The 55,805-nt window shown below is 59.5% G+C and carries 55 protein-coding genes and 5 pseudogenes (1 of these 60 running past the window's edge); 28 read left to right on the top strand and 32 right to left on the bottom strand.

All coding sequences use genetic code 11. The features are described from left to right. Positions 1–330, top strand: partial view of a DUF2285 domain-containing protein gene (locus ACVWW6_RS45085; protein ID WP_456683093.1) — the 3' portion only. The gene continues 216 nt to the left of window position 1, outside the view; 330 of the gene's 546 nt are visible here — the last part of the coding sequence; the start codon falls outside the window, past its left edge; its stop codon occupies positions 328–330. A 231-nt stretch (positions 331–561) separates the two neighbouring features. Here the strand turns inward: ACVWW6_RS45085 and ACVWW6_RS45080 are convergent, their stop codons facing one another. The 3 genes from ACVWW6_RS45080 to ACVWW6_RS45070 form a co-directional block, all read right to left on the bottom strand. After that, positions 562–1,470, bottom strand: coding sequence for a LysR family transcriptional regulator (locus ACVWW6_RS45080; protein ID WP_456683092.1), 909 nt, complete (start codon positions 1,468–1,470; stop codon positions 562–564). A gap of 370 nt (positions 1,471–1,840) precedes the next feature. After that, a complete protein-coding gene (locus ACVWW6_RS45075) occupies positions 1,841–2,713 on the bottom strand; it encodes an isocitrate lyase/phosphoenolpyruvate mutase family protein (RefSeq protein WP_456683091.1) in 873 nt (290 codons plus the stop codon). 11 nt (positions 2,714–2,724) lie between these two features. Continuing rightward, the gene (locus tag ACVWW6_RS45070) at positions 2,725–3,924 is read right to left on the bottom strand and encodes a pyridoxal phosphate-dependent aminotransferase (RefSeq protein ID WP_456683090.1); all 1,200 of its coding nucleotides are present in this window, start codon (positions 3,922–3,924) and stop codon (positions 2,725–2,727) included. Positions 3,925–3,947: 23 nt separating this feature from the next. Here ACVWW6_RS45070 and ACVWW6_RS45065 point away from each other — a divergent pair, with 23 nt between their 5' ends. From ACVWW6_RS45065 to ACVWW6_RS45025, 9 genes are all read left to right on the top strand, one after another. Beyond that, positions 3,948–4,190 carry a hypothetical protein gene (locus tag ACVWW6_RS45065; protein WP_456683089.1) on the top strand — a complete coding sequence of 81 codons (243 nt, stop codon included), beginning with the start codon at positions 3,948–3,950 and terminating at the stop codon, positions 4,188–4,190. A 122-nt stretch (positions 4,191–4,312) separates the two neighbouring features. Then, positions 4,313–5,917: an ABC transporter substrate-binding protein gene (locus ACVWW6_RS45060; protein ID WP_456683088.1), complete on the top strand. Its 1,605-nt coding sequence runs from the start codon at positions 4,313–4,315 to the stop codon at positions 5,915–5,917. A gap of 77 nt (positions 5,918–5,994) precedes the next feature. Next, on the top strand, positions 5,995–6,495 hold the full coding sequence (locus ACVWW6_RS45055) for a hypothetical protein (RefSeq protein ID WP_456683087.1): 501 nt from the start codon (positions 5,995–5,997) through the stop codon (positions 6,493–6,495). A 23-nt stretch (positions 6,496–6,518) separates the two neighbouring features. Next, complete coding sequence (locus tag ACVWW6_RS45050) at positions 6,519–7,505, top strand: ABC transporter ATP-binding protein (protein ID WP_456683086.1); 987 nt, start codon at positions 6,519–6,521, stop codon at positions 7,503–7,505. Further along, positions 7,502–8,515 carry an ABC transporter ATP-binding protein gene (locus ACVWW6_RS45045; RefSeq protein WP_456683085.1) on the top strand — a complete coding sequence of 338 codons (1,014 nt, stop codon included), beginning with the start codon at positions 7,502–7,504 and terminating at the stop codon, positions 8,513–8,515. The genes ACVWW6_RS45050 and ACVWW6_RS45045 overlap by 4 nt, the downstream gene beginning before the upstream one ends. Next, on the top strand, positions 8,500–9,432 hold the full coding sequence (locus ACVWW6_RS45040) for an ABC transporter permease (protein WP_456683084.1): 933 nt from the start codon (positions 8,500–8,502) through the stop codon (positions 9,430–9,432). Before ACVWW6_RS45045 ends, ACVWW6_RS45040 begins: the two co-directional genes overlap by 16 nt. A 42-nt stretch (positions 9,433–9,474) precedes the next feature. Further along, the gene (locus tag ACVWW6_RS45035) at positions 9,475–10,311 is read left to right on the top strand and encodes an ABC transporter permease (RefSeq protein ID WP_456683254.1); all 837 of its coding nucleotides are present in this window, start codon (positions 9,475–9,477) and stop codon (positions 10,309–10,311) included. 323 nt (positions 10,312–10,634) lie between these two features. Next, on the top strand, positions 10,635–10,796 hold the full coding sequence (locus tag ACVWW6_RS45030; protein WP_456683083.1) for a hypothetical protein: 162 nt from the start codon (positions 10,635–10,637) through the stop codon (positions 10,794–10,796). Positions 10,797–10,920: 124 nt separating this feature from the next. Beyond that, positions 10,921–12,021 (top strand): DUF4236 domain-containing protein, encoded by a 1,101-nt coding sequence (locus ACVWW6_RS45025; RefSeq protein ID WP_456683082.1) that lies wholly within the window; start codon positions 10,921–10,923, stop codon positions 12,019–12,021. Positions 12,022–12,206: 185 nt separating this feature from the next. Here the strand turns inward: ACVWW6_RS45025 and ACVWW6_RS45020 are convergent, their stop codons facing one another. Beyond that, complete coding sequence (locus ACVWW6_RS45020) at positions 12,207–12,398, bottom strand: cold-shock protein (RefSeq protein WP_456683081.1); 192 nt, start codon at positions 12,396–12,398, stop codon at positions 12,207–12,209. A gap of 1,615 nt (positions 12,399–14,013) precedes the next feature. Between ACVWW6_RS45020 and ACVWW6_RS45015 the strand changes: the two genes are divergently transcribed. The 7 genes from ACVWW6_RS45015 to ACVWW6_RS44985 all read left to right on the top strand — a co-directional run bounded on the left by ACVWW6_RS45015 (position 14,014) and on the right by ACVWW6_RS44985 (position 25,431). After that, positions 14,014–15,426 (top strand): MATE family efflux transporter, encoded by a 1,413-nt coding sequence (locus ACVWW6_RS45015; RefSeq protein WP_456683080.1) that lies wholly within the window; start codon positions 14,014–14,016, stop codon positions 15,424–15,426. 993 nt (positions 15,427–16,419) lie between these two features. Continuing rightward, the gene (locus ACVWW6_RS45010) at positions 16,420–17,928 is read left to right on the top strand and encodes an alkaline phosphatase family protein (protein WP_456683253.1); all 1,509 of its coding nucleotides are present in this window, start codon (positions 16,420–16,422) and stop codon (positions 17,926–17,928) included. A gap of 579 nt (positions 17,929–18,507) precedes the next feature. Continuing rightward, on the top strand, positions 18,508–19,506 hold the full coding sequence (locus ACVWW6_RS45005; RefSeq protein ID WP_456683079.1) for a Wadjet anti-phage system protein JetA family protein: 999 nt from the start codon (positions 18,508–18,510) through the stop codon (positions 19,504–19,506). Beyond that, complete coding sequence (locus ACVWW6_RS45000) at positions 19,487–19,942, top strand: hypothetical protein (RefSeq protein WP_456683078.1); 456 nt, start codon at positions 19,487–19,489, stop codon at positions 19,940–19,942. Before ACVWW6_RS45005 ends, ACVWW6_RS45000 begins: the two co-directional genes overlap by 20 nt. A gap of 1 nt (position 19,943) precedes the next feature. Continuing rightward, positions 19,944–20,648, top strand: a complete 705-nt coding sequence (locus tag ACVWW6_RS44995; protein ID WP_456683077.1) for a DUF4194 domain-containing protein — start codon at positions 19,944–19,946, stop codon at positions 20,646–20,648. Next, positions 20,645–24,268 carry an SbcC/MukB-like Walker B domain-containing protein gene (locus ACVWW6_RS44990; RefSeq protein ID WP_456683076.1) on the top strand — a complete coding sequence of 1,208 codons (3,624 nt, stop codon included), beginning with the start codon at positions 20,645–20,647 and terminating at the stop codon, positions 24,266–24,268. Before ACVWW6_RS44995 ends, ACVWW6_RS44990 begins: the two co-directional genes overlap by 4 nt. Then, positions 24,265–25,431, top strand: coding sequence for a Wadjet anti-phage system protein JetD domain-containing protein (locus ACVWW6_RS44985; protein ID WP_456683075.1), 1,167 nt, complete (start codon positions 24,265–24,267; stop codon positions 25,429–25,431). The genes ACVWW6_RS44990 and ACVWW6_RS44985 overlap by 4 nt, the downstream gene beginning before the upstream one ends. Before the next feature lie 360 nt (positions 25,432–25,791). Here the strand turns inward: ACVWW6_RS44985 and ACVWW6_RS44980 are convergent, their stop codons facing one another. From ACVWW6_RS44980 to ACVWW6_RS44950, 7 genes and pseudogenes are all read right to left on the bottom strand, one after another. Next, complete coding sequence (locus tag ACVWW6_RS44980) at positions 25,792–26,184, bottom strand: type II toxin-antitoxin system HicB family antitoxin (protein ID WP_456683074.1); 393 nt, start codon at positions 26,182–26,184, stop codon at positions 25,792–25,794. A 46-nt stretch (positions 26,185–26,230) separates the two neighbouring features. Further along, on the bottom strand, positions 26,231–26,419 hold the full coding sequence (locus tag ACVWW6_RS44975; RefSeq protein WP_271573978.1) for a type II toxin-antitoxin system HicA family toxin: 189 nt from the start codon (positions 26,417–26,419) through the stop codon (positions 26,231–26,233). Positions 26,420–27,065: 646 nt separating this feature from the next. Beyond that, positions 27,066–27,371, bottom strand: a complete 306-nt coding sequence (locus ACVWW6_RS44970) for a helix-turn-helix domain-containing protein (protein WP_271573979.1) — start codon at positions 27,369–27,371, stop codon at positions 27,066–27,068. A gap of 5 nt (positions 27,372–27,376) precedes the next feature. Then, positions 27,377–28,711, bottom strand: coding sequence for a type II toxin-antitoxin system HipA family toxin (locus ACVWW6_RS44965; RefSeq protein ID WP_456683073.1), 1,335 nt, complete (start codon positions 28,709–28,711; stop codon positions 27,377–27,379). An 823-nt stretch (positions 28,712–29,534) separates the two neighbouring features. Next, positions 29,535–29,942, bottom strand: a complete 408-nt coding sequence (locus tag ACVWW6_RS44960) for a PIN domain-containing protein (protein ID WP_456683252.1) — start codon at positions 29,940–29,942, stop codon at positions 29,535–29,537. Between the two features lie 13 nt (positions 29,943–29,955). Then, a pseudogene (locus ACVWW6_RS44955) lies at positions 29,956–30,204 on the bottom strand (type II toxin-antitoxin system Phd/YefM family antitoxin); the annotation flags it as partial. A gap of 76 nt (positions 30,205–30,280) precedes the next feature. Then, positions 30,281–31,091 (bottom strand): annotated as a pseudogene (locus tag ACVWW6_RS44950) (tyrosine-type recombinase/integrase); the annotation flags it as partial. 83 nt (positions 31,092–31,174) lie between these two features. Between ACVWW6_RS44950 and ACVWW6_RS44945 the strand changes: the two are divergent. Beyond that, a pseudogene (locus ACVWW6_RS44945) lies at positions 31,175–31,474 on the top strand (hypothetical protein). Next, positions 31,471–31,904 (top strand): annotated as a pseudogene (locus ACVWW6_RS44940) (PIN domain-containing protein). The pseudogenes ACVWW6_RS44945 and ACVWW6_RS44940 overlap by 4 nt, the downstream one beginning before the upstream one ends. A gap of 664 nt (positions 31,905–32,568) precedes the next feature. Here the strand turns inward: ACVWW6_RS44940 and ACVWW6_RS44935 are convergent. The 3 genes and pseudogenes from ACVWW6_RS44935 to ACVWW6_RS44925 all read right to left on the bottom strand — a co-directional run. Further along, positions 32,569–33,678 carry a pyridoxal phosphate-dependent aminotransferase gene (locus ACVWW6_RS44935; protein WP_456683072.1) on the bottom strand — a complete coding sequence of 370 codons (1,110 nt, stop codon included), beginning with the start codon at positions 33,676–33,678 and terminating at the stop codon, positions 32,569–32,571. A 280-nt stretch (positions 33,679–33,958) separates the two neighbouring features. After that, on the bottom strand, positions 33,959–34,519 hold the full coding sequence (locus tag ACVWW6_RS44930) for a CDP-alcohol phosphatidyltransferase family protein (protein WP_456683071.1): 561 nt from the start codon (positions 34,517–34,519) through the stop codon (positions 33,959–33,961). Positions 34,520–34,521: 2 nt separating this feature from the next. Then, positions 34,522–34,722 (bottom strand): annotated as a pseudogene (locus tag ACVWW6_RS44925) (isocitrate lyase/phosphoenolpyruvate mutase family protein); the annotation flags it as partial. Between the two features lie 1,314 nt (positions 34,723–36,036). Here ACVWW6_RS44925 and ACVWW6_RS44920 point away from each other — a divergent pair. Beyond that, positions 36,037–38,004, top strand: a complete 1,968-nt coding sequence (locus ACVWW6_RS44920; RefSeq protein WP_456683070.1) for an AAA family ATPase — start codon at positions 36,037–36,039, stop codon at positions 38,002–38,004. 323 nt (positions 38,005–38,327) lie between these two features. Here the strand turns inward: ACVWW6_RS44920 and ACVWW6_RS44915 are convergent, their stop codons facing one another. The 8 genes from ACVWW6_RS44915 to ACVWW6_RS44880 all read right to left on the bottom strand — a co-directional run bounded on the left by ACVWW6_RS44915 (position 38,328) and on the right by ACVWW6_RS44880 (position 44,122). Then, a complete protein-coding gene (locus ACVWW6_RS44915; RefSeq protein WP_441232600.1) occupies positions 38,328–39,017 on the bottom strand; it encodes a hypothetical protein in 690 nt (229 codons plus the stop codon). Next, positions 39,008–39,766, bottom strand: coding sequence for a terminase large subunit domain-containing protein (locus ACVWW6_RS44910; RefSeq protein WP_441232601.1), 759 nt, complete (start codon positions 39,764–39,766; stop codon positions 39,008–39,010). Before ACVWW6_RS44910 ends, ACVWW6_RS44915 begins: the two co-directional genes overlap by 10 nt. Further along, on the bottom strand, positions 39,760–40,389 hold the full coding sequence (locus ACVWW6_RS44905) for a hypothetical protein (protein WP_441232602.1): 630 nt from the start codon (positions 40,387–40,389) through the stop codon (positions 39,760–39,762). The genes ACVWW6_RS44910 and ACVWW6_RS44905 overlap by 7 nt, the downstream gene beginning before the upstream one ends. Positions 40,390–41,561: 1,172 nt before the next feature. Next, entirely contained in the window at positions 41,562–43,034 is a 1,473-nt protein-coding gene (locus ACVWW6_RS44900; RefSeq protein ID WP_441232603.1) for an AAA family ATPase, read from the bottom strand. Positions 43,035–43,173: 139 nt separating this feature from the next. Then, positions 43,174–43,386, bottom strand: coding sequence for a hypothetical protein (locus ACVWW6_RS44895; protein ID WP_456683069.1), 213 nt, complete (start codon positions 43,384–43,386; stop codon positions 43,174–43,176). Beyond that, positions 43,383–43,562, bottom strand: a complete 180-nt coding sequence (locus ACVWW6_RS44890; protein ID WP_441232604.1) for a helix-turn-helix domain-containing protein — start codon at positions 43,560–43,562, stop codon at positions 43,383–43,385. The genes ACVWW6_RS44895 and ACVWW6_RS44890 overlap by 4 nt, the downstream gene beginning before the upstream one ends. 112 nt (positions 43,563–43,674) lie before the next feature. Beyond that, positions 43,675–43,875 (bottom strand): hypothetical protein, encoded by a 201-nt coding sequence (locus tag ACVWW6_RS44885; RefSeq protein ID WP_441232605.1) that lies wholly within the window; start codon positions 43,873–43,875, stop codon positions 43,675–43,677. A 31-nt stretch (positions 43,876–43,906) separates the two neighbouring features. Next, a complete protein-coding gene (locus ACVWW6_RS44880) occupies positions 43,907–44,122 on the bottom strand; it encodes a hypothetical protein (RefSeq protein ID WP_456683068.1) in 216 nt (71 codons plus the stop codon). Between the two features lie 226 nt (positions 44,123–44,348). On the opposite strand from ACVWW6_RS44880, the gene ACVWW6_RS44875 reads away from it, so the two are divergent. The 5 genes from ACVWW6_RS44875 to ACVWW6_RS44855 all read left to right on the top strand — a co-directional run bounded on the left by ACVWW6_RS44875 (position 44,349) and on the right by ACVWW6_RS44855 (position 48,030). Further along, positions 44,349–44,597, top strand: a complete 249-nt coding sequence (locus ACVWW6_RS44875; RefSeq protein ID WP_441232607.1) for a hypothetical protein — start codon at positions 44,349–44,351, stop codon at positions 44,595–44,597. Between the two features lie 217 nt (positions 44,598–44,814). Then, positions 44,815–44,997, top strand: a complete 183-nt coding sequence (locus ACVWW6_RS44870) for a hypothetical protein (RefSeq protein WP_441232608.1) — start codon at positions 44,815–44,817, stop codon at positions 44,995–44,997. Continuing rightward, the gene (locus ACVWW6_RS44865; RefSeq protein ID WP_441232609.1) at positions 44,994–45,287 is read left to right on the top strand and encodes a hypothetical protein; all 294 of its coding nucleotides are present in this window, start codon (positions 44,994–44,996) and stop codon (positions 45,285–45,287) included. Before ACVWW6_RS44870 ends, ACVWW6_RS44865 begins: the two co-directional genes overlap by 4 nt. Before the next feature lie 1,828 nt (positions 45,288–47,115). Further along, positions 47,116–47,382 (top strand): DUF6894 family protein, encoded by a 267-nt coding sequence (locus ACVWW6_RS44860; RefSeq protein WP_441232610.1) that lies wholly within the window; start codon positions 47,116–47,118, stop codon positions 47,380–47,382. Positions 47,383–47,649: 267 nt separating this feature from the next. Next, positions 47,650–48,030: a hypothetical protein gene (locus ACVWW6_RS44855; protein WP_441232611.1), complete on the top strand. Its 381-nt coding sequence runs from the start codon at positions 47,650–47,652 to the stop codon at positions 48,028–48,030. 39 nt (positions 48,031–48,069) lie between these two features. Here the strand turns inward: ACVWW6_RS44855 and ACVWW6_RS44850 are convergent, their stop codons facing one another. From ACVWW6_RS44850 to ACVWW6_RS44815, 8 genes are all read right to left on the bottom strand, one after another. Then, a complete protein-coding gene (locus ACVWW6_RS44850; protein ID WP_441232612.1) occupies positions 48,070–48,195 on the bottom strand; it encodes a hypothetical protein in 126 nt (41 codons plus the stop codon). Further along, positions 48,195–48,398 carry a cold shock domain-containing protein gene (locus tag ACVWW6_RS44845; RefSeq protein WP_441232613.1) on the bottom strand — a complete coding sequence of 68 codons (204 nt, stop codon included), beginning with the start codon at positions 48,396–48,398 and terminating at the stop codon, positions 48,195–48,197. Before ACVWW6_RS44845 ends, ACVWW6_RS44850 begins: the two co-directional genes overlap by 1 nt. Beyond that, positions 48,395–48,688 (bottom strand): hypothetical protein, encoded by a 294-nt coding sequence (locus ACVWW6_RS44840; protein WP_441232614.1) that lies wholly within the window; start codon positions 48,686–48,688, stop codon positions 48,395–48,397. The genes ACVWW6_RS44845 and ACVWW6_RS44840 overlap by 4 nt, the downstream gene beginning before the upstream one ends. Positions 48,689–48,698: 10 nt before the next feature. Further along, positions 48,699–48,887 carry a hypothetical protein gene (locus ACVWW6_RS44835; protein ID WP_441232615.1) on the bottom strand — a complete coding sequence of 63 codons (189 nt, stop codon included), beginning with the start codon at positions 48,885–48,887 and terminating at the stop codon, positions 48,699–48,701. Positions 48,888–48,917: 30 nt separating this feature from the next. Further along, on the bottom strand, positions 48,918–49,601 hold the full coding sequence (locus ACVWW6_RS44830; protein ID WP_441232616.1) for a hypothetical protein: 684 nt from the start codon (positions 49,599–49,601) through the stop codon (positions 48,918–48,920). Between the two features lie 49 nt (positions 49,602–49,650). Continuing rightward, positions 49,651–49,863, bottom strand: coding sequence for a helix-turn-helix transcriptional regulator (locus ACVWW6_RS44825; RefSeq protein ID WP_441232617.1), 213 nt, complete (start codon positions 49,861–49,863; stop codon positions 49,651–49,653). Between the two features lie 79 nt (positions 49,864–49,942). Then, a complete protein-coding gene (locus ACVWW6_RS44820; protein WP_441232618.1) occupies positions 49,943–50,218 on the bottom strand; it encodes a hypothetical protein in 276 nt (91 codons plus the stop codon). Next, positions 50,215–51,636 carry a tyrosine-type recombinase/integrase gene (locus ACVWW6_RS44815; RefSeq protein ID WP_441232619.1) on the bottom strand — a complete coding sequence of 474 codons (1,422 nt, stop codon included), beginning with the start codon at positions 51,634–51,636 and terminating at the stop codon, positions 50,215–50,217. The genes ACVWW6_RS44820 and ACVWW6_RS44815 overlap by 4 nt, the downstream gene beginning before the upstream one ends. A 679-nt stretch (positions 51,637–52,315) precedes the next feature. Here ACVWW6_RS44815 and ACVWW6_RS44810 point away from each other — a divergent pair. From ACVWW6_RS44810 to ACVWW6_RS44800, 3 genes are all read left to right on the top strand, one after another. Continuing rightward, positions 52,316–52,537 carry a hypothetical protein gene (locus ACVWW6_RS44810; RefSeq protein WP_456683067.1) on the top strand — a complete coding sequence of 74 codons (222 nt, stop codon included), beginning with the start codon at positions 52,316–52,318 and terminating at the stop codon, positions 52,535–52,537. Beyond that, on the top strand, positions 52,534–52,875 hold the full coding sequence (locus tag ACVWW6_RS44805; RefSeq protein WP_456683066.1) for a hypothetical protein: 342 nt from the start codon (positions 52,534–52,536) through the stop codon (positions 52,873–52,875). The genes ACVWW6_RS44810 and ACVWW6_RS44805 overlap by 4 nt, the downstream gene beginning before the upstream one ends. 477 nt (positions 52,876–53,352) lie before the next feature. Further along, the gene (locus tag ACVWW6_RS44800; RefSeq protein ID WP_456683065.1) at positions 53,353–54,411 is read left to right on the top strand and encodes a beta family protein; all 1,059 of its coding nucleotides are present in this window, start codon (positions 53,353–53,355) and stop codon (positions 54,409–54,411) included. Here the strand turns inward: ACVWW6_RS44800 and ACVWW6_RS44795 are convergent. Continuing rightward, the gene (locus ACVWW6_RS44795) at positions 54,408–55,133 is read right to left on the bottom strand and encodes a sce7726 family protein (RefSeq protein WP_456683064.1); all 726 of its coding nucleotides are present in this window, start codon (positions 55,131–55,133) and stop codon (positions 54,408–54,410) included. The genes ACVWW6_RS44800 and ACVWW6_RS44795 overlap by 4 nt on opposite strands. A gap of 279 nt (positions 55,134–55,412) precedes the next feature. After that, positions 55,413–55,694 (bottom strand): DNA -binding domain-containing protein, encoded by a 282-nt coding sequence (locus ACVWW6_RS44790; protein WP_456683063.1) that lies wholly within the window; start codon positions 55,692–55,694, stop codon positions 55,413–55,415. Between the last annotated feature and the right edge of the window lie 111 nt (positions 55,695–55,805).

Here is a 55,805-nt window from a genome sequence, read left to right as displayed (position 1 = left end):
AATTTCGAGGCTCGCTTGCGGGCAGCACATCGATTTTGGCTGGCGCTCGAACGGCGGCCCCTCGGACCACCCCCTCTGGCGCTGCCGATCTTGACCCGTCGTCGGCTCATCCTCGCCTTGCGTGCAGTCGATGGGTCTCTGGAAGGAAACAGCTATCGCGAAATCGCGCAAGGCCTGTTTGGCAAGCATCGTATTCCCGATCGCGGCTGGAAAACGCACGACCTGCGCAGCCGGACCATTCGCCTGGTCCGGACGGGGCTGCGTCTCATGCGAGGCGGCTATCGCGCATTGCTCCGCCGTAATCGTAAAGACAGGGGCGAGGGGTCCTGAGCTTTTGGTTGATGGCTAGCCCAGTATCTCACCAGACGATTGTAGTCGGCCGGATTGAAGGCGGAAAGGGTTCTGGCGGGCCGCAGGTTCGTGTTCTTGACTGCGATTTGGCCGCGGTGCTCGCCAAAAAAACGAGCCTCGCCGTCGATCGGGAACGGTCTGCATGTGCAAATGGACGCGCTAGCATTATCCGAAGCATCGATCGAACTTCTGTTGTCACCGGATACGCGATCAGGCGGCTTCCGGAATTGCGGCCTTTTTACAGAGCCGGGCGACCCATCGGCAAAAGGCACGAGCGACTTCGGGATTGTCACTTCGGTCCACCGCATAGGCCCGATACTGCATGCCGCTTGAAGTGCGCGATCCTGGTATCACATGGAGCGCCCCTGTACGCACGAGATCGCTGACAATGATTTCAGGCGCCACCAGCAGGCATTTTCCGGTTATGACGGCCGGCAAAGCAAGGTAATTATGATCGTACCGCGCCCCCGACTTGATGTCCTTTGCGGTCAGGTTCATGGCCCTGAGCCATGTGGGCAGTATGTCGGGTCGCGAGGTGATGTTCAGAATTGGCATTGAACGGGCAGTTGAGAGCGTTTTTCCCATGACGTGATTTGGAGAGCCTACGCATACGAGCGTCTCGTTGTGGATCGCCCAATCGTCGGCCGGTTCAACGACACAAAGATCGCGAGTAAGCAAGATGTCGAAATTGTCGGAGGATCTCGGCGGAGACAATGAACTGATCACGTCGACGACTACGCCGCCCATCTCAGCAGAGAACGCTTGGAGATTCGGAATCAGAAAGGAGTATGCGAAGGTGGAAAGAGACGTGCGGACCACGATTCGATTAGCGTCCGTTCGGCTCCTACGCCGCATTCTCTTCGCGGTGAAACAAACTGTATCAAGCGGTTCGGCAACGGCGTTCGCGAACAGCCTTCCGAATTCTGTCAATTCGCTCCGCCGGCCTCGCCGTTGCACAAGATCCGTGCCAAAGTAGTCTTGTAGTACAGCCAAATAACGGCTGACCGAGCTCTGTGTCGTTCCCAATGTGGTCGCAGCACGCGTTACGCTTCCCTCGCGCGCAATGGTCACAAACGCCCGGATAGCATTGAGAGGCACGTCATCGTGTTCGGCAGCCATCTTCTGCTCCGGTAGCTTCTGGACTGTCCGCTAATTGTCACGGCGGGCCATTGCCAGAAATGAATGCTCCCTCACATTATTCGATGCGTGCCGCCGGATTGCCGCGTATCAACGATATCTCACGCACAAAATCCGCATTCTCGGTACGGTTCGTGCGTCTGGCGCGAACTTCGATTGCTGTCGACGGTTTTTACAGGTGGTTCTTCAGGTGTCGGCAAGGGCGGCCGATCGCTGATGTCGCAGTTGACACCGAGGGCCGTCTAGATGACAGGCCCGCTACCTCTCAACACCGTCCGGGATTGCGCCCCGGGCAGGACTCGGTGCTGAGTGCCGCCTCAAAAATCCCGACAGGAGGTATCAATCGCAGCGATCAGCGAAGGAAGCGAGCTTCAGCCGCCTTAACCTCGTGCATATTCTGGATTCTGAAAATCTCATCGACCGGCAGAATATCTTTGTAGACGTTCTGGACGCCGCCGTCAGCGATGATCCGGCGGAAGGTCTCCTGCATGGCGGTTGCAGCAGCACGGATGCCGTAATTGCCATAAATCATCATGCAAACGTTGCCCAGCGTTTTGACCCGCTTGGCGTCCAGGTCAGGGTAGGCGTTTGGTACGATCACCAGCGGCACCGATCCGGTCCAGGCGCGCGAAAAGCTTTCGATTTCGGAAGGATTCGCCCTTTTCGAATGGATCAGGATCATGTCCGCGCCAGCCTCCGCATAAGCGTGCGCCCGACGCAGGGCCTCTGCTTCACCGAGACTGGCGATCAAGGCTTCGGTGCGGGCGATGACGAGGAAATCCGGATCCGATCTGGCCGTGATGGCAGCCTCGATCTTTCCCTGGAATTCTTCAATGCGCAACAGGTCCTGACGGCCATCGGCAACAAGGCTCGTCACCTTTGGAAAAGTCTTGTCCTCGATGACAACGGCGCTGGCGCCGGCCCGCTCATATTCCGTGATAGCGTGGATGACGTTGATCGCATTGCCATAGCCGGTATCGATATCGGCGACGATCGGCAGCCTCGTGCGTCCGGCGATTGCCCGCAGCATGTCGAGATGCTGTGTCATCGAAATCAGGCTCATGTCCGGCAGACCATAGAGCGCAGACAGCTCGAAGCCGGACGCCCACACTCCGTCAAATCCGGCTTCTTCCGCGAGAATCGCTGAAAACGGGCTGTGGGCGGCCATGACGTGGAGCAGGCCAGTCTCGGCCATGCGGGCGCGCAGGCTTTTGGCAGGGGACATCAGAAGATCTTTCAGGACAGGGTCGCGCAGGCTGCGATGATACGGTCGCAAGCCCGGGTGAGCTCCTCAAGCGAGGAAGCATAGGAAATCCGGATATAGGGCGAGGCCATGAAGCCGCTGCCGGGCACGACAGCCACGGCGAAAGCGTCGAGCAAATACATGGCGAAATCGGCGTCGCTTTCGATCACCTTGCCGTCCGGCGTGCGCTTGCCGATGACACCAGCGCAGGAGGGGAAAACATAAAAAGCGCCGTCCGGCACATGGCAAGCAAGCCCCTTGGCCTGATTCAGCTTGGCGACGACAAGGTCGCGGCGCTCCAAAAATGCGCGCGCGAACTCTTTGATATGGTCCCGGCTCCCTGACAGTGCCTCAAGCGCGGCATATTGCGAAATCGAGCTGGTGTGCGAGGAGGTCTGGCCTTGGATGAGGTTCATGGCCTTGATCAGCGCCAGCGGTCCTGCACCGTAACCGACACGCCAGCCCGTCATTGCGTCTGCCTTGGACACGCCGTTGACTGTTAAGGTGCGCTCATAGAGGTCCGGCGCGACTGCAGCCATCGTTGCGAAGTCGGCGTCATAGGTTAGCTTTTCATAGATGTCGTCGGATAGCACGTGCACATGGGCATGCTCGCGCAACACCGCGGCGAGCGCGAGCAAATCACTTCGGCTGTAGACCGCACCGGTCGGATTGCATGGCGAATTCAACATCAACCATTTCGTGCGCGGCGTGATCGCGGTCTTCAACGCCTCGGAGCGCAGCTTGAAGCCATGGAGTTCATCGCAGGCGACGAGCACCGGCTTACCGCCGGCCAGGGCCACCATGTCGGGATAGGAAACCCAGCATGGCGTCGGGATCACAACCTCGTCGCCCGGATCGAGAGTGGCGAATAGTGCGTTGAACACGACCTGCTTGGCGCCGCAGCCCACCGTGATCTGGTCAGTGCCGTAGTCGAGCCCATGATCGCGGCGGAGGCTCTCGCGAATTGCTGCCCGCAGTGGCTTGATTCCGGCGACCGCCGTGTATTTCGTCTGCCCGTCGCGAATGGCCCGGATGCCGGCTTCACGGATAGCGGACGGCGTGTCGAAATCCGGCTCGCCCTGGCTGAGCGTAATCACATCGGCGCCCTGATCGCGCAGCTCGGCGGCGCGGGCCGTCATAACCTTGGTTTGAGAGGGACGGACGACCTTGAGCCGTTCTGAAACGAGAGACAAGACACAATATCCTATGAGTTCGAATGACCGGTTTCGTGGGGATCTATCCGAACGCAAACGACCAAACCAACCGGGTGATCGCGGCTTTGGATAAAATCATCGAAGATTACGATAACTGTATCGCTTCTTCGTGCGGCTCTGTTGGACGCTCGCGCAGTGCTTTGCGTCTCGGCTCTCCCTCTTCATCAGCCTGCGCCGGGATCGCCGAACCATCGCATGTTCGCAAGCTTACATCGACTTATTCGATGAACGTCATTCTGCCGTAGCAGTTCAGGTTTTTAAGGGCGCGCACAATCGCGAATATGCCTGAATGACACAAGCGCCCAATTTCGGTGGTCCGCCAAAGTCTGTGCCGATCTAAGAATTCACGGTCGTGGCATTCGTATCAATGGAAGTGGAACCGGAGGCGGTGATGACCCGTATTGATCTGACGCGACGGCAAGCCATCGCAAGCGCAGTTGCCGCAAGCGTGTTGGCTAGCACAGGCGCCGGCGCTGCGCAGAGCGAGCCTAAGACATGGACGCGTCGCCGCCTCAAGGTCGGCATGTCCGGATTTCCTCGATCCTTCGACCCGGTCATCGCGACCGACACGGCCATTCGCCGGATCATGCCGCAGCTTTTCGATACGCTGATCACGTTCGACCACGCCCACGACGTGGCGCTACGGCCCGGCCTGGCCGAGCGTTGGGAGCGGATCAATGCGCAGTCGCTGCGGCTGTTCTTGCGCAAGGGAGTGGCTTTCCATGACGGAACGCCTTTGACGGCCGAAGATGTTGCCTTTAGCCTTGGGCCTGACCACCTGCTGGGACCCGGACGCGGCGGAATGTCCGAGGCGCTTCAGTCGCTTGATCGGCTCGAGGCGGTCGAAATTGTCGATCCTTACACTGTCATTGTGCATGCAAAGGGCGGTGACGCGCTCCTCGAGCAGCGTCTGGCTGCTTGGGGATCGGAGATCGTCAGCCAGCGCGCCTTCATGGCGGCAGGCTCCTGGGAGCGCTGGACCACAGCCCCTGTCGGAAGCGGTCCCTACAAGCTCGTCGATCACAAGCTCGATATTCGTGTCTCATTGACCGCCCACGATGCGTATTGGGGCGGGCGGCCGCTGTTCGATGGCATCGAATACCGCATCATTCCCGAACTTTCCGCGCGCGTGAACGGCCTGCTCGCCGGCGAGCTCGACATCGCCACTGACATTCCGCCGGACCAGTTTGCAGGCATCCAGAAGCGTGCTGATCTCGAGGTCGTGGGTGGTGCCGTGCAAAATATCCGCTCGCTCGTCTTCGATCAGACCGATCCCATTCTGAAGGATGCGCGTGTTCGCCGTGCGATCAGCCTTGCGCTCGACCGCAAGCTGATCGTGCAGAGCTTGTGGGAGGACCGGCTCCCGATTCCGAACGGTTACCAGTTGCCGAGCTACGGCGAAGGCTACATCCCCGAGTTCCCCTCGCTTGCCTATGATCCCGACAAAGCCAAGGAGCTCCTGGCCGAAGCGGGCTACAAGGGAGAGCAGATCACCTATCGCCTGCTCAACAATTACTACCCCAATCAGGTCTCTGGCGCGCAGACCATGATCGAGATGTGGCGTGCGGTTGGCCTGAACGTCAAGATCCAGATGATGGAGAACTTCGCGCAAATTCAGCGCCAGCCGGTGCGTGCCATCTTTGATACGTCCAATACGGCACTCTTTCTGGATCATCTCGGCCATCCCTGGCGTGAATACGGTCCGAGCGGCACCCTGCCGAGGTCGATTGGCATCTGGAGGAACGAGGAATATTTCTCGCTCGGCGCCAAGCTCCAGGACACCGTCCAGGCCGAACAGCGCCGGCCAATCATCGCTCGCATGCTCGAGATCATCGGCGAGATCGATCCACCCTGCGTGATCCTGCACGTATCGGGACAGTTCTATGGCAAGCGCCGCGACGTGCCGTGGCTGCCGGGGCTAACGCTCGACCTCAATTTCGGCCCGTTCAACAGAGCTCTGATCCGGACCTGATCGCGATGACGCACACCTTGAATCGACCATCGTGCGATAGCAATCCGCCCTTGGGGCGAGCCCGCGGGCAGAGCGTCTTGGCGATGACCTCGTCTGACGACAACCTCGCTGCCGGCGATCTGGCGATCCCGTTCAAAGTCTCGCAGACGATCCGAGCGGACAATGGCGCCGTCGGGGAGGCGCGGACGCTGCGCCACATTCATCATGGCGTGGCTCCGATCTGCGCCGGCGATCTAACAGCCGGCCGGCTAGTCGCGGAGCGTCTTGAGATCGGACGCGAGGTCAAGGCCGCCGGAGGAGCCCGGCCCATGTTTGCAAGCTCCACGAACATCGGTCGTTCCGAGGCGCACGGTACGCTCTCCTTTGGGCAGCACTCGTGCTCCTTTGCCGGCGTTGTCGATGCCGGCCGTTCCAGGCGCGCGCGCACGCCTGTCGCGCAATCGGCCCGCGGGGTAGGCGCGCTTGCGGCCGATCGCCGAATGTCGGCGGAGTTACCACCCGAGGATGCCGCTGTGGCATCGTTTCGCCCCTGCCGTGGCAAGGGCGGTGATCAAACCGAGCTGATGCGGCCCCTATGATGCGGGAAGGGCAGGGACCTCGCATGGAGGCGCTTCTTCAGATCGCAGGTTTGCGTGTCGCGTTCGACGGTGTGCCGACGCTGCGCGGAATCGATCTCACTCTCGGGCGTGGCGAGTCGCTGGGCATGGTCGGCGAAAGCGGTTGCGGCAAATCCGTGACATGGCTTGCTGCGCTCGGACTGTTGACGCGGCGCGCAAAAATAACGGGCAGCGTACGCCTGGCCGGAGAGGAGCTGCTCCATGCGCCAGCCTCTCGCCTCGACAAGGTGCGCGGCGGGCAGATCGCCATGATCTTCCAGGACCCGGCAAGCGCGCTTAATCCTGTTCACACGGTGGGCGATCAGATCTCTGAAGCCCTGCGGCTCCATCGCGGCATGGACCGCCGCACGGCGCTTGCCGAAGCGCGACGTCTGCTCGACCAGGTCGGCATCCCTGATGCCGCGCGCCGGCTTGGGGCCTATCCGCACGAATTATCCGGCGGGCAGAACCAGCGCGTCATGATCGCCATGGCTCTTGCCGGCCAGCCCGACATCTTGATCGCTGATGAACCTACCACCGCCTTGGATGTCACTATTCAAGCGCAGATCCTTGAGCTTCTGCGGCAGATCCAGCGCGAGACAGGCATGGCGCTGGTCCTGATCTCGCATGATCTCGGCGTCGTCAGCGAGATCTGTGAACGCGTCCTGGTCCTTTACGGGGGCCACATCGTCGAAGAATTGCCCGCCTACCGACTGTTTGACCGACCTGCTCATCCATATACGAGAGGTCTTCTTGCGGCTCTTCCAAGTCTGGATGCGCCGCGGCAACGCCTCTTCGCCATTCCGGGTGTCGTGCCAAACGCAGCCGATTTTCCGCCAGGCTGTCCTTTCGCCCCTCGTTGCGATCGGCGGATCGGACGCTGCAGTGAATGGGCGATTGAGCTCGCCTCGCTGGATGGCGACATCAGACACAGGGCTGCCTGCTTGCATGTCACCACCGAACCGCCCGCGGGCAAGGTCGTGGCTGCATGACCGGTACTGCTCCGCCGATCCTCCAAGCCGATGGGCTTGTCCGCCGTTATCGCTTGCGACAGGGCCTCTTCCAGCGTCCAGCGATGGTGCACGCAGTCAATGGGCTCTCTCTGCGGCTGGCTCGCGGGGAAACGCTCGGACTGGTTGGCGAATCCGGCTGCGGTAAGTCCACTACGGGCCGGCTCCTGATCGGCCTGGACCGACCCGATGCCGGCACGGTGACCTTCGGCGGAGAAGCTTTGCCTGCTATGGGCGATATTCGATGGCGCCGGCTCAGGATGCGAATCCAAATGGTATTTCAGGATCCGCTAGGTGCGCTTGATCCCCGCCTAACGGTCGGCGCGCAAATGGCCGAGCCGCTCGAAATTCATCGGCTTGGCAGCAAGTCGGAACGAGAGGGGCGGGTCAATGCGCTTCTCGCGGATGTGGGGCTCAGGACCGATCACCTCAGGCGCTATCCGCACGAGCTTTCAGGCGGCCAACGCCAGCGCGCTGTCCTGGCCCGAGCGCTTGCGACCGATCCAGATCTCATTGTCTGCGACGAGCCAGTATCGGCGCTCGACGTCTCGATCCAGGCGCAAGTGATCAATCTTCTGCGGGATCTGCAGGAGCGGCGGCACATGGCGATGATCTTCATCAGCCATGATTTGCGAGTAGTCCGGCTGATCAGCGACCGGATTGCTGTGATGTATCTCGGCGCCATCGTCGAGGAAGGCGCCTCTGAGGCGGTTCTTCTGGATCCTTTGCATCCTTACTCGCGGGCACTCGTTTCCGCGGTGCCCAGGCCGGGAAGACATCGGTCTCGCACGATCCTTCAAGGAGACCCGCCCGATCCTGCTGCCCGGCCGCGCGGCTGCGCATTTCATCCTCGCTGTCCGGTAGCTCTTCCACGTTGCGCGCGGTCCGCCCCAGAGCTCAGGTCCGCCCCTGACGGGCGCCGCGTCGCATGCCATCTGATCGGCGATCATGGTGCCGAACTCGACAAGGAGGCACGATGGCTCGATTCATAGCGGTCCGCGTGGCACGCGCGTTGCTGACCATCGGAGTTGTGGTCACATTCGCATTCGTGGTGCTGCGCGCCTCTGGCGATCCGGCCCGCGCGTTGTTGTCGCCGGAAACCCCTGCGGAAGCGGTCGAGGCCTTCCGAAAGGCCTGGGGGCTCGATGCGCCGCTCTGGGTGCAATACGCCAGATACCTCCTTGCGGTCGTTCATGGAGATCTCGGCCAATCCATGCGTGACGGGCGTGCCGCGATCACCGTCGTCGCCGAGCGCATTCCTGTCACGCTGATGCTGACTGCGCCGGCATTGATCCTCAATCTGTCGATCGGCATTCCGGCTGGCATCTACGCGGCCCTCAAACGGGATAGCATCGCGGATCGATTGGTGATGATGGTGGCCGTCGTGGGCTTCACCGTGCCATCCTTCGTGCTTGGCCTCGTGTTGATACTGGTTTTCGCAGTCGAGCTTCCCTGGTTCCCCTCGGGCGGCGCCGGCGGTTGGCAGCATTTGATGCTGCCTGTCATCACGCTCGGTCTGGGCGGCGCAGCTGTTTTGGCCCGCTTCAGCCGCAGCGCCATGCTCGAGGTACTTGGACAGCCCTATATTCGTGCCGCCAGCGCCAAGGGCGTGCCTTGGCTCAGCGTCGTGACCGGCCACGCCCTGCCCAACGCCGCGATAGCGGTGCTGACCATCGTCGGCTTCATGGTCGGCAATCTCATCGCGGGAACGGTGCTCGTTGAAAGCGTTTTCTCGTGGCCAGGCATTGGCAGCCTTCTCGTCGTCTCAGTCGCGAGTCGTGATTTGGCTGTCGTCCAGTGCATCCTGCTCGTCGTGGCCGCCGCCATGATCACCACCAATGTCACGATCGATCTGCTCTATGGCATGCTCGATCCGCGCTTGCGCGACTTGCGCTCTGGGAGGCGATAATTGTCGAGCATTTCCGCAGAAAAAGTTCTGCCGTCTTCGAAGATGCGCAGGCTGTGGTGGTGGCGCGACCGCGCGATCGGAATAGCGGTTGCCTGGCTGATCTTCATGCTTCTTGTCGCAATTTTCGCTGATCGCCTCGCTCCTTATGACTATGCAGCCCTCGACCTTCATCATCGCCTCGCTGCACCTCTTGGCCTCGGCGGAACGATCGCGCATCCCTTCGGCTCGGATGAGCTTGGCCGTGACGTACTGGCGCGCCTGGTCATATCGATCCGTATCAGCCTCCTTATTGCCTTCGGGGCGACGTTGATCGGCGCCGTCCTTGGCATCACGCTTGGCGTTTTGGCCGCTCACTTCCGCGGCTGGGTAGAGCACGTCATCCTCGGTTGTGTTGATTTCCAGGCAAGCATGCCGTTTCTCGTCTTGGCACTCGCAGTGCTTGCTTTCTTCGGCAACTCTCTTCTCCTCTTCGTGGGACTGATTGGTCTGCACGGATGGGAACGCTACGCCCGCATCACCCGCGCGCTTGCGATGAGTTCCAACGAGCAAGCCTATGTGATTGCCGTACACCAGCTTGGCGCAAGGCCATGGCGCGTCTACCTGCGACACATCATGCCGAACATCGCGTCAAGCTTGATCGTCACCATGACGCTCGCGTTTCCGGACATCATTCTGCTCGAGAGCGGTCTTAGCTTTCTTGGACTTGGAGTGCAGCCGCCGCTTACGTCGCTTGGCAATATGGTCGGCTACGGTCGTGACTATCTCACCCGTGCCCCCTGGATCCTTGTGCTCCCTTCACTGGTCATCTCGCTCACGACTTTGTCGATTTCGCTCGTCGGCGATTGGCTGCGCGACCGCATCGACAAGACACTATCATGAAACCTTCAGAACCCCTGCTGTAGCTCCGTCAACCCTGCGACCTCCTGCCTCTCGACAAGCTGCAGCGATCCCGCGGCGGCGTCATCGAATAGTGAAGGGCACTTCGTTGCACGGAGGCAGGATCCGCCGGGAGGCCCGAGCGGCTGGCCTTGATGGACCTGCTGGGCAGGTGAGCTCTTGCTGGTCGCGACGCCAACCGTGTGCTGGCGTTCCGCGAGCGGCGCCTGGATGGGTTCGGAGTTTCCTGGCCTGCCGGCCTAAGGACGCGTGTCTCACCAGCCGGCCTTGTTCCATACCGGGCTTGTCAGTTCGACCAAGTCGTCATGAACAATGCCGCTCTGCATCCAAATAATTGCGGCATCGAAGAAATCATCATCGGGCCCGCCTTGGGGCGACAGCAAACAATCGCGGTGGAAGCCCTACTGGCCACACATCGTATGCGCTTGGCGATCAAGCGGTCGGAGATCCCTTATGTTGCGGACTGAGCGGCTTGCGCTTCCCGGTCCAGGCGGCTTTCAAATGATCTGTAGTCTCCTGTCTCGCCGCTCTTGAAGGCGTTCGATCTATGCGCGATAAGAAACAAAGTCACAACTTGCGACCGATTTCCAGATGGGTTTCCGATTTCGCCGTAGTTTTAAGATTATCCCGGGCGTCCGCTTGAATCTAAACGGCAACGGAGCGAGCGTCTCGCTTGGCCCGCGCGGACTGCATTACACCATCGGGCCGCACGGCACGAGAACGACCATCGGCCTGCCAAGCTCGGGCGTTTCGTGGACGTCCTATCAGCCCTTCGCATCGGTTGGCGCATCGCCGCCCCCTCTGCCGGAAGCGCCCAATTCCCAAACCCGTGAACCAATCGGTTCGGACGAAGGCACTGTCATCGACAGTGCTTCGATCGATGAACTGGTCGCCAAGTCGACCATCGAGATTGCACAGACCTTGGCAGCCGGCCGATCCCGTTGGCGCCGATACAAGCTACTCATCGCGCTATTGTCGGCGCTCTTCGCGTTCGGCGCCCTCATGCTGGCGGGTTCAGCTTCGGCCGTTCCTCCCGTTGCAGCCTTTGTCCTGACTGCTGGGGTAGTTCTTGTCCTCGGATCTCTGGCCATCCATGGCCGCGAAACGAGCACCGTGTCCCTCGAATACGAGCTGTCAGCGGAGCAGTCAGCGCGGTTTGAGGCCCTGACCCGCACATTCCAAGACTTGGCGAGTTGCGGTCGCATATTGAATGTTCCGCTTGAGCGACAAGAAACGGACTGGAAACGCAACGCGGGCGCCTCGAAGCTGATTCAAAGACACCAGATTTCGTTAGGCAGGGACAAGCCACCGCTGGTCAAAAGCAACGTGGATTTCTTGAAGCTGCCACTCGGAAAAGAGACGTTCTATCTGACGCCTGACGCGATCCTGGTTACGGCTGGCAAGACTGTTGCCGGGTTCGGCTACGAAGACGTTGAATTCATGTTTCGAAGCGCTCGCTTTATCGAGGAAGAGACGCCGCCCGCCGACGCGACTGTCGTAGACCAGACCTGGCGCTACGTGAATCGTAAGGGCGGCCCGGACCGGCGCTTCAACAACAACCGGGAGCTACCGATCTGCCTATATGGTGAGATCGATCTTCGCTCGTCCAACGGAGTGAACGAACGGATCCAGTGCTCGCGCGTTGAAGCAGCCGAGAAATTTGTCGCGTCCCTCGCTGCAATGTCTGCTTGAGAACGCGATCCCGATATGCGCCTTGCACGGCGCTCCGATGCGGACGACACCGCTGATCGTCCGTCGGACAGGAAACGGCCTCAGCGGCACCGGGGATGTGCTGAGGCCGTGACGATGCTTCTCGCGCAAGCCGGAAGCGAATTCAGAACGCCAAAGAACCCGGCAGGTTCCTCAGGGCAAGTCGATCAGCTGATGCGCAGATTTTCGGCGCTCATCTTGCCCGAACGATCTGCCATCAGCTCATAGCTGACCCGAACGCCTTCCGCGAGATTGGTGTAGCCGGCCTTCTCGACCGCGCTGATGTGAACGAAGACGTCAGCTCCTCCGTCTTCCGGCTGGATGAAGCCGTATCCCTTGGTCGCGTTGAACCACTTCACAGTCCCATTGCCATTGCATTATCTCCAAACTGAACGTCCGCGATCTAATCGAGAGCTGCCTGACCATAAGGACTTCCGCGCGATAGGTACATCTCACGCTGAGCGCCCCTCACGCGTCCACAATCGTTTACGCCGACGACGGTTCCCGCGGGCGATTGGTCGTGGCGGCGCTGCCGGCAGGCCTTGCGCCACACATCGATCGAGCTTCTCAAGGGCCTCAAGGAAATTCCGTCCCTCCTCAGTGATGGTCCAGTATCCCACCTCCCGGTCGATGAGCTTTTGTCCGAAGATATCGAGGTTCGGCCCGCGGCTCGCGATGCGCTTCATGCGCGCCGGCCACACGGGCCCGCTGGTGTAAAAGATGGCCAAGTGCTGTTTGATGAGTTCAAGACTGGCTCGGCCGCCCGGTTGCCCCGCAAGTATCTTCAGTATGGACAGCTGAAAGCTCACATGCACACGCAAAGATTCAATGAAAGCACAACAATACCGGCGCTACCCAAGGCCGGGTAGCGCACATCATCGCTTTTCAAAAGGAAACCTTGCTGGGTAAGGCTAACAAGAGAGCAGAGTACCACATTCATATGCAAACTTCGGACTCGCCACTTTCACGCGCCCGCGCGGCTCGGATCGTGCTGCTTGTCTGGGCCGAGCTACTCGCCGCCCACAAATCGGCCAATCGGGACACGACTCTGTGTTCTTGTTAGGTTCTCATGACGTCGCGAGCGGTCGACGCCCAAGCTGGCGCAGGCCGTCACCCAAACAGATGGAAGATGGGCTGTAGCCGCCCAGCGGAATGTCTCCGCCGTGAACGAACTGGAGCAGCCTGTGCAAGGCCAATGAAGGGGAGGTCACCATCGACGTCTATGGCGTCCTGACTTGTGCCCTCATGCGGAGAGCACTTCATTTTCCAAGGTGTCAAGACCGGGATCGAAGCCACGCAGGCCATCAATGTGATTGCATATCGATATCTGTGATCCAGTCGAGCAACAGAGCTCGTGACGAGTCAATCCCGCTAGGTCTTCCTAACCGATGAAATCGAGAGCCGCCGTGTGGTCGCATCGCCGCCCTCTGGGGCTGGGCGTGCGATGCCGGTCGTCTTATTTGCGACGTGCTGTCGATCCCGCGACAGGTCCGCTTGGTGAGAGCAAGCATTATTTAAGCTGTCGCAGTTGGCATGGGCTTTGAAGAGATCTTTCATCGAATGCTCTAAAGTGCAGGGATCGCTTACGGGATGATGGGTCTTCAGTTCATGGCATGGATCGGGCCCGAGTTCGGGCCCTCCGATCTCTGGCATTAACGTAGTGGCTTGCGCATGAATCGCTTCCGTGATCGACCTCGCTCGATCCCGATGCGCGCCGTCACCATTGCGCGATTGCGGAGATTGGCCAAGTCTGCGGCGGCATTTGCAACCTCTCCTTGGCGGCGCTTATCGCATGCGAAAATCGGGGCCGCGCTGCTCGAAACCCAGCGTCCAAGCCGTGGTTTTTTGCGTCTAGACGTGCGGTCGCTCGAGGCTGTCCAGCATCGCGGGCTGATCGCGAATTCACGTCAGAACGTAATGCTCCCGTGAAAGGAGCTGTATTTCGTTCGCCGACGCAAACGGCGGCATGATTATATGGACAAGCTAGTCAAGACAAAGTCGGCATTCATCTCGCGACCAGAAGGGATGAGGCGGGCGGCTATCGGTCGTTTCGCTATCGAGCTCGGCGAAACCGCGAAACTCGCGTGGCCAATGGTGCTGACGCAGGTTGCGCAGATCGCGATGATGACGACTGATCTTGCCTTCATCGGGCGCATCAGCGCTGAGGCGCTCGCCGCGGCAGCGCTAGCTGGCCGGTTCTATCTCATTAGCGTCACCTTCGGCGTGGGACTACTAAGTGCCATCGCCCCTTTGGCGGCGCGGGCGTTTGGGAAAAATAATCTAGGCGCGGTACGGCGCTCGCTCCGCATGGGCCTATGGGCGGCCCTGATCCTGTCATTCCCGATCATTGCTGTGGCGCTGCGAGCAGAGCAAATACTGCTTGCGTTGGGCCAGGCCCCAGATGTGGCGCAGCTCGCTCAGCAATACCTCTTCGGATTAGCCTTCGGCGCGGCTCCGGCACTGGCGTTTTTGGCTATCCGCAGTTTCATGGGTGCGGTCAATCGGCCACAGCCAGCCTTCTGGATTACGCTATTAGCCATCCCTCTCAATGCCTTGTTGGTCTACATTCTGGCGTATGGGAAGCTTGGGCTCCCCCGGTTGGAACTGTTTGGGGCAGGGCTTGCGACCACACTAGTCAACTGCAGCATGTTTTTGGCCGGCTTGTGGTTCGCTGCACTGCGCCGGCCGTTCCGTGACTACCATGCGCTCGCGCATCTCTGGCGTTTCGATTGGCGGACAATGCGGCAGCTCATCGCAATCGGGACGCCGATCTCCATCGCTTCATTGATCGAGTCGGGGCTATTTTGGGCCACGTCGCTCCTTGCGGGCTCGATCAGCACCGGTGCACTGGCCGCTCATCAGATTGTTGTTCAGATTGCCGCGATCCTGTTTATGATTTATCTCGGCGTTGGCACGGCCGCGGCCGTACGCGTTGGCCATGCCGCCGGCCGCAACGACCGTGCGGGTGTCAAGCGGGCAAATCTGGCGGCGATGTTGCTCGGCATTGTCATAGCTGCAACGCTAACGCTTACGCTGATCGCCGCGCGTTTTGAGATCGTGGAACTGTTTCTGGGCAGATCGGCCCGCGATTCCGAGGCTACGATCAGCCTCGCTGCAAAGCTCCTCGTGGTCGCCGCAACCCTCTTTATCATTGACGCCGTCCAGTGCATTGCTGCAGGCGGCTTGCGCGGACTGAAGGACACGCGGGTGCCGCTTCTGTTTTCGGCCATTGCGTGGTGGCTGATCGGCTTTTCCCTCAGTTATTGGCTCGGCCTGGAGATCGGCTTGGGCGTCGTTGGTATATGGATTGGCTTGTCGACCGGAGTGACAACCTATGCGGCGCTCCTCGTCCTGCGCTTCCGCCACTTGGCAAGCCGCCCTTTCTGATGCGCGCCCATCACTGATGCCAAGCGGCGACGATACGCCAGCATGCTTCCCCGTGCGCTGGTCGAACGAAAAACGGGCTGAAAGATGAACGTTGCGTGTCATGGCGCGACGGGAAGGATAACGTAACAAGAAAAGTAACTCGACTAGCATCGTAATTTTCGATCATTTCATTTCAAAAAGCGATATCCAAAGTGGTTAGCTCGTTTGGGCGCGAGTAGGAATCCTCAAGGCGTTCCTGGCGATTTGAGGCTTTCCAACTTGTCACTCCTGGCAGAATGGCTCAACGGGTCCCTCCCTTCGAGAGCAAAGCTGGCAAATCGTGCGGCCCAGCGGCGCGCACGGGCGTTGATGCGATCACCCTTAGTCAGGGCATATCAATTTTCGACACGCCGACCGGTGTCTGCGAGCACCACAGATGCGGGATTCCTGCGCAAGCACACATGCAGCGCAATCGCTGGAATCAAGCCGCCACGCGAAACAATTGCATCAGCCACGATTCCTGGCTCAATCGCGACGTCGACCAGATCAGGATCGGCTACAGCGCCGAGCAGGTTCGCTTGGACGCGGCATTTGCCATTCTTGCTTGCGAGGCCATGCTATCGATGGCTTGCTGTATGTCCTACCTAACGTCCTCGCCGGGGTTGGACTGTCCTCGGGGCTTGCGATGAATTTCGTGGCTTCGCGCTGCGCCCGGAGGCGTGCATCAGGCGATCATGCTCAGACCAAACCGCTGACGCTACGGGCGCCGTCCAATCCAACCCGGCCCGGTCTACGGCTGAGGAGAGCTGCAGGCGCTCGCACGCCGTTAGTCCCGGCTCGGGACCGGCCGACGCGGTGGCCGGGCCTTGGTCAGCATGGCTGGGAGCTCCATGCCCGCATTGCGCTCGCGCTAGCGATCAGCGTCGGCTCCAAGTCGATCGCGCTGGGCTGCGTCAGCCAAATCCTGGCCGCTCCCGATCCGCTACCTCCTAGCTAGACGAAAGCTTTGTGATCATGTTCGACCGACCGAACCGGAATCGGGTTCTCATCGTCCTAATCGATGGGCTTCGACCCGATCTCGTCAAACCGTCATTGACGCCGAATCTAGTCAGGCTTCAGCGCCGCGGTGCGGTGCTGGCCCGGCAGCGCACCGTCTATCCCAGCGAAACACGAATAGCGCTCACGAGCCTCGTCACGGGCGCGACGCCGGATCGCCACGGCATCGTTGGGAATCAGTATCTCGACCGTCTGTCCCCGACACCGCGCTCCGTTGACACGAGTGACGCGCGCCTGATCGAGGACCTTGATGCAGCGAGCGGCGGCCATCTACTTGGTGTGCCGTCACTTGGCGAAATCCTCGCGGCGAACGGCAGGACATTATCAGTCCTCGCTTCCAACTCGGCGGGGGCAACCCGCCTGCTGAACCATAAGGCTCGAAAGTTCGGCCAAGTGACGCTCTCCGGCCACTTCCCTTGCATTACGACCTCGGCCGAGATGCTCGAACGGGTCGAGACCTTGCTCGGGCCGACGCCTGCGCCGACGCCGCCGGGCACTCCAGATCTTGCCTCTCAAGCCTTTCTGACTTCAGCGTTCCTCGACGTAATCTGGCCTCAAATTCGGCCCGACGTCGCAATCCTCTCCTTCGGCGAGCCCGATATTTCCTCGCACGATTGTGGGACTGGCGCGCTAAAGACGCTGGACGCAATCAGCTTTGTCGATCGGCAGTTTGGCCGCGTGCTTGATTGGTGGGAGGCTGAGGGCGTGTCCCAAGGCGTGCATCTGATCGCCGCCTCCGATCATGGCCACGTGACGGTGCATGCGCGGGCCGATCTATTCGAGACGCTCGAGGCTGCGGGACTGCGCTGCGGCCCGGCACCTGCGGCCGGGATCGATGCCATCGTCATACCAGGGCAGGTCGGAGCAATTTACCTCGTCGAGCCCTCTGACACCGTTATCCGCCGCGCAGTCGGGGCGATGATCGAAAGGCCCTGGTGTGGTCCGGTGTTCACCGCGGGTGGCGCGGTCGATGGCGTTGCACCGGGCAGCTTTGCCCGCCATTTGGTGTTCGCCGACCATGCCCGATCGGCGGACATCCTGTTCTCGTTCCGATCGGATGACGGACTCGATCCATTTGGCCTTATCGGCCGCACTTGGAGTGCGGATGGGCCGGTCGGCTTCGGAGTGCACGGCGGGTTGCATGCCAAGGAGATGTCGTCGGTCGGCATTTTGGCGGGACCGCTGATCAAAGGCGGCTTCGCCTCACAAGTCCCCTCGGGTATTTGCGATTTTGCGCCGACAGTGCTCGGTCTTCTGGGCCTCTCGCGACCGGCAACGATGACCGGTCGTGCCCTCGCAGAAGTCTTTATTCAGGGTAGAGAGGATGTGCCTCGAACGATTGAGGAGGTCTACGAAACCAGCAGCGGTGCATATCGGCAGCACCTTCATCGTGCGCAGGTCGGTGAGGCAGTGTATCTTGATTCTGCTAACGTCGTGGGGCGTCCCAACAACCCTGACATGAATTAAGCGTCGATCTGTGGGCGATCTGCCCTGCGCATCTTCTATTTGTGATCGATGGTGGAATTCGACGAGCGGATCGTCAGGCATCTGTGACCTGCGGTTCCGTCAAGAGCAGCTCGACCTGCTTTCTAACGACGGCATTCAGCCAATGCAGCAGCCACATCACCGTGGCGGCCGATATGATCGAGCACGGGACCTAGGCGCACCATCGATTCGAGGAGCAGAGTGATGGAAATCCAATCGGAGCAGGCGTTTGAGTTTTTGACGCTCATAGAGAAACTACGGGATCGTCCAGCACGCAAATACGCCGCGCGGACAACGAAATGAGCTCCAGCCCCTATAGACCTTCGGCTCATGTCGACGATTTCGGTTTAACCTATCGTTCCATATTTGTTCCATTTCAGCCAGAGCGTGCAGCCTTTCTATGGATCTCCCGGCAGCCTGATGGTTGCCCTATCAACCGAACGAGGCTTTTGCAGCGCACTGGCAACGCCATGTCTCACTCGATTCGGTCTAGTCTCGATCGAGACGGGTGAATAGGGTTGCTCGTACGTGTTGTGCATATTGTGTTGGTAAGGGTATTTCATGCAGGAACATTTTCTCTCCAAGGCACGGGTGGACATATTCAGGCCGTTCACCGGCAGACATCGCGCCGTATTCTTCGAGGTGGTGACGGAAATCTACGAACGCACGCTCGGGGTGAATGCCGATTACGACATCGTGCTCGACCGCCCAACGCTGACGGAAATCATCGTCGATTCGTTAGATAAGAACCGATCTCTGATCTTTTCCGGCGAAGATGGCGACGAAGAATTGGACGGCGCGGGCGACGACCGCGAGTATGCCGACAAGGTGCGCAGGCGCCTGAAGCGTTTCGGCATGCTCGAGGAATACAACGACTCTTCTTTCCTGAAGGTGTTGTGGCGCTTCACACCGGAAGGCAAGCGGATCGCCAAGATGTTCGCCGACACCCGGCGGAAGACATCGGTAGCGCGCCAGCGCAGCGTGCGCGCTTGCAAGGGAGCGCTGAAGGCCTTCCTCGAAGAAGGTAATCATGAATATCTGGTCGACGCATACGAGTACGCGTCGACCATATTCGACGACGTCTGTCAGGTTTCGGACCTCTTCACCGAGCATCAGCGGCGCATCATGGGCCACTCCTTTTCCACCTCGAAGGATGCGCTCGCGGGATACATGCTTGGCGTGAACGATTTCGACAAGCGGGCCTCGCGCTACTTCGACAGCGACAACATCTACAATCACGCCTCGGATATCGTGGACTTGACCGAAAGCATCGCGGGGATGAATCCCACGACGCTGGAAGCTGCGGATCGGAAGATCGTCGATGAGCATCCCGCGCTGGAGGAAGAGGCCAATGGCGAGCGCCTGCACACGTGGATGTTGGCGCGGATCCGCAGGGTCGTGGAATCGACCCGCGACATCAAGCATGAAGGAGCTGCATCGGGTCGTCGGAGAGTTCTCGACCAACTACGCGATCCTCATCGGCAGACTGATCAAGCTGAGCGCCGCCGGCAACGACGATCCGCTGATCAGGTTCGCCGGCATGTTCGCCGCTGCAAGTGACGACGAACGCGACGACCTCTGTCGAGAGATGCTCGTCCATCTCCTTCCGCTCCGTGCGGATCTGATCGACCCGGCAGACCTCAAGATCGCAGAACGCGCCGATCGCATCCGGACCCCGACCAAGATCGTCCGCAAGAAGCCGTCGCGAGAGGAAATGCTGGCGGCGGACATCCGCAACGCCATGACCGCGGCCTTCGCGATACCGGCCAAGGAAGTCGTCAGCAGCGTCAACGCCGCGGTGCTGTCCGGCGGTGGATCGACCTCTGTGACCCAAATGCCTGTCGGGGATGCCCGCCAGCTGCTCGCGGCGATATCGGCCGTCGAGGTCGTCCGAAGCCTCGGCGTCGAAACCGGCCTGACCGTCTCACCCGGCGATGAGCGCCGTTCGAATGGGGTATTTCTCGCGGTCGACCACAAGATCTCGCAAAGGGCCTGACATGAAAACGATACAGGACCGGTTGAAGGCTAAGAACGTCAGGCTGGAGGAATTCCAAGCGGTCAATGCGCTTCTCATCAGCCGCGGCTTCCTTTCCCGCGAAGACGGCGTGCGTCATCGGGCGCTCTATATGGTCGCTCAAAGATGCCAGGACGAGATCCAGGACGTGCTTACGTTCGTGTATGGCGCCTCGTTATTCCACGATCCCAGCACTTCGCACTTTCGTCTCCAGCCGTTCGGCGCGCGCGACATCGGGTTGCCGAACGTCGGCGAGGAAATGGAAATCCGGCGAGAGCTGAAAGGAGCCGTCCACAAGGACTTCACGGCCGCGCTTCTGACCTTGAAGCTGCTCTACGACGAACTCATCGTGGAACGCAGGATGGGTCCCGGTGGCCGGGTGGCGGTCAGGGTGACCGAGTTCGTCGCCGCCATGCAGGTCAACTTCAAGGTCGACCTGCCCGCCGCGGACTCTCATCGAAGGGCGATCTTCATGAAGCTGAAGAAGCATGGCGTCGCCGAATTCAACATCGACGAGCTCAAGGACGAAGACGCCGTCATCAGCATCCGGCCGGAGATCGCTTCGCTCGTCTACGACAGCGCGGTGGCGGCCGCGGTCGCTTCGATCCAGCAAACGCGCGATGGCTCCGAGGACGCGACCGAATCCCCGACCGACGCACAAGATGTGGAAATGGATGCCGCCGGATGATCATGAACCAGGTGACGACCGTAAACTGGGGCCAGCTACCGATCGGCGACGTGCAGCTTGCCGATGTCGTGCTGCTCGGCGGCGAAACGGGCGCCGGAAAGTCCTCGTTCATCGATGCCGTAATTGGCGTGATGACTGGAAACGAACTGCGCTTCGCCAAATACAACTCGGCTCAGAGCGAAACCTCCTCGAGCAAGAAGACGAAGCGCACGGTAGCTTCCTACGTCCTTGGCGCAGACGACAGCGCCGAGCCGCACCGCCAGCACGGCGCACACGGCTATGCCGGCCTCTATTTCGAGCCGGACGCTAGAGACGATGGAGCAGGTCAACCGTTCACCGCCATCGTCGGCACGGAAGCGAGGCTGGAACGGCTCGCGAACCAGCCGGTGTTCAAATCGCTGGAGGATGTAAGAATCGTCGTATTCGGCGCCAAGGTCGGCTCGGCCGATCTGATAAGGATGGTCGACGGCGCCGAGGAGGTCATCCCAGTCAACGAACTCCTGGTCGCACTTCGCAAGAAGTTCGGTAGGGATTCCGTTCGGGACTACAGCACTAAGACCGAGTACGTCTGCCGCTTATATGCGGCCCTCAAGGGACAATCGTCCCCGGTCGACCGCCGCGAGGCGGAAGGCTGCATGCGCGCCTTCGTCAATTCGATCGCCTACCGCCAGCCCGACGATATCGATGCTCTGATCCGCGAGGACATCCTGGAGCCCGATGACAATGCTCGGATGATCGAGACTCTGAAGACCACGATCACAGACGTCTCGAACCTTCGGCAACAGGCCGTAAAGATGGAGAACAACGTTCGGCTCCTCGAAGAGGCCAACGTATCGCTCAATGAGGGAGCGAAACACTTCATCGAAGAGTGGATGTTCGCCGCACTTGAAGCCGCCAGGTCGCTTCAGGACGCCGTGGATCGGCGGGATCAAGCTCTCGCGGCCAAGGAGAAGGCGACCCTGGCTCTGGACGAGATGAGCAAGGAGATCCTTGAGTGCGGAACACAGGCGGCGCTCCATAACGACGCATGGGAGCGGCTGAGGACCCGCATTCGTGAAAGCGACGTCGATCGCATCCGACGGGAGATCCAGGATCGGATAGCGCGCAGCGAGGACGCTATCCGAAGTTTCGAGCAGAGACTACTGAGCGCCACCGGCACGCTGAGCGCCGCACGGAACGTCGTTCGGCAAGCGCTGTCTGCCTGCTCTGGAATCGAAGATCTGCGTGACGCTTCGATTCGCCTTCGCGCCGTCGGAGAGAAGATAGACCGGATCAGCCTGCCGGAGTTGGAAGGGCACTTCAGTGCGGTGAGGGACGGTCTGGATGGTGGCGCTGCTGGCCACCTCCAGGATGCCATCGCCGCGATCGACGCCGCCGTCGGATCGGGGTGGATCAGCGAGATCGATTCCGTCGGCGAGTCGTTTCTTCTTGCTCAAGACAGGTTGCGGCAGGATTTGGATCTGCTGAGAACGAAGCGCCGGGATAGCGAGAACAGGCAAACGGCATTGGCTGCGGGACGGACGAACTATCCTACGGGCGTATCCGAATTCGCGGCCCACCTGGCGCGGGTCCTGCCCGAGGCGAAACCGCGCATCCTCTGCGATGTGGTAGAGATGAGGGATCCGTCCTGGCAGAACGCGGTGGAGGGATTCATAGGCGGCGACAGATTCGCGATACTCTACGAGCCGGAGTACGAGACGCGGGTCATCGCGTTGCTGCGTACCTATCGCGATGCCGCGGGTGCCCGCCCGTCGGTCGCTCAGATCGGTCGAGCCCTCAGGGAGGCCGGCGTCGCCGTGACGGATTCGCTCGTCGGCAAGCTGAGAAGCGACGACAAAGTGGCTCTCGGTTATCTGACCGCGCGATACGGAAGGACCGTCTGCGTTGCGACCGAAGAAGCGCTCAAGAACGTCCGCAGCGGATTGCTGCAGGACGGAGTTTCCGTGGCGGGGTACAACTACAGGAACAGGTCGGAGGTCGACGAACGCCTGGTATTCGGCCACGAAGTCCGCCGACGTCAGGCGGCTGCGCTGGCTCATGCCATCGACCAGATCGTCGTGGAGATCGGAAGGAAGGAAGCGAGCGAACTGAGCGTCCGAGGTGCGATCAACCTGATGGGACGCGCGAAGCACGCTGAATTGCACGACTTGGACGTCGGATTGTTTCAATCCGCGGGTAAGGAGCTGCGCACCGCGACCCAGGAACTTCAGGGCCTCGACCTCTCCAGCATCGCCGAGCTCGAGCAGCAGGCCGCGGAGATCAAAGCGAAGGTCACCGGTTTCACCAGACGCAAGGATGAGCTGCTTCCCAAGGTCGGCGAGCTCAACCGCGATATTCGGGCCGCCGACGGGCAAGCCGCCGCGGAAGATGTTCTGATCGTCAAACTGACGCCCGACGCCGAACGTTCGGAAAAGAATTGGCGGACGGCGCTTTTCTGCGTCCCACCGATGAAACAATTGCCTTTCGAAACGCTATACCGGCAGGAAATGGAGTCAGGCAGACCCGTCAAATCGTTTCATGATCGCAACATCGAGCGTCGATCATTGGCGCAGGATTCCAAGAACGCCGCCGAGAACTCGCTTAAAGAATACAACCGGGATGCACTCGAATATCAGAAGATCATCGTCCACACGCTGCAATATCCCTCACCGTTACCATCGCCCGAACACATGGCGGAGTGGCTTCGGTCTCAATTCGACCAAGTCGCAGATCAGATAAGGCGCCAGCGTGATACCGGCCTCGTCGAACACCGGGAAAAGCTGGTGCTGGCCGAACAGCAGTTCACCAGATCGTTCACTTCGAACTTCTGCTTGCGCATTCTGCAGAGAGTCACGGGACCGGACCGTACGATCGAAGTGGTCAATAAGAGTCTCGAGGACATTAGTTTCTCCGGCGACAAGATACTGATGACGCAATCGCTGCGGGAAGAGTACAGCCGATATCTCGATCTCTTCCGTGCGGTGCGCGAGCGCACCGAGGCAGGTCCGGCCGATCTGTTTTCCGCGGCCGAGTTCGCGCCCCAGCAAAAGGAGACGATGGATGAACTTCGGACGCTCCTCCTGTCGAACGACGTCGAGCATTCGATGCGCGAGCTCAATCGGATCGCCGACTATCGGCACTACAAGAAATACGACTTCGAGAAATCCTCGAAAGGCGGAGATCCGCGCAACTTATCGACCTGGGGTACCGGATCCGGCGGAGAGGCGGAAACCCCCTTCTACATCATTCGCGCGGCCGTGTTCGCTGCGAGCTTCCGGCTGTTCTCGAAACAGAAGATCTCCCATTTCCGGACCTTGTTCTTGGACGAGGTCTTCAAGAACATGGATGAAGCCAGGACCCGACGCGTGATCGCATTCCTGACCAAGGAGATGGGCTTCCAGCTCATCTGCGCCGCGCCGACCAAGTCTATGGCCGCGTTGATGGACGTCTTTAATCGACGCATCAGCTTCTCGAAAGCGCCGACGGCAGGATCGCAGACCTGGATCGACGAAGTCGATCTGGATCAGGAGCGGGTCGCCGAGATCTACGAAGAGCATCGCCGCAACACGATTCAGGATGTGACCGCGAAATTCGAATTAGCGAATCCCGTCGAGAAAGAGGTAGGCGAAGCGGCGGAATGACCCCTGAAACAGCTCTCGGCGATGCACTCGCGAGGCGCCTGCTGGGTATCGCGCTCGATCGGCTGGATCGGTCGCGGCCGGAACAGCGTAAGAACGCCATAAGAATCCCAATCGACCAGATCACGGCCCCGGAGATATTCAGGGCCGAAACCATCGCCGACCGCGAAGTCGCTTGGTATGCTCTCGACGTTCTTGCCGAAGCCGGCATCGGAACGGTGGTCTATCGTCGGGCAGCTCGTCACGGCTCTCGCGAGGACCGCGAGCCCGTATTCGAGCTATCGGCCGCCGAAGGCAACGAGGACCGTCTTCGCGCTTTCTACGGGCGACCGCGGCCTGGCCAGAAATATTCCGAGGAATGGCGATCGCTGGTTCGGGCCAGCGATCTCGATGACGATATCAAGGCGGCCATCGACGAGCTTCCCGTTTCAATCGCGGGTCGCTCCGCGACAGAGGTCTTCGAACGTCTGGTCTCCGTCCGCACCCACTACGATGCCAAGGAAAACGTCCACCTTCGAGAGGTATCCAGCCGAACCTTCTGGGGCCTCTCCAAGGTGCTCGACAACAGGACCGAGCTCATCGCGGCCTTATTGGGATTGGCAGAGTGCCCGTATCCAGCCCAGCCGATCCATCTGAACGTCTATTTTGTTGGAACCTTTTCCTGGATTCTCTTCGTCGAAAACAAGACCTCCTTCGAACGGGCCATCCGCGACGCAGGCGATGCATTCCTGCACGGAAGACTCACTCCCTATGGAGGGGCTGCATTGATCTATTCCGGCGGCTTCATGGGCGCGGCAGGGCGAATGAGGAATTCGTCGGGCTCGAGGGCTTTCTACGGTCTGGACACCGTCTCGAGTGCAAGTCAGGTAGAGGACTTCGAGGCGGCCTTTTACGGCGACCGCGACATCAGCACGGCCTTCTGGGGCGATCTGGATCATGCGGGCATGGCCATCCTCTCGAGCCTGCGCACAACCTTTCCGTCAGTGAAAGCATGGGAGCCGGGATACGCGCCCATGCTGGTCCGGCTCGATGCCGGCGAAGGCCATGCCCCGGAGGAGGCTAGGAAGGTCGGCCAAAAGGCGGTCCTCTCGACGGGCTGTCGCTACGCCGACGATGTTTTAATACCTGCGCTTGAAAAATACGGTCGGTTCATCGACCAAGAATAACAGTCAAGACAGCGACGAGCGCAATTAGCCGAACCGGCGGGCCGGGTCACGAGGACCCAGTTCTCCTATGCTCCGATAGGATAGATATTGCATGGACTGTATCCGGAAGATTGCCTCGCTCACCTCAGTGTCGCGCGGGATCGTGTCCCGCGAAGCCCGGTCCGTCGGCGAAGACGAACCGGATCCTCCCCTTCAGGAAAGGTCAGGTGTCTAACGTCTCGACCATGTTACAGGTCCTCTGCTTCCTATAAGCCTAAAGCGAGGCCCACTCCCTACGGGGGACGCTTATTGGCGTGCGACTTCAGCCGCAGCAGCTGGCGGCGCTCGGAGACGGTGCAGCTTGATCGGATGCAGCTCTAGTCAGGCAGCGATCGCTTTCTTCGCGGCTTGCGCTAGAAAACCGGATCGAGTGAAGCCGTGCTGTTCGGCATAGTAGTCGATCTCGCTCAAAACGTCGGCGGGAAGGGTGACGTTGACGCGCACACTCTTTACCTCTTCCGCTGGTGCTGGAATGAGCACGGCAACGCCGTCTCTGTTCTCGGCGTTCGCCATGATCTCCTCGAGAGAGGAGGGTTCAGGTACGGCTTCGCCGTCCTCTGCCAGTCCCTGCAGATGAAGGGTCAAGGCTTCAGCGGCCATAGCGCGCGCATCGTCCAGATCCGTACCAGCGGTGATCACGCCGGGAAGATCAGGAAAAGAAACGCCGTAATCGCTGTCCGCGTCCTTATGGATCAGGGCAATGTAGTGTCGCATGAAAGCTCCCTTCCTTGGGTGGGCCGATGGCCCTCTCTATGCGCTGTCATTTCAACTTCAAATCGGCTTGCTTCTCGATGCTCTTGAGCGTTCCGATCGGGACATCCCTCTTAGGGTGCGGGACCGTGACGCGGCCCGTCTTAGTTGGATGCTTGAACTGAACGTGGCTCCCCTTCTGGGCGACCTGTTCCCAACCATGGGCCTTAAGGGCGTTGATGATATCCGCCGATTTCATGTGTGTATTTGTACACACGCGAACGGCAGATAGTCAACACTTCCGTTCAGCGACTCAATCCGGCCTAGCGATTCACGCATGGACCGCTAAGCGTTGCAAAGCCGTCGGCAACTCAAGCGAGTGGCTACAGCTAACTAATTGATTTAGTTACAAAAAGATCGGGGCGAATATCAAACTTTCAGATAAAAGAAATGGACCAGCCGTTTCGCGAAAGGGCGCGGAGCATTCTGTTGCCCGACTTTGATCCCGGCGCTGTCGAAAAGATCGCCGTAAAGTTGGGATGGCAATACGATGGGCTGGTACGAAGAGCTCGCGAATGATCCAACGCAGCTCGGTCATTCGAGAGAGGTGGAGATCAATCGGCGTAGAGCTGATTGTGCGAAGCGCGCGATAGCACGGGTGTACCTGGACCTGTGGCACCTCGAGGCTGAACCACGCGGTGAAGTTATTCCACCCGTCGTCTCACGTCCACTCCGGATCGACCGGTAGCGCCGATGATGGACCGCTGATCGCCGCATTCATTGGGCCGACACCGCCATGATGATGATGGGCACTGCGGCTGCGGTGCTGCTGCCGATGATGGGCCTGCAGGAGGCTGCCGACCTCTGCGCGAGCGGAAGTTCGGCCCCCTCAGGGCCGAGATTGTTTACGCCTCCATATTCTTCACGGAGGCGATGGGCGTGATCGGCACGAACCCGATCTGGAATCCGAACGCGCGCCCGATTTTTTGAAGCGTCTGGGAGGTCGGATTCGCCACACCGCGCTCGATTTCGGCGATCTGACGCGTTGTAAGTTTGAAGAGCTTCGCGAACTCGGGTTGCGATAGTCCCAGAGCATACCGCATCTCGGCCACCGCGTCGGGAAGTCGCAACTCGCCCGCTCGCGCTTTCGCCGAAATCGCCGCGCGACGATTCCGGATTTCCTCTTTGGTGGGTTTACGCCATCGAGGCATATCGATCACCCTTTAACAGGAAGGCTGCGCAACTTTGCGACGCTATCCGCCATTTCCATGTTCTTGACGATTGCGTTTTTCACGACCGTGTCCGGCACCTTGTGCTGTGTCGCAAGATCGGGGAGGGCGCGAAGCAGGTTCTCTTTCGCCGCCAAACGCTCCATCAAGCGTTCGGCAGGAACGCTCGCAGCGGCCACGGCCTCGCAGACCTCGCGCCAATCCGGGCGCGTGTCCCGGTTCTTTATCCTCATGCATTCCCAAGTTGTGGATCTGGGTATTGCAGCGGCGTCGATCTTCATGGGGCAGAAGTCAAATAGCGGAGACAACCGGATGCGTCCGTCCGGAAACTTCCTGAAGGCGGTGTTCCGGCCGTGATTGTCCGGGTTTCCCATCGCAAGATTGAGGATGTCCCGCAGTATATATTCTACCGTGTCCTCGAAGGGATCTGCCGAAACGTCTTGAATGAGTTTGATATAGGTCTCGTGTCGACCCCGCGCGCCGAACTCGGCAACGCCGAGCGCCGATATGAGACTTTCCTGGCCATAACGCACCAGTCCTTGGTCAGTCACCAGGCGGTCGAAGCGGGGAATGACCAGCACTCCGTCGCCATAGGTGTTTTCGCCTTCGACGATCAGACCGAAATCCTTGGCGACCTTGAGATAGCCAGCTTCGGCCTCGAGGATGCGTTTGTCCGTAGGTTCAGTGCTCCGTAGGAGCTTGGCGATGACATGCGCGCACGCGTCCTGGTCCTCCACCATCGGGGCAGGATACCAGAGCCCGTCTTTCGACTGGGTAAGCGCGACCTTCGGCCAGTCTCCTTGAAGACCCGACGATCCGGACGCCAGCATCGAGAAGTGATTCGCAACTTCGAGGAAGGTCGCATCGCGGCTCAGGATCTCATCCATGGATATGCCGAGGCGCGCCATCTTAGCGACCCGCTCGGTCTCCAAAAGGTGCGCTTCCTTGACGCGGAGATTGCCGACGGGGGAGCCGGCTGACCGCTTGAGCAGTTCGATTTCGGTCGCGGCTGCGTTTGGATCCAGTTGTATAAACTCCGCGATACGTCTCGCTTGCCGCCCTTGCGGAACGAAATCTAGAATGAATGCTGGCCAAGTATTGGCGTATCGGTGATCGAGATCGACGGGGGCCGCGATCGAATACGCTCTCAGATCACGTACGGACTTTCCTTCCGCCAAAGCGATGGCGGCGTGCTCCACGAAATATTCGAGCTCATAGCTCGTCTTCGAGGATCCCTTGTGCCCTAGCTCGGGCCTTTCGATCTCCACCACCGCAGCGTCGTGCCACTCGCCATCGAAGAAGGATTGGATCGTCAGGTTCATTGATGCACCCATTTCGATGGGTTTATATCTCCTAGTTCTCCATTAATCAACCCTTATAGTGGGTTGGAACTCCCATCGAATTGGCCATTATCAACCCATTTAACGGGGGTAAATGAGTTCCTGCTGTTTGACGCAGGCTTGGACGGGACCACTTCTCATTGCAGAAGGTTGAATTCGACCCGCCCACCGGCCGTCACCATATGGAGGTGATGGTTTGCGTTTTGTGCGCGATGTGATGTGAGTTCGGAAATGAGTGGGATTTTGAAGTGGAGCCCGGTCTCCTCTTCTTAATCTTTGACTATGCTATGGGGCAAACGGTGCGGATCATGACGATCTTTGGCGATGATCGCTCAGGTCTCACGATTAACACCCGCATCGCTGCGCGAACGCGGGCGGAGCATCGCGCCAGGAAGCGCGCGCCGGTGAGATCGTTAGCTTGGTGGACGAGGTGGTCGGCAAGGTGACCCTGGCCGTCCGAAAACACCCCGCCAGTGCCGCGGCCGAGCCGTTCTCTGCCGCGTTCGACGATCTGATCGATGAGCTCGGCGAACCTTCATTCAGTCGGCTGTTTCCGTGCTGGAAACGCATGCGGCCAAGCACGTCTCGCGGGAGTTGGGCAGCGAAACCGTGTTGGTCGCGCTGAAATTCGGCGGCCCTCGCGGCCTATACCGGCCATGTCGGACTGAATGACGCCCAGACGAGCTCAGATTGGCGATGGGCGAGGTGATGAGCATGCGCGCTTCGCCTGAATTGGCGCGACCGAGCTTGAATTCGTAAACGGGGCGGCAAGACGTCCGGGCCTGGACGAGCCTGGGCTGCTCCTTCAGGTCCTCGCATCCCAGGGATTGATAATCGAGGCATCTGTGTCCTCGAAGTCTGCGACGTTGCGGGTCACGAGGATGAGGTCGTGGACGATCGCGGTTGCTGCGATCAGCCCATCGACGTCACCGCGCGGCCGGATGGCCGCGATCCGTCCCCATTCCACCGAGATCTGGTCAGTCACTGGAAGGATACGATCGGCGTGATCGTGGCGTAGCTTGCGAAGCCATTCGGCGAGATGACCGGCTGCCTTCGAGTCGGATTTCTGCTTGAGCGCAATGCCACGCATGATCTCGCTGAAGGTAAATGTGCTGAGATGGATCGTGGCCGGGTCGACCAAGCGCAGCCACGCTGTCGCCTGCGGAGAACCCCGCCGCTCCTCCGAGACGGCATTGGTGTCGACGAGATACATCAGAGCGCCGCGTTGCGGCTTGGCGGCTTGGCGTCTTGGCACGCCGCGTGACTGCCTCGGCGAGTTCGTCGTCCGAAGTTGGACCGGCTAGCAAGTCGTCGACCAAGGTCGGTCGACCGGCACGCAGCGCGTCGTAGTCGGCGGCCGACAATACAACAGCAGCGCGCTCGCCCCGCAGTGTGACGATCTGTGGGCCTTCCGTCCTCGCCTTCTGCACCGCCTTGGAGAACTGATTCTTGGCGTCTTGTAGTGGCCATTCCATCTTCGAGACCTCCTAGCTAGACTGTCTAGCTATATAATGGTCAAATCCGGGGGGTAACGGCGGTTTTCTGCGCTTTTCAGGTAATCTCAAGCCGCGTCCAGATGAGGGAGGGTATTTCAGCGTCAGAGGCCGCGGCCTTGGTGAGGTTGACGCGGAAGCGCTCGCGCCGCTGGTAGCGGCGAGTCATTTCCGCGCTGGCATGGCCGAGCTCCTTCTGGACGTAGCGCTCGTCCACCTCGGCCAAGGAGGCGAGGCCAGCGCGCAGTGAATGTCCGGCAAACTTCGTCTCGCGCTCGCCTCCGGCAGATCGGCGCGCACGCCGGTCGGCAAGGGCCGCGCGTTTGACCAGCCGCGCGACAGCTGGTTGGTCAGGCGATTGGGCTGGACGTCCTTGCCTCGACCGCGCATCCGGCGGGACAGCTGACCGTGGCCGATCCGCGCCAGCTTCAGCCAGGTCCGCAGGGCGACGATCAGGCCCTTGTCTAGGATCTCGACCCAGCCTTCGCCGTCCTCGGTGTCGCTGCGGTCGACGTCGAAACCGACGATGTCCGCGCTGTAAGCCACCGGCAAAGCCGATGAGCAGCATCGCGCGATCGCGCAGACCGCGGAGCGTGCCGGGATCGAGCTTCGAGCAGGGCGATGACATCCTCGGGCTGGACGGCTTCTTTCTGCTGGGCGGGGCGGCGTGGGTGTTGCGGATACCGGCAAGCACGGTCGCGATATGCCCATGCGCGCGGTCGAGCGGCGTTCCGCGCTGAGCATAATTCCAGATCAGGGCCGAGAGCCGGCGCTCGATCGTCGAGGGCCTTGCGATCGGTCGTCGCCGCGCCCAAAGCGCAGGCGGTCATGTAGAGGCCAACGGTTTGTGCCGACGGCGGCAGGATCTCGCCGGCACCACTCTCGCCGTCACCGACGAACGGCAGCCTTGAACCGAATATTCGGAAATATAACGAGATATGATAAGGAGGCGATCAGTAGCAAGAGCGCACAGAAAAGGGCGATCGAAAATTACCGATCCCGGCTGACGAAGCGCGGCATTGTGCGGTTCGAACTCCAAGCCCTCGAGACCGATCGCGACCTCATCAGAGCGCTTGCGCGCAAGCTGACTGATGAAGGGCCGGAAGCTGGTAATCTCCGGCGCATGGTTTAACAGGCCGTCTCGCCCTCCAAGCCCGGTGGCATCTTGAACGCATTGCGACGCTCGCCACTCGTCGACGCCGATCTCGACCTGACGCGCCCGCGCGAAAAAGGGCGCAAGGTCGATCTGTGACGCGATATCTTCTCGACACAAACATCATCAGTAACGTCGTCAAGCCGCAGCCGTCAGAGTCACTGCTGGCCTGGATGGCAGCGCAACGAGACGAGGATCTATTCATCGCATCACTGACGGTCGCGGAAATCCGGCGCCGCATCCTTGAAAAGCCCCGCGGGAAGAGCAGCACGCTCTCGATGCATGGTTCTCCGGTCCGGAGGGACCTCAGGCCTTGTTCGCGGACCGCATTCTGTCATTCGACGAGAAGGCCGGGCTTATCTGGGCGCGCCTGATGGCGGAGGGCAAAATCGCCGGACAGCCGCGCCGCGGGCTCGACATGATCATCGCGGCCGTTGCGGGAGCCAACGACTGTACCGTTGTAACGAATAACGAGAGAGATTTCACCGGAGTTAAGATCATCAATCCGATGCGCGGACGCACGTCGTGAGCGGCTTTCGGTCCATCAACCTGCAGCTCACTGACGACCTCGTCGACTTTGTCTGAGCTCCTGGCTACGTGTTTGATTTTTCCGACGCTGGCTCCGCCGCTTTCTCTGTCTCGAGCTGAAGGTCAACAGACGATCCCAAACAGGGGCGCGCGGCGGCTCCAAAAGCAAACGCCTGCGCTACTTCGTCCAGAGCTGTGGCTCAAGGTTCGTTTCCGAATATCCTGCAAACGCTTCGGACTGTTCGATTTGGATCGAAAGCTCGTTGATGAGTCCTACGACCCGGTCGCGCGCGCACCGGAATCGAACGGCATCTTGCAAAGCTAGTACGCCGCTACTTCGTCAGTCTGCCCTAAGATCTCGGCGTGCCGCCTAACACGGAGCTCGCAGTCCTTGCTTCGGGAGCGTAACGATTTCCCTCTCCGCCAGGGGGCGCCTTTCGATGCCACGGCCAGGAGTGCGGGACGGAGAGCCGAGGAGTCTCGCTGAACTAATTTAATGATTTACGTCGATCGAGACGGCGAGCTCGATCACTCGGTGGAGCAGTGGAAGCGGCGGAGGCGACGATGCCCCGCTCCGGCGGAGCCGCGGCTGTGCCTTTCGCTCAGTGCTGAAGGAGGTCTCGGGAAGCTGCGCAGGCGAATTCGAAGGCTCGGTACCGGGCGCGCTAATCAGCGACGTCTTTCAGTGCTTCCACCAAGAACTTATTGTCGTCTTCAGTGCGGCTTGCGATGCGCAAGAATCGTTTGCCATTCTGAAGCGTCTTGCCGCCATTGTGCCTGATCAATATCCGTCCATCTTTTAAAAGTTTTGCGGCGATCACGTCCCCATCCGGCCAATGGGGCGGGAGTTCGCAGAACACGAAATTTGCGTCGGGCTTCAGAACTCTCATTCCGTCGATGCTGCGCAGTTCTTCGTATAGTTTGTTCCTGTCGCTGCCCACCCTCATCCAACTCTGCTCTGCCGCGTGCGCAAGGTGAGGAAGCTTGCTTAGAAAAAACTCAGCAAACGTATTGACATTCCACGTGGGGAGGGCGGCTCTAATTTCGTTCATCGTCTTTGCATTTGCCGATGCCGCATACCCGATCCGCAAACCGCATGTCCCGTAAATCTTTCCCAGGCTTTTGAGAACAATCACATTGGGAAATTCGAGCAAGTGATTTTCCAGGCTCGCACTTCGTCCGACTTCACTAAATTCGATGAATGACTCATCGATCAATAGGAGTTGCTGTTGAGCTCGAAGCGCGGAAGCGAGATATAGCAAATCCGCATAGGGAACCATCCGCGACGTTGGATTATTCGGCGATATCACGACCGCGCCGTCGACACCATTTGTACGCGCAAATTCTGCATAGCAGTGCACGTCGAGTTCAAAATCTGGCGCTGGCAGGATAAAGCGTGACAACCGCCCGGGCAAGGCGGTGGTTTCATAAGGATTGAAGGTTGGGACCGGGACCGCAATCCTCATACCCAGTCGACCAAGCAGGATGGGGATCAGTTCAGCCACGCCATTGCAAATGACAAGATTATTCGCCGGAATCTTCACCGCATCCGCAAGAAGCTGAACCATCTGCACATTAGGAGAGGGATAGCAGGTGATAAGCCGCGGTAGAGCGTCCTTAAGTTCGTCAAGGAACGCTTGCGGCGGAAAATAGGGATTCACCAGAAGGACGAAGTCCTTGATGTCATATTTCCAATAGCCGCCGGGGAATCGGTTGATGAGGTCAAAGACGTCGTCCGACCTAAGCGGTACGTTGATTTGTGCTGTGCTGTTCATGAAGTGAGACTAGCTGAAACGTTTCAGGGCTAACGAAAATTCCAAAACGATCGCGTTCTCTCGATTAGCTCACGGCTATAAGCATCGAGGAGCCCGCTTCGCGAAAAGTTGCCCGGCAATAAGACTGGTGCGCGCACACTGCAGTTGGCGAGACTCATCATGTGACCTGCATGGTAAGGAAGCCTGCAACACGCAGCAGCTCACTCGCTGGATCATACTTCCATCCGCGATCAAAAGGACCGACTAGCTAAAGCCACCGATGATGCGACGGCGAAGATGCCTATTGCCGTATACATTGTTGCGCTGAGTGGTGGCACACGAACAGGCGCGACATGCGCCATAGCATAGCGAGCAGCAAGAAGCCAATGTTCACGACGTCAGAAAATGCTTCAGCAGGAATGAGAGGCTTAAGAAGAAATACGAGCGCCAGGAGCGGCACGTCGTAAGACAAGGGAACGCCCAGGAAGCATTCATTGCACGACCTGCCAAAGTTCACAAAGTAGCTAAGCCTTATTGCGCCAGCCACCAGTAGCGCGGTTGCGATCGCAAGGGCGAGAGGTGAGGCTTGGCTGACTTTCACCACAATTACCGCAGGCAGAACGGCTCCATAGACCATATCCGCAAACCCGTCGAGGCTCGCTCCCATTTTTGCAACATCTGGGTCGCGACCCTTGGTACGACCTGCCACATACCCGTCCAGGTGGTCCGATAGAACAGCCCAAAGCGCAACTGCCACAGATAGCTCGAGGTGCTCGGAGAGAGCAAGAAATAGGCTGGTAGAGGAAAAGAGAAGACCTATAATTGTTATGGCGTTCGCTGGATCCCAAAGGTATTTTAGCATCGGACTCTCCGCTCGACGATGTCGACAAGTTGGCTCCGCGATGCTTCGTTGACGTTGCGGGAGCCTAGAGCGCAGGCTATCGATAGGCCCGATGCCCAGAGCCCCTTGAAACCTGTGAGTTCAGCCATTGCTGCGGAGAGGCCGTCATGCGCTTCCATGAGGAACGAGAGTTCGTTGCTGCAGCAGATTTGTGCGCGCAGCATCTTGGTGAGTGTGCAAGCCATGCGTGAAACAGAACCACCGGCGGCAACAGTTTGTCCTGATTGGTCTTGCATGCCGAGTCCTTGCCAGCGCGTTTGATTGGCCGACGTTCATCAGTCGAAAGTGATATGTTTCTGTCGTCGAGATCAATTGCAAGGGTTGGTAGTTGACCGTGCCTCAAGCGCAATAAGGCCATCGATTCCCTTTGCGGAAGTCGATTGGATGGCTGGCCAGGAATAATTTCAGACCTGAGGGATCATGCCGAACGGACCGTCCGGTTCACCCGCTGCAAGTGCGCCTCGCTCGCATCCCATGCCGGCGCGCATGACGACCTCGCCAATGGCAATCTCGATCACCGTGCCCCCACAGACGCCACGATACCCTCGCAACTCGAGACGCGCGGCATCACCAACCGCTTACCTCATGAGTTCGCGTGCTCGTCTCAATTGCATGGCGGAGAACGAATTGTATGCCGAGAAACCGCGCTGTCTCGGGGCGTCTCTCGAAATCTGCTAACCGAGACGGTGGGACCCAATGCGGCCGCGACCTGAAGCGCGCGACCGCGCTGACAGCTCTCTTCTCCGCTTTCAATTCTCGCACGAAACGCACGCCGACTCCCGTCAGGCCGCAAGCTGCTCCTGGGGCAGCCGTGGACCCTTGCGCTCATCCGCGATCAGCGTTCCCATACTTTGGCTGGTTGTGATCTTCGGCATGATCATCCCTGTCGGGAGGACTTTGGCAGGTTCCAGAAAGTTCAACAGAAAAGACCCGATCGGGACGTTTGACACGATATTCCATTGAAATCGCCCGCATCGTCCCGGCACGATTGCGTCCGCTCGCTCGCTTTTGTTGGCGTATTGTAGTGGTGTTGTGTGAGCAAAAGGTTGCACCACGAGGGTCGCGAACCCGATCTCCGATAATCGGTATAATTGCACACTTGATCCCGGACCGCGTGACGTGAGCCTGGGAGACTAGGGGTCGGAGGTTCAAATCCTCTCGCTCCGACCAACACTTAGCCGGATTCCAGGGCATCCGGATTTTCCCAAGGGTAACGGATAGGGTAACGCGATCGTCCCGCGCCGTCCACCGCATTGCAACTGTGGATAGCGGGAGAGCCTCGCTGCAAATTGCCCGACTAAAAGCTCACCATGGCACCATAAGCCAATGATTCCAGCTTTTTGCCTGATGGTGGAGAATTGCCGTGAAGCTCATTCGATTTAAGGTCTCGGATTATCGATCCGTCAGGGACAGCGGATGGATTGATGTAGAGCGGGTCACGGCTCTCATAGGGGTGAACGAGTCGGGTAAAAACCAACTTGTTGCTTCCCCTTTGGAAGTTAAATCCCGCCCGAGAAGGAGAAATCGTTCCAACTTCGGATTATCCTAAGGGGTACTTCGGCGCGGTTCGTGATGACCCTGAATACTACCGCTTTATTGTCGCTGAATTCGAGCTTCCGCCGAATCTCGTCACAAGGCTTGCCGAGATGACTGGCGTTTCCCCGGAGAAGCTCGACGTTGTCCAAGTTGGGCGAAGTTTTGCGAACACAACGGACGTGAGATTTCCCAAGCATGATCCGGTTCGAGAGATCGATACCAGCGGAGTGTCTTCGCTGATAGCGGCCGCAAGGCAAGATTTGTCAGTTGCAACGCCTCGACAGAAGGAAACAAGCCTGCACTCCACCTTGTTGAGTGCAATTCAAGAGGCTGAACAAGCGATTGAATCCAAGGAAAAGCAATCAGGCAAAGATATTGGCAGTCTGGTTTCATCACTGACAGCCTCCGTTCCTGAGTCGGTCGCACCAACAAGTACGATCGTCCCGAGAATGAAGCGGCTCATTGAGGATCTGCAGCACATCCAAGATGATCTGCAGAAGCCGTCTCCGCATCTAGTCGAAGGCGTGCACGACCTCGTCTGGAAAAATGTTCCTAGGTTCGTCTACTATTCAAATTACGGAAATTTAGACTCCGAAATCTACCTGCCTCACGTCGTGGAAAATCTCAAGCGAACTGACCTGGGAGTGAAAGAGGCGGCCAAGGCGCGGACACTTCGCGTCCTCTTCAAGTTCGTAAGACTACAGCCGGAAGAGATTCTTGAACTCGGGCGGGATTTCAAAGAGGCAAATCGGAAGCCGTCCGAAGACGAGATCGCTGAGATCGCAACAAAGAAAAGAGAGCGCACCATTCTTCTGAATTCTGCGGGCACCGAGTTGACCCGAGAATTCCGCGCCTGGTGGAAGCAGGGCGATTACACGTTTGATTTCCAGGCTGACGGAGATCACTTCCGTATTTGGGTTAGCGATTCCAAACGCCCCGAGCGCATCGAGCTTGAAGACCGCAGCAGCGGGCTGCAGTGGTTTTTAAGTTTTTACCTGATTTTCTTAGTAGAAAGCGCTGCCGATCACCGGAACGCTATTCTGCTTCTGGACGAACCGGGCCTTTCATTGCATCCCCTTGCACAACGAGACCTGTCAGCATTCTTCGATAACTTGGCAGGCACAAATCAATTAATCTACACCACGCATTCCCCATTCCTGGTTGAGGCGGACATGCTAGACCGCGTCCGGAAGGTTTTCGTCGCGGACGACGGGTCTACAAAGGCCTCATCAGACCTCCGTCGAGGGAGCGAGGATCCACGAAGTTTAGGAGCTACCTATGCGATCTACTCTTCGCTGAATATGAACGTCGCGGAGAGCATTCTGTATGGTTGTCAGCCCGTCATCGTGGAAGGGCCGTCTGATCAGCATTACCTCACAATGATGAAGACAATTCTGGTCGCAAATGGATCGATTGCGCCGAAGCGCGAAATTGTCTTTCCGCCCTGTCACGGCGCCGGCAACGCGAAGGCCATCGCTAGCATCCTGGCAAGTACTGATGAAAAGCTGCCGCTTGTCTTGTTAGACAGTGACTCGGCAGGCAAGAAGATGGCGCAAGATCTAAAAAACGGGCTGTATCAAGCCGAGAAGGGGCGGATCCTTCAGACTGAAAAATACGTCTCGTTTGCGGAATCGGAGATCGAAGATTTGATTCCATTCCCTTTTATGGTCGAAGTTGTGGACAGATGGGAACGCAAGGCCGACGTACCGTTCGCCGACGTAGCTAAACCGGGCGCACCAATCGTACCCCAGATACAAGCTTGGGCTAAATCTCAATCTGTTGGCCTCAACGACGGCTGGAAGGTATCGCTTTCGCGGGAGGTTAAAAAAAGAGCTTTGGCTAGTCCCACAAGGTTCGATGGGAGCGCAGTCGAGAGCTGGAAAAAGATATTTGAAGACCTGACGAGTTGAGAGGACTTTGCGATGGGTGTTTTAGATGACGTTCGAAAGTGGCTTAACGACGTTCCTCTTTGGAAGGAGCTTGGAACGATACCGGATCGAACGAAAGCACTCGAAGCCAAGGTCGCCGAGCTGGAATCTCAACTGAACGGTAAGCGACCGGGAGATGTCTGCCCATTTTGCGGCGCACGGTCGTGGCGTCTCGATCACGTGGACATGCATGGGCAGCGTGAAGTTTGGAAATGCACGGATGCTGCCTGCGGAAAAACGCGAGAAATTCGCCATGATCTGGCACAGCGGAATCAGCGATCCGGACCAGCCACATGGGGTAAACGCTAGACCAACAACTCGTTGACGCTCATCTCCGGTCCCTGCGTCGCCATCCATAGCGTTATGGCGACTGACAACACCAAGTCGTCATGAGCGCCGACGCGCGCCGCGTAGGTCGTGCGGCCAGCCTCAGAAATCTTCCGTTTGAAGTCCTTCAGTTCTTCCTTGAGCGCCGCGGCATCGTTGGCGGCCGCCGCGATGCGCAGTTCTCCACTGTGCGAATGCGCTTCAAGGTTCGAGATCAGCAAGCCCTTGGGCACGTGCCAGGACTTGCCGCCATGCTGTGTCGCCTCAAGACCGGCCGTGATTGTGATCCGACTTGGCCAAAGGCCGGCAGCATCGAACATATCGCCGACGGGTCGACCGACACCGGTTTCGTCGATTACCAGCTTGGGCCGCAGCGCGTTCAACGGCGGGCGAGCCAACAGGTTGACCACGCGCTGAATCTGTTGCGGGTACGACATGCCGAGCGGCAGGCGCTCCAGATGGCGCACGTCGAAATGCACAACCTTTTTCTGTCGGCGCGTCTGCGTCTTTTCGATCATGTCCCATCCGTCGAGCGGTAACACTCGATGGTTCATGACGCTGATTGCGGTAGGGTCAGTGCTCTGACCAAGGTCGACGCCGACGAACCAGCGGTCGACCGGACGGGCGTAGATGCTACGCCAGCCATCAGCGGTCGTGATCACATCCATAGCGGCCGAACCTCATTGGTGAACATTGCGTCAATGATCGATGTCGAGAACGCGGCGTCTTCGGTGTCGAGGAATTGGCAAAGGTACTCCTCGCGGAATTTGGTCTCGCCCAAGTTCTTGCGCTCGCGTGCGAGGAATTCTGGCGTGATGCGGGGGCACGACCCCAGCTTGACGTGGATGCGGTGCCAGTCGGGATCGCCCGACCGCCACGTCTCATAGAAGACGCCGCGCTTGCCGGCGGGGGTCGAGAGATAGATCAATTGGCCGTTGGCGTTGGTGGCCAGCATCGGGCGAACGGCCGTGATCAGCGCGTCGGAGCACCGGGAGGTCTCGTCGATGATCGCCATGCGGACGTTGGCCAGGCCGCGGAGCGTGTCGCCATCGTTGTCGCCGGGTAGGGCGAGAATGCGAGCCTTGTTCTCAAGCTCGATGCGCCGCGCGGCGTCACCGACCAAGGCCGGCGCGTTCGGGATGCGGCCATACGCCAGGCGGGCGCGGCGCACGAACTCGTCGGACAGGCGCTGCGCTGGCGAGACAATCAGGATCAGGCTTTCTGGCTCGGTGGTGGCGACCGAAAGAGCCTTCATGACCGCGGATTCGGTCTTGCCGTGCTGCCGAGGGATCAGCATAGCGATCTGCGAGGCGGTAGAGCGCACGAAGTCGGCCTGCCAGTCGTCAAGCTCGATATCCGCATCGCGGGCGAGCAGGGCCGGATCCAGCGCGCGGGCCATGTCAGCGGCCATCAGCATGGGGCCGGCACCGGGCAGGGCGGCAGAGTGTTCGGGGTAGCCTCGATGAGCAAGTGCGGCTTGCCGGCGCGCTCCGTGATCGCAGCGGCCGCGTCCTTCTCCATACGGTGGAGGGCCGCACCGACGGCGCGGGCAGCCTCAGGGAAGGGACGCAGGGCGGTGACGATCGCCTGGCGCATAGCCAGGTAATCGGCGCTGATCAGGAGCGATGTTGAGCGCACGTCATGGCGCTGCACGATCATGCCCAAGAGCTTGCCGACGAGGGCCAGGTTGGCGGTGATCGCCCCTTCGGCGCTGATGGCCGCTTTGATGTCGCCGAAGTCGATCGCCGTGGACACATGCTGTTGCAAGCGGGCGCGCTGGTGCACGAGCTGGGACAGCAAGCCTTCCTGCTCACTTGCCTGCAACGCGTCTAGATCGAGCTCGGTGGGCTTCTGTGCGGTCAGGATCGCCGCACGCATTGCCGGGCTGACATGGTTGGCAGCGTGCCGGCCGACCGCATCAGCGCTCAAGTTGAAGCGGCGGGCGAGGGCATTGTGCGCGATGCCGTGCGCAAGTCCAATTTCGATCTGGTGGCGGTGCTTGGAATTGCAGACGCTACACTTCGGGCCGGTCTTGCCCATTACTCAACTCACCTGCGATTTGGCCACGCGGATTCGCGTTTCGATACCCTGATGTTTACCCCAGCATACCAAAGAATCCGTGAATCACCTAAAGTGCTGCAATTAGCGTAACACTGCGTAACGGAGCACTAGTCAGTAGAACTAAAGCGCGTCAACTTGAGCGGGTGAAGTAGCGCGAAACGGTGAGAAAGAGCGCGCGGATTTAAGAACGGGCTCGAAAGCGGCCGGGTACATTTATGGCACTAGATTGCATCCGCAAATTACAGCATGCTGGCCACAGTCGGCAGGGAGAGGCTGAATTATGCTCGGGAAGATTGTGGGTGTGCTTTTGTTTTCTATGATCTGTTTTGAGTGTGCCAATGCGCAGGTATGTGGCAATTCGATAGCGACTCAAGAAATAAGAGTCGTAGGCTCGTGCAGTAACGGAAATCCCATGCTGGGTATAAAAAATAGTACTGCATCTGCGACGAACGTTAAGTATTGCGTAGAACAGCGCGCTCCCGGCTACGCCAGTAGAGACTTCAAGAACGTCTCGGTGGGCCCAGACGCGACCGTCCAACTCGGGTGCAAGGTCGAGAACGGCTATACCCAAAGATTCTCTGTTCATTGGGAAGGGTCCGTTTGTAACCCTCCGATCAATATTACCGACGCTGCCAGCGCGATCGAGATCGTTAACACTGGCGGCGGTCCTTATCTGCTTCGCAACCATCACCACTTTAAATCAGTTCAAGTCTTCTATTATGGTCTAAAGGGTAACTTAGAGAGTATCACTGTTCGACCTCATGACAGCGAAGTGGCGTACGGTCCTCACGCCGGTTCTCCGACTATCACTCAAATAGCTTACACGGTTCCATATCCGGATTCGGCATCTTGCGTGACGCCGTTAGATCAATATCCGTCTCCACTCCCAATCGCGACCTCACGCAAGCGGAGATAAAAGTCCACTAAACGGAATGGACTGATCATTTTCCAGTTCACTTCCACGTTGACTAGCGTTCGTTGGTTCACTGGTTCACCTATAGGGATATGGGTGAACCGAACCAGACGATGATGGGGCATAAATGCCCCCCATCGTATCGTCCGTGGTTCATGGAGTGGTTCAGGTGAACCAGCTTGATATCCAAGAGGTTTTTGCCTCTCTTGGTTCGGTTTTGGTTCGCCCCTTGGTTCGCTCAATTTGCACCTGGAAATCGTGCTGGCGGAAGCGGTGGCTGGTTCAGGGCTGAACCACGCGAATCCATGGCGTTAAGCTCCCGCTCGCCGGCCCCGGTCAACGTCCAACCGCTGCGCTCTGTGCGAATTAGCTTTTGTTGCTCCAGCTTTTGCGCGAGCCGGTACACGCGGCTGTCGCTCATCCCGAGCAGCTTGCCGACATCGCGGCGGCTTTTGCGCGGATGCTGATCGATGGCCTTCAGTAACGCATCCTCGTCCCGCTCGTTCGCCCGCTCACGCTCCACGATGCCGATATCCGAGACCGGTCGCGCAACGACGGTCGGAATGGCACGCCCCTTGGTGTCCCGTAGCTTAGGGTGCTGCACGGTCACCAACTCGAAATGGACCGGCTCGAACGAAGGGCCGCGGAACTTGCCGAGGGCTTCGAAGGCGATCACTTGGCCGTTCCGCCGCAGCGCCACGTTGCCGTCAACCTCATTTAGAAACGCCCCGCCGCCCTTTGGGATCAGGTCGTCATCGGCCGCGCGCTTGGTCGGATGCGCCAGAGCGAGCACGCACGGCCCGCCGGGCAGGTTCGTCATGGAGCGCAGCAATCGCGCATAGTTGCCCATCTGAACGTTATCGTTATCGTCGTCGCCCTCGAAATACGCGGCGACCGTGTCGACGATGACCAGGGTGGGTTGCAGTTTCTTCGCTGCCACCTCGGCTTCGATGTTCGCGACGTTCTCCGAAATCTTCACCACACCGTTGATGAAATGCACGTCCACGGTCTCCGGGTCGATTCCCATCTCTTGGGTCACGCCGAGCCACCGCGCCTGCACGTCCGTCGGGTTCTCGCCGGCCGCGTAAATCACCGTGCCCCTTTCCACTTCGATGTTCCCGATCGAACGTCCCGTCGCTACGTGTGCGGCGAGACGCATGGCCGCTGCGGTCTTGCCGCCCCCTGTCTTGGCGGTCATCGAGTAGCAAAACCGCCGCTGAAAGATCCGGTCGACGACATAATCAGGCGGCACAAAATCGCGGACGAATTGGCCCGACGACTGAATCAAGTTGGTGGGTGCGGGCTGTTTCGGGAAAGGGACGATCGTCACAGGCTGCAACTCCGCGAAGTTGGGGATGTAGATTTTTCCATATTTGGAATTCCAGGCGTCGACCTGCTCTTGTGTCGCCTGTCCGTTGAACGCCAGCCACTGCGCCTTCGCGGTGTCGGCGAGCGCGCGCTGTGTGACCACGGCGGCATCGATCTCTGCCCGGACGTGCTTCAACGATTTGGTGAATTTGATTGGCTTGGACGGTGCGTCCCACCAATCGGGGCGGTGCGGCCGTTCGGTGGGTGTCGGCCGATGTGCGCGCTTGCGCTTGGCAAAGTGCCGTGCCGATGGCGATCCGTTTTCGCGCTTGGCCGCCATCATCCGCGTGAGCGCGGCTTCACCAGCGGGCGATAGAACAATTTCAATCTCGTTCGTTAACATCGTCGGGGACTCCTTGCTTTGGAGCTCCGAAACCAAAATCTGATTGCAAAAAACGCGAAACGTGCTAGGTAAAGGCCGCCAAGCAATTTACCGAGACGTTCCGCGGCCCTGCGATCAATCTTGATCCGGGGCCGTTTCGTTATGTCGGCCAACCGGTCGGCGGCGGAAGCTGCTTGGGTGACCAAGGGAGCGGATGGCTCCGGCAGAACTCAAGCCAGTCGAGATTTTCGACCAGCTCCTTGCAGCGCGTCCGCCACGCCATCGGCTCGACAACGATTTCCTGACGATAGCGTTCGATGTGCTCTCGGAGCAGGGTATAGGCATGCTCACAGGCTTGGTTTAGCTCGGTCATAACGCACCGGTCACGGTTGACTCGTGTGCCGCCAGCCAGTCGGCCGCGGCAGCCTCACTGATGCGGGTGCATTTCCCGATCTTCACGACGCGCGGCCCTTTGCCTTCCGCGCACCGCCGGTAAAACGTGGCCCGGTGGATACGATACCGCCGGCAGAACTCCTCGACTGTCAGCATGGGAATTACTCCGTGTTGAACGCAAAAAATCCCGCCGCAGGCAATCAAGCCTTTGGCAGGTTCGTCGACAGTTCAATGATGCGCTCGATTCCCTTAATCGTCGCTTAACGTCTCAGGTCGTCGCAGTTTTGTACAGCTTTCGAAAGCCCCACATATCGAGGCGTCCGTGCTCGGGAGTGTCGACGTACTCGATCCGGACATCGCTCCTTTCGAGGTTTTCGGCCGTAGCGAGAGCCTCGGCGGCGGTTTCCTTCTCGATGATGAAGGCCTTTTTGTCGTAGTCGGTGTATCGGCATCCGATGGTATACGTCACATGATCCTCCTTGCGCGTGTTGGCGCTATGATCATTCACAACAGATCGCCGGCAGCCATTTACCAGGATAGGCCGCGATCGCGCGGATCTGGTTGGCCGGAACGCCAAGCCCCACAAGCGCAATCATGAGTTCGACACGGCTTCCGCCGCCAGCGAATTTCTCGACGGCGGTCTCGTAAATATCCAAGTCGGCAATAGTGCGCAGCGCAACGGCGCCAGGATAGCTCGCGCGGATCGTCTGAATCATGGTGATGCAAGCCCCTGTGTGATTCCCCGCAAGCATGGAACCACAAACGAGAGGCGGCGGCAACAGATATTTCGGATTAATGGAATTTGTCAACACTGCATGTTGACCGTCAACGAAGGCTGCTGCTTTTACTAGTGATCTTGACCAATCGGCTGTGTCGGGGCGTCCGCTCGCCGACAATATCCAGCGAATGGTCATACGACCGGATTTGCTTATTCTCTGATCCATGACCCAAGCAGAGAACCGAGCGGCCGCGAACGCCTGGCACGAGGAAAGGCGGCGCCAGCGCGACGCGGAAGCGCGGGTTAAAGCGGTCGAGGCTGAGTTGGTCGAATTGGATCGGCTTCGCAGCTACCTGATCAGGGAACGGACGGCTGGCTACACGCGTCGACTGATCGACGCGATCGGCGACTATGTCGAGCAGATCACCGGGGACCCGACCAGGCTGCACGCCAAGAACCACAGCATCGGATGAGTTAGGCCAGCGCGGGTGAACCGGCGGGCCCCACTGCGCCGACGTTTAAAGACGGCCCCGGCCGCGGAGGCTTTTGGGGGGGCATGGGCCGGGGCCGCTGGAGGTGCTCGGACCTTGCGCAGGTCCGGCCCACTCATCCTAGGAAAATTCGGCAATCAGCTCTGTTCGCTTCCGCACCTTGGCTATACGGTTCCCGTCTGGGAACGGAGTAGCTGCAATGAAAGACATGCAGGCTCAGTTGGAAAAGCTCCGCACAGAGGCGGCCGAGTGCGCTCTCATCCGCGATCTGGCGACTGACCCGAAGAAACGAGAGCTTTTCACGAGGCTGGCCGATCACCTGACGGTTCTCGCGTCAGAAGTTGAACGCGCAATCGCGGACAGTGTGAAGCACACCGGATGAAGACAGGCTGGCGGCGGCCTTTCGAGGATCCGATCAGGATAGGCGATCGCACTTTGGCCACGCTCCGCGATGCTGGCGAGTACATCGCCGGGCTACCGAAGAAGGAGCACGATGCGCCGGAATGGCTGGCAGCGATGGAGGCTTTGCTCCTGGTGCTCGAGCGTGGCGGCCCGACGATTTTCGCCCGGATCGGCATCATGCGGGCGCTGAACCGACACTACGTCCCGGGGTTCAACCCCAAGGGAAAAGAGCCGCATTGGGGCGGGCGTAAGCTGAAGAGGGATCAATAAGAGGCCGCCTCAGTTGGCGGCCTTACAACGTCAGGATCAGCCAGACGATTAGGCCGGTGTTGATGGCGCCTACCGCGACAATGCCCGTCTGAATAAGTCGCTCGATCACGATGCACCCTCCACAATCTAGACGGGTAAGCATGCGTCCGGTTGGAATTGGCGTCTATGCAAATCGTGCCAAGACCGGGAAATTTCGGTAATATATAGTGGCGTGTTCCGCCCGTGAATACACCTCATGGTTGCTCAAGAATAAAGCAGGCCATCTTTCCGCGAAAAGGCGCCGGCCGCAGAGCAGCGCCTGCGGCCGCACGATCGCTCCAGTGGACTAACCCGCCAGCCTGAACCGCGTGATTTGTGACGCGGTCCAATGGGAAAAGCCGCAGCGTGGTTCCAGCCCCACTGCGGCCATCCCGGACAAAGTAGAAATCGGTACTTAAATCGCCGGTGTTCTTTCAATAAAGCACCCCGTTCCGAAAATGGATTCCGTGAAAATACCGGCTCGCCAAGCTCGAGATTGCAGTTAGAGCGCGAACATGGCACGGGCTTGCATTCCAGCCCCGATGCTCCCGGCTGCCGATCCAATTGCGGACTAGAGCGCCGGGAGTGCTAGGCCCGCCAGCAGTGACCCTTCATCGCCATCGCAGAGGTTACGCGCGACCGCCGGGCGGATAGGATCGAGAGAACATCCCCTCTCGCGTGATCCGATTGTACTGGAATGCGCAGCCATGGGCGCGAGCGAAAGCTTCGGCCTCCGCAATGGCGATAGCACCTGTCCCGCCGAATGCGCGTTCGACGTATCGCTCTCCGACTCTTAACCCTTGCTCCATCCCCAGGCCATCCAACCCTGCTGCGAGCCGGGTCAAAATCTCCTTGCGCGTCTCCATGGGAAAAGCTTGCAGCCGGGATGATGAACGGCGGCTGACTGAGCGCGGCTCCCGGAATATCGGCCGCAGGCGCCGTCTCTAGACAGCTCCCGCGGCCGGCACCGCGACGTTACGCACGATCGACGCGGCGCGCCGGGGTGCTAGCACAAAGGCCCGCCAGTGTGATCCGGCGGGTTCGAAAAACCTTTCCCTGGGGATAGGAACGTTGGTTGTGTATTGCCAAGTTTTCCCGGTGCCCTTCCCCAAGGGCACTCGCTAGCCCCAGCTCGCCCTGACCCCGCCAGGCATTTAAGGGGCGTAGCCCGTTATACGTGGCGATGCAGTCCCCAAAAGGCGATCAGCACAAGAGCCGCCGCCCCAATTCCCAGTAAAAGGAGAATGGCTTCCAGCATGACGAATCAAGCTCCGCCGTTGCTGAAAGATACACCTTTGCAAGCGTCTCTGGCACTGCCCTTGCTGATGCTTAGCTGCTGGGGATTTCACAGGCCCAGATTGAAACAGGGCGCCGCCGAGACGGCGTATTTCGGAGCTCCGGCGGCGTATCTTTTAGGGACTAGCGGCACAACCGCCGACGAGCATAGTGCGGAATTTTTTGATGATGGTCCGCTTACCCATAATCGTGGTCATCTCGCCCGCCGGGGAAAGGTCATACTGGGTTGCAGCGGTCGAGCCTGAGAAGGCGGCCGAAGCGGTCGCGCGGGTCGTCGGCGACGGGCACAACACGAGGCTCTTGCAGCACCGCCTGCGCGTGAAATCAGATGCGCTTCGACCAGGCGAAGTCCGCCGGCTCGGGTTCTGACCAGAATCCTACCCATTAAGGGTATTCATCTCCCTCAAAAGAGCCGCCGTCCGGGTTCCACCGTCGGCCTATTGATCTGGGCATCCACATTGGCGGAGTGAGATCGGGCGCTCTCGCTGCGGTCCATTGCAGGGGAGTCGTGCGGATGACCCGCTTCTTCTTCCACGCTCACGGCGGCATTTCCGTGTTCGATGACGTCGGGCTAGACCTTCCAGATATCGACGCAGCGCAAAAAGCGGCGATCGAATTGATCCGCCAAATTCTCAACGAGGAACCAGATGGACCGTTTTGGCAGGACCTTAACTGGCGCGTTGAGGTTACTGATAGCCCCGGAATCGGCGGCCAGACTTTCCTGATCGTTCAGTTTTTGATCACGCGCACAGCGATCAACCCTACCGCGGTAGCCGGCTGAAGTTCTGGATCAAGGGGTCGCCGCCCAAAGACGGACATCAAGTCCGCACGAGAGCATTCCGACGAGAACAAAGGCCGCAGGCGCCGCCTATGACAGCTCCTGCGGCCGGTGCCGCGACGTTCCGCACGATCGGCGCGGCACTCCAAGACGCTAACACATAGGCCCGCCAGCGCGAACCGGCGGGTCGCCAATTGCGTTGAACCGAATAGACGCGTCGGCCGACCAATCGATTGGTGTCCAGCGGATCGCCTTATAATGAGGTGCCCGATGTCAAAGGCAACAGAACTTGCCGACCGCGCCCGCGCGTTTGAAAAGCGCGCTGAGAGGGCGATCGATCGTTCCTCACGACAACACTATCGTGAGATGGCGGCTCACTACCGTGTACTTTCCATCGAGCATCTCGAAGCTGAACAGCTGCAAAAGCGCTCCCCGGCTGAATTCGCGCGGCAGGCGATGAGGAGCGGCCCGCCCTCGTTTTACAATGCCGATAGGCCGGCCTACATGCGCGCTATGGCGGCGGGCATAGTGCTCTGCGTCGCTTTTGTCGCGATCAGCTTTTCACTGCGACCGCAGCCGGCTGATGATCGCGTGCTGGTAAAGGCGGACCGCCTGGTGCGGACCGCCGGCGATCTGCCTAAGGCGAAATAAACGCGCCCCATGACCGTTATGAAATTGCGGCGCGCGCCCTTAATGGACTTCGATCTTGTCCAGAGGAAGGTGCAGCTCGGTTGCTCGTTCAGCCGTCACGCTGCGGACACCGCGTAGCAGCTCGGTTTCGAAGTCGCGAATGATCTCTTTGAGTGCGTCGGTCATCAAACCAGCCTGACCTTGGTAGCCATAGGCTTGCCGGTTCGCTCGTTGATTCCGATGTCAAATCCCACATGCGTGCCAACTTCGAGCCTGGTCGTGCCGCGCGGAAGCGCCGAAGCGTGGCAAAAAATGTCGTGCCCGTCGACGCGCAGGAATCCGAACCCGCGGTCGTCGTTCCAGTTCTTTACTTCGCCGATTTTTGTCATGATACCGACACCTGCATATAGCCAGTCTTGGCGGTGACTCTCACGACGACCCGGCCTTTGTCGGGGACGGGTCCTAAGGACGCTTGGCCGTTCGCGGGGACGGGGATCTGCTGTGCGGCGAAGCTTTGACCCATCGAATCAACAGCGAGTTCGCCGGTGTCGTTGCTTGACCTCGAATAGACTACGACACGCTCTCCTTGGAGCAGTTCGATGGAAACTGAGTCACCGGCATTGACGGTCTGCGGAACGTCCTGCCGGCGGCGAGTTAAGCTGCTTTCAAAATACTGCATGTTTCGGCCTTCACGGATTGCCCGGCTTTTTCCAAGGCTGGTTGATGCCGAGCGCTTGCTCAAGCGGCCCCGGCAGAGGCTGCTTAACCGGCGGTGCTTGGCGGGGATCGGTGGGCTGGACAACGCGGAAATCGCTAACCGGCTGCAATGCTTCGGTCACCTGCTTTGCCGCGGAGTCCGCGTCGAGTTTCTTGATCATTTGGAATGTCCTCTTTGTCAGGTTGACTGGTTACGCCGCGGCGAGTTCGGTTTCCCGCTCGACGTCAGCTTGGATGTGGCGTTGATCTGGAACGCTCTGGTTCAGGAAGTCGTTGAGCGCGTGCACATTCGGCAGCTCGGCGAGATCGCGCATAGCGTCGGCAGCCGCGGCCGTTGCGTTGGTCAGGAGCTGCACGGCGGCGCGTTCGCGCTCCAACTCGTCGAGCTTGCCGGGGTGGACAATGTTGATTGCCCGGGTGCGCGCCGCTTCGGCGATCTCGCGATCCGCGCCGACGAGTTCAGGCGCTTCGAGAAGCGTCTGCAAATAGAGCAGCGACATAGTCGGAACCAACGCCTTGAGTTCCTTCGCGGACTTCGGCAGGCGGTCACGAACCTGGCTGCGGAGCACCGCGCCGGCTGCGTCGGTCTTGTCGATCGCGGGCAGTTCGAGCTTGGCGCGCTTCTCGTCGATCCGCTCATTGAGCCGCGACGCGAACGCCTTGGCGCGGATCACTTTCCAAGAGATCGTTTTTGCCTCATCGCGGGCTTTCTTGGTTCTGCCCTGCGCGCTGAGATCCGTGTTGCCGCGGACTTTGGCGGTGGTCGCCATGAGGTCCCGATGCAGTTCGATGAGGCGGTCGAACGCGGTGCGCACAGTGACGTTCGGGATGCCTGCGGCCTGATCTTTGAGTATGGAAAAATAAGGTTCGTTCATTTGGGTGATGACCTATGTTGCGGATTTGCGTTTATGTTGATTGTCAACATCAAGCGGCGATGGGCTGACGACGCGCGACGATGCTGCGCTCCCAAGCGGCGAGTTCACCGAGACGCCAAAAGCGACGCTTTGCGATATAGAGCGGGCGAGGGAAGTCGGGATCGTCTTTCAGACGACGCTCAACCCACATATGGCTCACGTTGCCGTAACGGGCGCGGAGCTGCGACGTGGGGATCAGGGCGTTGGGATCGTCAGCGGACATCGTGACCTCATTTGTTGGTCACAAAATCGCACGATCCGTGATGGAATGCGCCGACAGCTATTTCTCGATTTAGCAGCAGTTAATTATCGTCAGGGCCGCCTTCGTAGTGACCAATTGGTCCGCGCTTGCGCGCCCGTCGCAACCACTCGGCTAAGCTATTCTCTTTAACTTCGAATTCGGCTGCAGCCTTCTCCAGTGCGGCAGCGCGAGACGCGCCTTCGCGCACGAGGATCCAATACCTGTTCGCTGCCGGCCAGTGCTTGTCGTACTTCCCGACCTGTAACCACTCGTCGCCCTTTAGAGGGTGCGGCACGATGATGTTTTGCGGGGGGCGTCCTGCGCGTCGCTTGCTCATGCCGGCTCCCTCTGAAAAGCGATCACGTTGCTCGCCGGTCGGTTGTTCACCAGATCGTCCACATATCGCGCCCAAGCGGTGAACGCCTGCGTCTTTTCGCGCAGGTACTTGTGTCTCGCGTAGACCCTGGCCACACCGCGGATGCTGCCTGACGAATGGTTGACGCAGGCCTCTGCGATCTCGATTGAGAACCCAAGCGCCTGTAGGCCGGAATAGAACGTCCGGCGGAGATCGTGCAGTGTCCAAGGCTCTATGGTGGCGTCCGGATCGGTCTTGCGCAGTTCCGCAAGCATCGCTTCGTCAAAGCGCTTCTTGGCCTTCGATAACCCGCTGATCGGCGTTTCGCCGGTCGTCGTAAAGAGAAGGCCCTTTCCTTTGATGGTGGGAAGGGATTTCAGCAGATCGGCGGCCTGCGGGCTCAGCGGGACGAGGTGTTCGCGCCCGTTTTTCGTTCGCTCTTTCGGGATTGTCCATAACGGCTCACACCATCGACCGCCATCGTCGAGCACGATCGGAGCGCCGCGAAGGTCCAGTTCTGACCGCGGCAGCTCGCGCAGCTCGTCGCGTCGTTGCCCGAGCAGGATCAAGGATTGGACGAGGCGTCCGAAAGGGTAGCCCTCCCGGTCGGCGACTTTCCAGGCAGCAACCAGTTCGGCGGCCGTCAGCTTGCGCTCGCGCTCGGTTTCATGGGCAAAAGCGTCAAGGGAGGCGACTGGCGAGGACTCGCGCATGTCGCGATCGACGCACCAATCGAAGAACGTCTTGAGATTGGTCAGTGTGCGGTTGGCTGTCACGCCGCGGCCGGAGTCGACAAGAGCGTCGAGCAGCGTGATCGCGTCGTGCTTGGCGATAGAGGCGAGCGTGCGGCCTGACCATTTGCCGAGCACGCCGTTCCCGGTCTTTTCCCATTCGCCCGGATTCTCGGGATCTGGCTTCAGGCCGAAATAGTGGGCCGTGAGCAGGCGAGTCGATTCCCGGAGCCCTTGGCGCTTGCGGCCTTTATACCGCTTCAGGAACTCGATCATGGCAGCGTCGATCGTGTCGTCGCGGACCGCCTCCCGCTTGGCCTCCGCCTTTTCCTGGCGGCGCACATGCGTCGGGTCGATCCCGCGCCGGACGTCCTCCGCGGCGGCCGTGGCCAACATACGGGCTTGGCCGGGCGTCAGGGGGTGACCGACTTGCGGTTGAGCCGGGGAGGGTGTGAGCGCCAGCGGCCCGAGGGTGAGCTTCTTGGGCGCGCGCTGGCCGACATCGTCGCGCTCGACCGGCGAGCGGAAGCGAAAGACCCAGGATTTGATGCCAGAGGGGTGCACCACCAGAAACAGGCCGGCGGCGCCGCCGTCGGATTTCTCGTAGCGCACCGCGCGCGGCTTAAGCTGCTCGATTGCGAGGCTGGATAGCGCCCTAGTCTTAGCCATGCCGTTACCCCAAGGTGCTGTGGGGTAACGTCTCGATGCCGTTAGCGGCTGTTACCCTGCGTTGATAACATGCGCTCTAAAACGTCAAAAATCAATGAAAAACAGCCGTTTGATGCGGGTAGGACGTTCAGTATCGTTATGCTCTGTTACGGTATCACCTTCGTCTGGGAGACTAGGGGTCGGAGGTTCAAATCACTCGCTCCGACCAAATTAAGAATATAAATCAACATCTTACGCGACTGGCCTTTTGGGGCCCGTTTTGCCGTCGGCATTGTGTAAGCACGGTGTCAGCACCGACTGTGACCGATTTCCCCGAGGGCTCGGAATGTTCGACGTGGAAAACGGCAACGGGAGCGTGCCCGGCCGATGACGACGCGTGTAGTGTCGCCCCCCACAACCGGGGGAAACCAATGGCGCGGACGAAGGTCAGCGAGGATCAGTTTCAGGTCGACGGAAACGAAGTCACCCACACACCGACCAACGCCCGCTGGTCGGCGTACCCCGGCCGCCCGGAGCCGTCCGTCTATTCTCCCGCTGGGAAGCGTCCTTCCGAACGGTGACGACTACTGGCGCGGAGACGTCGAACCGATCGCCCTGAAGCTTCTCGCTGAGAGGCCATGGGACATCAGAACAACCATGATCCCGCGGCCCGCTGATCGCTTCGTCTAAAGGGGACAGAATGAACCGGCTACAGAAATTCGTCGAGCGAGGCGCCTTTGGAGAAGGTCCCGGCCGCGCCGCGTACGTGCTTGACCCGACGAACCTCCCCGAACCGAGCTGCGGTTTCGAGTGGCGCGTTGTCGCCGACTTCCTGCCCGGCGATGCCATCCTCGCGGAACCCAGGCTGAAGGAAGTCTTCGAGGCCGCGCTGAAGCGCGGCTGGGCAGTGGTCGCACGATGAAGACCGACCGCTTTTCCTATGAGACGTCCCGATGGTCGGCAGGGCAGCCAGAGCAGACGAAGCGCTATTTCGAGGAACTGGAAATGATGGGCCCGCAGAACGTTCGGGCGAGATTGGCACAAACGGACGCCGGTTCGCGTGGGGCGTTTTCGATCGGCTCAATCCAGATGAGTTATCGGCTTCGCGCAGGAATGGCTCGCGTGGCACGATCGCCGGCGAGAAGCTTTGGAAGCCGCGCGCCACAATCGACAAGTCTTCTGGACGCGCTTTGCTGCCTTGGCCGCGGCGGTCGCAGCGGCAAGCGGAGCGATCGGCTGGACCTGGACGATTATTCATAAAGCCGGGTCGTGAGGCGTTCCAAAGTTGGTTGGCAAATCTGAAAATTCTGGGTGCTGGGGCGACTGAGAAGTGTCACTGAAACCACCGGACCTGAGTGAACACACATGGCTGGGCGCCACGATCGGCGTCGGCGGACTTCTGTGTGGCATCGTCAGCGTGGCTGCAATTATCTGGAGCAGCCCCGTTATCCTACTAGGCATCGCAGCAGGCGCGGGGTGGGTCCTCAGTATCGTTTTCGCCGTGCTCTACGCCTCCCAGCGGCGGTCGACGATCAACCTCCATTCCGAGATAGACCGTCGCCTTGCGGTCTTTGAGACCGACTTAGCCGTAGCACGCAACCAAGCCGCCGAGTGGAGCGCCACCGCGAACAACGTCTCAGAAACTGTTCGCGTCGTGCTTGATCTTGTCGGAGCAGCGCCGACAGCTCCGCAACGGCGCCGCCCTCGTTCTAAGAAGGCAGATCAGGAAGAGACAACATGACCCCAGAAGATTTGGACAAAATCCAGTACTTGCCCAGCATCCGCTCGCGACAAGCCGAGCTGCGGGGGTATGGCCAACTCCGCGAAGCCACAAGGACCCTGCTACGGCCCCTGATTTCTCTCGGCAAGCTAGGGAAGGTAGATCAGCCCGAGCGGCTCATGGAGACTGTCCGTGAAACTATCGGCCAAGAGGGCTTCGTTGACCTCAACACCAACCCGGGTCAGACCTGCGCAGGATTTGAGCGCCTCTGTGATCCCACAGGCAATTATGCCGCTTGGCGCGCTCTCTTCGATGGCGATGCAGCCTTAATCCCGGTCGCCCTGCTGCGCGACAATGTCACCGAGCGGCCCTTCGTCCGCCAAGTCCTCCAGATCGAGCGCGATCACAGCGTGGTGGCCATCCGGTCTAGGCGGCCAGCTCAGGACCTTTCAATGTTACAGGCGGCTCTCTCGGCCGTAGACGACGTCAACAACTTACTGGTTGTGCTCGACTTCGGTTACGTCCGTCCGTCACTTGCTGCAAAGGAGCAGGAAGCGCTAAGGGTCATTTCCGCACTCCGCACAATCGACGAGACCACGCGGATCGTCGTCATGGGTTCAAGCTTTCCAAAGTCTGTTTCGGCGTTCGGTGACAGTCGCGGGACCTTGGATATCATCGAGCGCGATCTACACGCCCGCATAGGCGGCGATGATGTCGCGATCTACGGTGATCACGCGTCAATTTATCCAGAGCCGTTCGAGCCTCAGATCAGCCGGTTTGTCCCCCGTATCGATTATTGCCTTGAGGAGGCGTGGCTCTATGAGCGACGACGGGCTGATGATGGAGGGTATGTTGCTTGTGCGCGTAGCATCGTTGCCTCGCCCGACTGGGAGGAAAGCTTCGCTGGCGTTGCTTGGGGTGCAGACATGATCCGCCAGACATCGCAGGATGGAGCTGTGCCTGCCGGCTTTAATGCGCCATCAAACTGGATAGCCGCTCGTGTGAACATGCACATCGAGCGACAGGTCGACGTCGCCGGCCGGCAGCCGGAAGATGAGTTTGAGGACGAGGACTAGGCGCGACGGCGCCGCTTGAGAACTCGGCCGGCGGGAGCCTCGACGAGCAAAGGATGCCCCTCGGCCAGCTCCACTTCCGGCAGCTCGTACTGAGGTGCGTCATCCGTCGAGGCCACGGTCTTCCGATCGAACCGGCGCAGCGCGTGCACCGCATCAAACGTTCCTACCCGAGCTTGCTTTTCAATGAATATCTGATGGCTGCACCGATATCTGCGCTTCACCGCATCACGCGCAGCATTAGCAAGGTCAGTGACGGGGAAGTCGCGGGCAATACCCTCAAGCGCGGCGCGCGGTGCGTCCTTGATCTGTTTGACGCCGTTGCAAGCTAAGAAGCAGCGGAGGTCTGTTGCCGTCATCAAGGACAGAGCCGGATCCGTTTTTAACGGCATGACCTTGGGGCGGATGCGCTCCTTGAGCTGACCCGGCTCTTCCTCGACCCACAAGCCAACACCATCGGGAACCAGCTTCTTGGCCTGCTCCTCGAAACGAGCAGCCACGACGACCACGAGTTTTTCAAAGTGCGTTGCAAAGGTGGCCAGCTGTCCTGGCAGTCGCGACAATCGATCGACTTCTGACTTGATCTCGAACGCCCACAGCTTGCCGTTGGCCAGCACGATGTCCGCGCGCCGCGTCCAGTTAGCGACGGTCATTTCCGAAATTAGCACCGAATTGGCGTCAACATGCCGCCCATCAAGCAGTCGGTCTATCACCGCTGCCTTCATCCGCGTCTCAGCTCGGGGTGGGCCGACCATCATGGGAACTCAACGGGGCTCCGGTAAAAAAGTTCTTAACCTGAAGCCTCATCTAGGATTTTCGCCCAATATGCAAGCGCTCTGGTGGGGGAGGGGCGACAGACACGTTGTGGCCAGGGCGGAATGCTGGCCGCCCTAGCGTCCGACGACTATCAAGGCCCTCAGCCGAAGGGAGCGGCAGATGCTGGCGGCGGCGGCTTTACCCGCCGCCGGCCATCTGGTCGGGAGAGGCTGCCTGCGTTCTCGCCGTTACAGGGCCTTCGAAGGCCCGCCGCGCAGCAGTTGGCGATATCCGCCGTTGGCCATCCATAGTGCACGCTCAAGATGGCTTTCAAACGCCCGCCGCGCGCGCTCGGGCCGGCGGTCCGGGTCAATGTGCAACACGATCCGTGACACCTCGCGCCAGTCAGCGCCTTCGGCATTGGCGTCCAGCAGGCGCCAATACGTGATCGTGTGCTCTTCATCGTACGCGGTAAGGTCGGCGCCGGAGGGCGCCAGATCGGCTACAACTGGATTGAGCAGAGGCGGCATTGGCTTCCTGCGATCATTGGTTGTGGCGCCGGGATATTTCCCGGTGTTTGTGTCGGCAGCGTGACCGGTGCAGAGGTGCCAACCGGAACGATCTTGGCTATGTCCTTCCGA

The sequence above is a fragment of the Bradyrhizobium sp. USDA 3311 genome (assembly GCF_054062495.1).
Note: the sequence above shows the minus strand (reverse complement) of the source record. Positions and strands in the feature narration are given on the sequence as shown.

Coding starts and splice junctions, on each gene's coding strand:
- ACVWW6_RS44890 (WP_441232604.1), bottom strand. CDS start 43,562: ATGCTGACAGTCGAGGAGTTCTGCCGGCGGTATCGTATCCACCGGGCC.
- ACVWW6_RS45030 (WP_456683083.1), top strand. CDS start 10,635: ATGAACAATGCCGCTCTGCATCCAAATAATTGCGGCATCGAAGAAATC.
- ACVWW6_RS44805 (WP_456683066.1), top strand. CDS start 52,534: ATGAAGACCGACCGCTTTTCCTATGAGACGTCCCGATGGTCGGCAGGG.
- ACVWW6_RS45000 (WP_456683078.1), top strand. CDS start 19,487: ATGTTCGCCGCTGCAAGTGACGACGAACGCGACGACCTCTGTCGAGAG.
- ACVWW6_RS44835 (WP_441232615.1), bottom strand. CDS start 48,887: ATGATCAAGAAACTCGACGCGGACTCCGCGGCAAAGCAGGTGACCGAA.
- ACVWW6_RS45065 (WP_456683089.1), top strand. CDS start 3,948: ATGACCGGTTTCGTGGGGATCTATCCGAACGCAAACGACCAAACCAAC.
- ACVWW6_RS45015 (WP_456683080.1), top strand. CDS start 14,014: ATGGACAAGCTAGTCAAGACAAAGTCGGCATTCATCTCGCGACCAGAA.
- ACVWW6_RS44910 (WP_441232601.1), bottom strand. CDS start 39,766: ATGCTGATGGCCGCTGACATGGCCCGCGCGCTGGATCCGGCCCTGCTC.
- ACVWW6_RS45045 (WP_456683085.1), top strand. CDS start 7,502: ATGACCGGTACTGCTCCGCCGATCCTCCAAGCCGATGGGCTTGTCCGC.
- ACVWW6_RS44960 (WP_456683252.1), bottom strand. CDS start 29,942: ATGTATCTCGTCGACACCAATGCCGTCTCGGAGGAGCGGCGGGGTTCT.
- ACVWW6_RS44850 (WP_441232612.1), bottom strand. CDS start 48,195: ATGACCGACGCACTCAAAGAGATCATTCGCGACTTCGAAACCGAGCTG.
- ACVWW6_RS44865 (WP_441232609.1), top strand. CDS start 44,994: ATGAAGACAGGCTGGCGGCGGCCTTTCGAGGATCCGATCAGGATAGGC.
- ACVWW6_RS44905 (WP_441232602.1), bottom strand. CDS start 40,389: ATGGGCAAGACCGGCCCGAAGTGTAGCGTCTGCAATTCCAAGCACCGC.
- ACVWW6_RS45050 (WP_456683086.1), top strand. CDS start 6,519: ATGGAGGCGCTTCTTCAGATCGCAGGTTTGCGTGTCGCGTTCGACGGT.
- ACVWW6_RS44965 (WP_456683073.1), bottom strand. CDS start 28,711: ATGAACCTGACGATCCAATCCTTCTTCGATGGCGAGTGGCACGACGCT.
- ACVWW6_RS44880 (WP_456683068.1), bottom strand. CDS start 44,122: ATGATTCAGACGATCCGCGCGAGCTATCCTGGCGCCGTTGCGCTGCGC.
- ACVWW6_RS45025 (WP_456683082.1), top strand. CDS start 10,921: ATGGGTTTCCGATTTCGCCGTAGTTTTAAGATTATCCCGGGCGTCCGC.
- ACVWW6_RS44930 (WP_456683071.1), bottom strand. CDS start 34,519: ATGCTAAAATACCTTTGGGATCCAGCGAACGCCATAACAATTATAGGT.
- ACVWW6_RS44990 (WP_456683076.1), top strand. CDS start 20,645: ATGATCATGAACCAGGTGACGACCGTAAACTGGGGCCAGCTACCGATC.
- ACVWW6_RS44995 (WP_456683077.1), top strand. CDS start 19,944: ATGAAAACGATACAGGACCGGTTGAAGGCTAAGAACGTCAGGCTGGAG.
- ACVWW6_RS44975 (WP_271573978.1), bottom strand. CDS start 26,419: ATGAAATCGGCGGATATCATCAACGCCCTTAAGGCCCATGGTTGGGAA.
- ACVWW6_RS44815 (WP_441232619.1), bottom strand. CDS start 51,636: ATGGCTAAGACTAGGGCGCTATCCAGCCTCGCAATCGAGCAGCTTAAG.
- ACVWW6_RS44855 (WP_441232611.1), top strand. CDS start 47,650: ATGTCAAAGGCAACAGAACTTGCCGACCGCGCCCGCGCGTTTGAAAAG.
- ACVWW6_RS44935 (WP_456683072.1), bottom strand. CDS start 33,678: ATGAACAGCACAGCACAAATCAACGTACCGCTTAGGTCGGACGACGTC.
- ACVWW6_RS44895 (WP_456683069.1), bottom strand. CDS start 43,386: ATGACCGAGCTAAACCAAGCCTGTGAGCATGCCTATACCCTGCTCCGA.
- ACVWW6_RS44825 (WP_441232617.1), bottom strand. CDS start 49,863: ATGTCCGCTGACGATCCCAACGCCCTGATCCCCACGTCGCAGCTCCGC.
- ACVWW6_RS45035 (WP_456683254.1), top strand. CDS start 9,475: ATGCGCAGGCTGTGGTGGTGGCGCGACCGCGCGATCGGAATAGCGGTT.
- ACVWW6_RS44810 (WP_456683067.1), top strand. CDS start 52,316: ATGAACCGGCTACAGAAATTCGTCGAGCGAGGCGCCTTTGGAGAAGGT.
- ACVWW6_RS45060 (WP_456683088.1), top strand. CDS start 4,313: ATGGAAGTGGAACCGGAGGCGGTGATGACCCGTATTGATCTGACGCGA.
- ACVWW6_RS44845 (WP_441232613.1), bottom strand. CDS start 48,398: ATGACAAAAATCGGCGAAGTAAAGAACTGGAACGACGACCGCGGGTTC.
- ACVWW6_RS44915 (WP_441232600.1), bottom strand. CDS start 39,017: ATGGATGTGATCACGACCGCTGATGGCTGGCGTAGCATCTACGCCCGT.
- ACVWW6_RS44790 (WP_456683063.1), bottom strand. CDS start 55,694: ATGCCGCCTCTGCTCAATCCAGTTGTAGCCGATCTGGCGCCCTCCGGC.
- ACVWW6_RS44980 (WP_456683074.1), bottom strand. CDS start 26,184: ATGCGACACTACATTGCCCTGATCCATAAGGACGCGGACAGCGATTAC.
- ACVWW6_RS44795 (WP_456683064.1), bottom strand. CDS start 55,133: ATGAAGGCAGCGGTGATAGACCGACTGCTTGATGGGCGGCATGTTGAC.
- ACVWW6_RS44820 (WP_441232618.1), bottom strand. CDS start 50,218: ATGAGCAAGCGACGCGCAGGACGCCCCCCGCAAAACATCATCGTGCCG.
- ACVWW6_RS44970 (WP_271573979.1), bottom strand. CDS start 27,371: ATGCCTCGATGGCGTAAACCCACCAAAGAGGAAATCCGGAATCGTCGC.
- ACVWW6_RS44985 (WP_456683075.1), top strand. CDS start 24,265: ATGACCCCTGAAACAGCTCTCGGCGATGCACTCGCGAGGCGCCTGCTG.
- ACVWW6_RS44840 (WP_441232614.1), bottom strand. CDS start 48,688: ATGCAGTATTTTGAAAGCAGCTTAACTCGCCGCCGGCAGGACGTTCCG.
- ACVWW6_RS44830 (WP_441232616.1), bottom strand. CDS start 49,601: ATGAACGAACCTTATTTTTCCATACTCAAAGATCAGGCCGCAGGCATC.
- ACVWW6_RS44860 (WP_441232610.1), top strand. CDS start 47,116: ATGACCCGCTTCTTCTTCCACGCTCACGGCGGCATTTCCGTGTTCGAT.
- ACVWW6_RS44800 (WP_456683065.1), top strand. CDS start 53,353: ATGACCCCAGAAGATTTGGACAAAATCCAGTACTTGCCCAGCATCCGC.
- ACVWW6_RS45075 (WP_456683091.1), bottom strand. CDS start 2,713: ATGTCCCCTGCCAAAAGCCTGCGCGCCCGCATGGCCGAGACTGGCCTG.
- ACVWW6_RS45040 (WP_456683084.1), top strand. CDS start 8,500: ATGGCTCGATTCATAGCGGTCCGCGTGGCACGCGCGTTGCTGACCATC.
- ACVWW6_RS44900 (WP_441232603.1), bottom strand. CDS start 43,034: ATGTTAACGAACGAGATTGAAATTGTTCTATCGCCCGCTGGTGAAGCC.
- ACVWW6_RS44875 (WP_441232607.1), top strand. CDS start 44,349: ATGACCCAAGCAGAGAACCGAGCGGCCGCGAACGCCTGGCACGAGGAA.
- ACVWW6_RS45010 (WP_456683253.1), top strand. CDS start 16,420: ATGTTCGACCGACCGAACCGGAATCGGGTTCTCATCGTCCTAATCGAT.
- ACVWW6_RS45005 (WP_456683079.1), top strand. CDS start 18,508: ATGCAGGAACATTTTCTCTCCAAGGCACGGGTGGACATATTCAGGCCG.
- ACVWW6_RS45080 (WP_456683092.1), bottom strand. CDS start 1,470: ATGGCTGCCGAACACGATGACGTGCCTCTCAATGCTATCCGGGCGTTT.
- ACVWW6_RS44870 (WP_441232608.1), top strand. CDS start 44,815: ATGAAAGACATGCAGGCTCAGTTGGAAAAGCTCCGCACAGAGGCGGCC.